Genomic DNA, 57,671 nt, shown 5'->3' on the forward strand with positions numbered 1-57,671 from the left:
ATCTATTATTATGTTAATAGTGATTTGTATTAAAATTGTAATATGGGTCGTTAGCTCAGTTACAAGAAATGAGAGCATCACCGCTATTTACAAGTAACGGCGAAGTTCACTGGTTAAAGTCCAGTACTATTTATTATAATAGTTTTGATTAATTTATATGTGGGTGATTAGCTCAGTTGGGAGAGCATCGCCCTTACAAGGCGAGGGTCACTGGTTCAAGTCCAGTATCACCCACCACATATAAAAATTTATTATATAAATAGTTACATGTGTAAATTTGTAATATGGGTCGTTAGCTCAGTTGGGAGAGCATCGCCCTTACAAGGCGAGGGTCACTGGTTCAAGTCCAGTACGACCCACCATTCTTTGAATGGTGCATATTACAAAAATCTAAATCCTCCAGTACCACCTTCCATTTTAATATTCATTATCCTCCACTCTTTTAGTTCAAGTTCAGTATTAATTACCATTTAGAAATTCGTTACCAAGTAATTCTTCGGTTTCAAAAAATCAGTATTCCAATCACATACCAAAAATTTATCTTTCGAGTTTTATTATCTCCAAAATCATTTTGTTTAAACTTACTTTATTACGCGTGCTATTCATTTACTTTAAATGGGTTTTTAGCTCTTTTAAGATAAAAATATAAACCTTTAGAATTAATTTGCTTAATAAGCTCTCATCTTCGAGGCGAATCTTTAAATTACCTTGTAAGCGTCTAAACTGTTGATTATAGTCTGTGTTAAATTCAATTACGCTTAAGCCAATGTCTAAAAATATTTTCAATGAAGCAAAAATACTGATTGTAGAAGAGCAGCCACTTGCTCAAAGCTACATGAAACAGTCGCTCGAAAAAATTGGCTTTGGACATATGCGTTTTGCAGATCATGCTCTAGCGGCAAAAGAACAATGCTTACATGAAGAATTTGACTTGGTAATTTGCTCTTTTAATCTAAGCAAACGCCAAGATGGCTACCAGCTTTATGAAGAATTACGCGCTAAAGCATTAATAAAACACTCTACTGGGTTTATTTTTACATCTGCGGAAACTAGCGGAGAGTTAGTTCACAGTGTATTAGAACTTCAACCCGATGACTTTTTAGTAAAACCCTTCTCTGTACAAGAGTTAAGAGTGCGCATAGAGCGTATTCTCAAACGTAAAAGCGACTTAAAAGCTATATACACTTTAATTGATGACGATAACCAGTCTAAAGCATTGAAACAAATTAATGCCCAACTCGATAAAAGTAATAAATACAGCCCTATTCTACTTAGATTAAAAGGCAATATTTTACTGGCGCTAAAACAAAACCAAGAAGCGAAAGATTTTTTTAAGTCAGTTTTGAATATGCAAAAGTTTGCATGGGCAAAAGTAGGATTGGTAGAAGCCTTAATTGCTAACAATGAGCATATTTTGGCTCAGCGCATGCTTAAAACAATGCTTGAACGTAATGAGACTCGACTTATAGCCTTAGACTTATTGGGGCGTTTAGAAATAAAACTAAACCAATTTGATTTAGCCCAAGACTTTTTAAGCCAAGCTGCACATATTGCCCCACGTAATATAGACCGTCAAAAATCACTTAACAGCGTATCGCTCATTAATAGAGATTACGAAACCAGCTACTTAACTCAAAAAGATATTGCCACTTACGCTAAGTACTCTATGCATGATAGCCCAGACATTTATTTAAATGCTGCTCGTGCTGGGATTGATTTTGCATTGACCACAGATCAAACTGACCAAATAAACAGGATCTCTCGTCAAACAAATAAATATATTAATGAGTTAAAAACACAATTCCCAACCAGTAATGCGCAAACCCAAATTGATGTGCTCAATGCACGCCTTTATTATTTAAAAGATGAACATAAAAAAGCGAAACAGCTCATTGAGCAACTTGATGACAGCGATACTCAAATACGTTCAGTAGATGGTGCCCTAGACAAGGCAAAAGCACTGCATGAATTAGGTTTTCACCAAAAGGCGCAAGCGCTATTTAGCCAAATAATTGATCATTGCGAACGTCACCCAAGTAGAAGCGATGCTACTTACTTGCGTTATATACAGCAACAGCAAAGTGAAAGACGTGATATTAAAATGGGGCCGAAAGAGCTCAATAATCATGCTGTTAAGCAGTTTGAGCGCGGCCAATTAAATGTTGCCTTAGAGGCATTCAGCCAAGCATTTAGAGTCATGCCACACAATCCAAGTATTGCGCTTAATTTATTGCAATGTTTAGTGGATAAGTCAAAAAAACATGGTGACTCTTTCAATAGTCTGTTGGCCCAAAAGTGCTTTAAACTATTAAAAAAATCCCCCTTAGCAGAAGAGCAATCAGAGCGGTTCGATAAACTACTTCAGATTGCTAAAGAAATGAAACTAGAGATTAGTTAGAGCCTGTTTGGCATTAATGCTACGTTATCGCCTATTTATGGGGAGTAACCACACCACATAGGCGCTGCCTTGCCTAAATCCCAAACAGACCGCTGCAAATTTAACCTTGAAAGGTCAACAGACCCTAGAGCTTTTTCATTGCCAGTGCGTTTACACAGTAGCGTAAACCAGTAGGAAGTGGCCCATCAGGGAAAATATGCCCTAAATGCGCATCACACACATTACAAACAACTTCAACTCGCTCCATGCCATGACTATTATCCATGACATAACCAATCGCTTCCTCAGTTGACGGTTGGGTAAATGAAGGCCAGCCGGTGCCACTATCAAACTTTTCATCTGCATCAAATAGTAAGTTGTCACAACAAACACACACATACTTACCTGGCTCTAACAAGGTACAACTACTCGAACTATTTGGTCGTTCAGTTCCCTTTTTACGGGTCACATAATATTGCTCTTCGTTTAACAGTTCGCGCCATTGCTGATCTGTTTTAACCACTTTTCGAACCGGTGTTGGATTGCCATGGTTGGCAAAATTAACAATATCGTTCCACTTCAACATAACAACCTCATTACGTTATTAATTTAACTAGCAATCATTTACTTGTAGTCTGGTACGCCTGTGGCTAATACCACGATCAACGTTATCTAAAGACTATAGTGTGCTTTTCTGTTGCTGTAAGTATACGGCTTACATAGGCATGCAATTGGGCTTGACTGCCAGGAATGCTCACGCTTAATTGTCTGTCATTATTACTATGCACTATTAGTTCATCGTTTCTTATTTCTATCGACTCAATATTACTGATGACTAACCAATGCGGGCCATTTTTTTTATCAAACAGCCCTGTTAAACTAAAAACAAATAAGTGCTGCGCATCGCGTTGAATAAAATTACGCAGCGGATTGCGCATTTTAAACAACGGCGTTAATCGGTAACAACACGAACAAAACACCACAACCCACATTACTAACCCAGCTTTAAACCAAAGGAATTCGCCTAAAGAAAAAAAATAGCCACACGCTATAATTACGAGCCCTATTAAAGCAATTACTTGTGCTATTTTTTTATTGATACTGTGCATAAGCCCTCTTACTTTTTATCAGTTGCTTTTTCTGTCGGCTCGGGCCAATCACTAAAGAAAACACTTAAGTAACGACTTTTTGCCAAATACCACAACACCCATAATACAATCACCATTTGCACAGCTAAAAACAATGAGAAGCGATAATGGCTATGGGCTGCTTGAATACTTAACCACGACAAATCAATTAATGCACACGCAATCAGCGGCCAACGCATATACCGCCAAATACGCGCCAAGCGTTGTGTTACTTGATGCGAGTCTCTTGGCCTTCGTAAACAAAATAAAATAGTGGGTACAATGGCTACAGCACCGATCGCTATAGCAATAAAAAAATCATCTTTTGACTTAAAAAACAATGACATTAAATCAAGCTCAGGTCGACGACTCAACGCGGCTATTACCCAAATAAAATAGGCGCGCAATAGTACTAAAATACTCAAGTGAAACGCTAATGGCGTACGATAGCTACCATATTTATCCCAGTATTCAGGCCCATATCGACTCACAACTGATTTTTCCTATCGGCAATAGTGCCCAAAATAAAAAATGCCACTAATAAGGTAAGCGCTAACCACTTAGTGCCAAAAAACAGTAAAGCTTTAGTTAGCAGTGGGCTTAACCACACCACTAACAAGCCAAAGCCAAACGCAGTTATCAACACAAAACACGCCACCCTAATAATAAAGTGGCGCCTAGCTACGACGCCTTTGGTTAACTTTAAAATGTCATCCGCATACAGCGACACTAAGCACACCATTAAAAGCAGTGATAAATGCGGCAAATAGCCCTGTAACCATTGGCCTAGGTCAATTAACAAGGTATTAAGTATATTTGTAAAACTAGCCATTATGAGTCTCTAACAAAGTAATTAAATCATCCTCTGTCAGTATTTCTATACCAAGCTCTTGCGCTTTGGTGAGCTTAGAGCCGGCTTTTTCGCCCGCCACTAAGGCATCTGTTTTTGCTGAAACACTGCCAGAAACCTTGGCGCCTAATTGTTGTAGGCGCGCTTTTGCATCATTACGATTAAGCGTATTAAGCGTCCCAGTTAGCACATAAGTTAAACCCGCTAGCGGCTGTTCTTGCTCTGATGGCGCTGTTAACTGTGGCCAGTTTACTCCTTGCGCTATTAATTCGTTTACCACTGTCAGGTTATGCTCTTCAGCAAAAAAGCCGCGAACATGCTTCGCCACTATTTCACCTACATCGCTTACTTCTATTAGTTGTTCAATGCTGGCATCAATCACGTTTTCAAGCGTTAAAAAGTGATTAGCCAAATTCTGAGCTGTGGCCTCACCGACTTCACGAATACCCAGTGAATATAAAAACTTTGCTAAGGTAGTGGTTTTAGAATCATCAAGCGCCGCAACTAAGTTTTTTGCTGATTTTGGTCCCATTCGTTCAAGTGACTCAAAGTGTCCCTGCTTTAAAATAAATAAATCAGCAGGCGTTTTGATCAGCTCTCGGTCAACTAATTGATCAACAATTTTGTCGCCTAAGCCGTCAATATCTAAAGCCTTACGTGAGGCAAAATGTTTAATCGCTTGTTTGCGCTGTGCTTGACATACCAAGCCGCCTGTACAACGTGCAACAGCTTCACCTTCAACCCGCTCAACGTGCGAGTCACAAATTGGGCACATAGTTGGAAACACAATCTCTTTTGCATCGCTTGGGCGTTGTTCAAGCACTACTTGGGTAATTTGTGGGATCACATCCCCAGCGCGACGAATAATCACAGTGTCGCCCACTTTTACGCCTAAACGGGCAATTTCATCAGCATTATGCAGCGTTGCATTCGATACCGTAACACCACCAACAAATACCGGCTCTAGTCGCGCAACAGGGGTAATAGCCCCAGTACGCCCTACTTGAAACTCTACGTCTAGTAAGTGTGTTATTTCTTCTTGTGCCGGAAACTTATAAGCAATAGCCCAGCGCGGCGCACGCGCAACAAAGCCTAGGCGTTCTTGTAGGGCTTTTTTATTTACTTTTATTACCACGCCATCTATTTCATATTTTAGCTCGCTACGGCGCGTTAAAATGTCATTATAATAGGCAAGCGCGGCCTTTGGGCCTTCAACTAGTTTTGTTTCTGGACACAGTGGTAATCCCCAGTCGGTAAGCTTGGCAAGTTGCTGGTAATGATCTTCAGGTAATGTGCCATCGGCGACCAATCCGGTGCTGTAGGCATAAAACATCAGTGGTCGTTTTGCGGTAATTTTTGAGTCTAGCTGGCGTAAACTGCCCGCTGCCGCATTACGTGGGTTTACAAAAACTTTGTCACCGCGCTTTTCTGCTTCGGCATTTAATTTTTCAAAGCCCGCGCTATCCATAAACACTTCACCGCGCACTTCAAGCTCACGCGGGTAATCATCACCGCGTAACTTTAATGGCACATTGCGAATTGTTTTTACATTTTGGGTAATATTTTCGCCAGTAAAACCATCGCCACGAGTCGCTGCTTGCACTAATACCCCATCGCGATAAATAATCGATACCGCTAAGCCATCCAGTTTAGGCTCACAGCAAAATGTAAGCTCGTCGGTGCTCATTAAACGCTCTTTAATACGACGATTAAAACCACTGAATTCGTCTTCACCAAAAGCGTTATCAAGCGACAACATAGGCACTTGGTGTGCTACTTGCTCAAACTTGGCAAGCGCCGCCCCACCTACTTTTTGAGTAGGTGAATCGGCGGTTAAAAACTCAGGGTGCTGGGTTTCTAATTCGCTCAAAGTACGTAATAAGCGATCATATTCGGCATCGGGTATGCTGGGTGTATCAAGCACATAATAACTATAATTGTGTTGCTCAAGCGTGGTACGAAGATGATTAATTTGCTCACTAATGCTGCTTACCATGTAGACCTCAAAAACATAAAAAAAGCCACTTTGACGAGTGAACGCCCAGTGGCTTACAAAATTTAACTTATGCGTATATTACGCAGAAAATGCGCGAACCTGCTCAACATATTGACGAATACGCTCTACCGTCATTTCGTTTCGCTCAGCATCCAAGATTTCAGCTCCAAATTCATCTGCTAGCTTCTTAGCGGCGCTGTGCAGCATATTAAACGCAGCAAGGCCATCGCCATCACATGGCAGTGTCATAAATAAGCTCACGCCTGCGGTACTAAACTGTTCCATATTATCAATATCGAACGTGCCAGGGTTATACATATTTACCAGTCTAAATAACACCGGCCCTTGGCCTGCAGGGTCTAGATGGCGATTAAAAAAGCCTTCTTCTGAATATTTAAAACCTAGCGTGTTAACTGCTGGCAGTAATTTACTGCCTTGCATGGTCAGTCCTTCTGGCATTTGAATATGCACAATCACAAAGTCTGAAACATCTTTAGGGGCGTCTTGTTGTGTATCAACAGCCTCTTCGGTTACGACTTCAAGGTCATCTTCAATAGCTGTATCAGCTGGGCTAACATCTATTTGTGGCTCATCAGCACTGAAGTTTAACTCACTCATTTGTGGCTCTTCTCGTTGCGCTAACGTTGGCTCTTGTGGCTCAGTATGCACAGATGAAGGCTGCTGTTCTTGAACAGGTTCAACTCGCTCGCTTGCAGGGAGTTCAGCATTCTCTTTTTTTCTTACTGACCACAAACCGTGTATTAATAAGCCACCAATGACAAACACACTGATCACAATTAAAACCCATCTTAATTCTTCGGCCATCCCCTCACCTTTTATTATTAATATGCCTAACTGCCATCATTTTACCCAAAACAACTAGCAAATGACTATAAAATTATGCATGTGCAAGTTGCACCGCTTGTTCAATATCTACAGCAACCATGCGCGACACGCCTGGCTCTGCCATGGTTACACCCGTTAATCTACCCGCCATTTCCATTGCAATTTTATTATGGCTTATATAAATAAACTGCACAGATTGTGACATTTCTTCAACCAATCGGCAAAAACGGACCACATTGGCATCATCTAATGGGGCATCTACCTCGTCCAGCATACAGAATGGAGCTGGATTGAGCCTGAATATAGAAAACACCAATGATAATGCGCTCAGCGCTTTTTCTCCACCACTTAACAAATGAATTGTCGAATTTTTTTTACCCGGAGGTCTTGCCATTATACTAACACCACTTTCGAGTAAATCGTCACTGGTTAATTCTAAGTAAGCACTGCCGCCGCCAAATACTTTTGGAAAAAGCTGGCCAAAATCGTGATTTACTTGGTCAAAGGTAGACTTAAAGCGCGTTTTAGTTTCACGATCTATTTTATGAATAGCGCCTTCTAAAGCTGTCAATGCCTGGGTTAAATCATCCAGCTGATTATTTAAATAATCACTTCTTTGCTTAGCTTGTTCAAATTCATCAATGGCTGCAAGGTTAACGGCTCCTAATTGATCTAGCTGATTACTGACTCCAGCAAGTTGATTTTGCGCTGCATTTAATGACAACTCTGCAGGAAGCTCTGCTAAAACCTGTTTTAAATTTTGATTAAGCTCTCTAAGTGGCTCAAGTACCGCTTGCGCTTTTATTAATAGGCTTTGCTCTTCAATACTCAGCTTCTGGTGTTGCTCTTGTAATGCCACCAGCTCAGTTTGTGACGTTTTTAAACTCGCTTGTTTGGTTTGTAATTCTTGTTTTGCTTGAGCTAACTGCTGTTGAATATCCACAAGGGTTTGTTCGCCTTGTTGGTGCTGCACTAATAATTGTTCAATAGTTAGTGCAAGCTCTTGCTCAGGAATAAGTAACGCCTCAATTTGCTCTATTAGCTCTTGCGTTCCTTCTACAGCCATTGTTAATGCTTGTTCGGCATGGTTCAACTTGGTTTGACTGAGCTGCCACTCACTACGCACTTTTTGCTCATTAAGGTTTGCCTGATGTGCTTGCGTTTTATACTGTTCAGCATTATTTAAAGCTTGTTTGTAACGTTCATCACTATTTATTCGTGTGCTATCGGCTTGGTTAAGCTCTACAGCTAAGGCCTCTAACTGCTCTGCAAGCTGTTCATTTTTATCAAGCTCTTCGCCCAACAATTCGCTTAACTGCTGCTGTTGTTCTAGCAGTGGCTGACGTTGTTGTTGTAATTTGGTCACCTGTTGCTGATGTTGATCAGCTTGCGCTTTGAGCATATCACCACGCGTTGTTGCTACAGCAAGTTGTTGTGCTAATTGATGAATAGTGTCTTTGCGCTCGTTTTGCTGCTCGGTTATTAATACAGCTTGCGCTTGATGTTCTTCAAGTGTGGAGTGTGCGTCCGTCAATGCCTGTTGTTGTTGCTCAAGTAAGGTTTCTTGCTGCTTGAGCTTTTTGTGCATTAATAATAAGGAATTTTCTGCATTTTTTTCGCCACTGAGATGCCAATTTCGACCATGTAACGCCCCTTGCTTGTCCATCACTGCAATATAACTGGCATCGTTAAGATGGTGTGTTTGACCCTCGGCATCATAAGCAATATGGTTTAATAACTCGGGGTAGATACCAGCGCTAATAAAGGCAGCAATACTATTGCTTGCCACAGACTGTGAGGGTATTTGCCACGTGCTATTTTTTGCTTTACCTGGTGAAATATGAATGTGCTCAAGTGATGACAGCGCCTGCTCTACTAAAAACTCATAACCAGGCTGAACAGTTAACTGCTTGAATAAAGTTAAAGTTTTATCGCTGTTTTTTTCAAGTCCAAGGGTAGTTTTTAGCCCTGCTATACCGGCTTTTAGTTCATTAACTTGCTGAGATAAATGCTGCCATTGCTGCTGAGCTTCATCAAGCTGTTGCTGCTGTATTGCCTGAGCACTTTGACCTCTACTATGAGCAGTTTGCGCGTTAGCCAGCTGCTCTGTTAACGTTTGTCTGTGCTGCTGTTGCTGAATTAATTGCTGCTCTATCTCACTGCGTTTTAACTCATCTATTTGCTCATCAAGCTGCGTTAGTTGTTGCTTAACATAACTGATTTTCTGTTCTGTATGTTTTACTGCATTTGCATGCGCTAGCTGCTGATTATTTAATTGCTGATAGTCTTCTGTTAGTGATTGCCACTGTGATGTGTCGGTATTTTTAATCTCCAGCAGCCGATTAACCTCATCGGTAAGTTCTAAAACCTGCTCGCTACACATTAAGTTATGCTCTACAGCCTGTTGCAAGTTGTCATCTAACTCTTGGCAGAGACTTTGTTGCTGCGTTTTGACTTCTTCACTTTGGTTTTTTTGTTGCTCTAACTTGGCTAAATTTTGTTTCAGTGACAGCGTTTGTTGCTTAATGCTAATCTGCTGCTGTTCGCTGCGAGTCAATTCAGTATGCGTATGATGCTGCTGTTGCTGTGCATCATCGAGTTTATCTTGTTGAGCTTGCACTTGAGCATCAAGGCTTGCCAGAACATCATCATGGCCTGAATGCGCCGTTTTAAAGAAGCTGATTTGGTCATCCAGCTTTTTTATTTGCGCACTTTTATCGAGCTGTTGTTGATGCAGTTTTTGCCATTTTAATACCGCTATTTGCCCCTTTAAGGTGCGCTCTTGGGATTTAAGTTCGCGATATTTTTTAGCCTCAACCGATTGTACCGCCAGTTTATCAAGCTGGTTTTGTAACTCTTGACGAACATCAAGCAGTCGCTCTAGGTTTTCTCGGGTGCTTTTTATGCGTGTTTGCGTTTCGCGGCGGCGCTCTTTGTATTTAGAGACCCCTGCGGCTTCTTCTAAGAAAACACGTAGCTCTTGCGGTTTGCTCTCAATTAAACGTGAGATCATCCCTTGTTCAATAATAGCGTAGCTTCGCGGCCCAAGGCCCGTGCCTAAAAATATGTCGATAATATCACGTTTTCGGCATTTACTGCCATTTAGAAAGTACAATGACTGACCATCGCGAGTCACCAAACGCTTAATAGCCACTTGGTTACGATCAGCAAAAGTATTGGGTAACTTACCCTGGGTATTATCAAATATTAATTCAACGGAGGCTTGCGAAATGGGCTTGCGGTTAGTAGAGCCATTAAAAATGACATCGGTCATGGCATCGCCACGTAAATTTTTAGCTGAGCTTTCACCAAGCACCCATCGCACCGCATCAATGACGTTTGATTTGCCACAGCCATTAGGGCCGACAACACACGTCATTTGGTCAGGAAATGGAATTTTAGTGGGCTCTACAAACGATTTAAAGCCCGCTAATTTAATAGTGCTTAAGCGCATTTTATTGTTATTACCGATTTATTATTGTTTTTTACTATAAGTAACTTAACGCATAAATAGCTAAAAAGTTAAGCTTGGCGTTTAAAATTATCTAAAATAATACCCGTGGCCATTGCTACATTAAGCGACTCTGCACCGCCAAAAGCCGGAATGGTTATTTTGTTGCTCACTAATTTTGCACACTGCTCGCGTATTCCATGTGATTCACTGCCCATAAGCAATACACCTTGGCCACTAAATTTAGTGCTATGCACACTTTGGCCATCTAAAAATGCACCATAAATAGGCATGTTTAATGTAGATAAGTATTCAGGCAATTCAACTTGGCTTACCGATACGCGAACGAACGACCCCATTGTGGCGCTAATTGTTTTTGGGTTATACGGATCGGCACTGTCAGTGCTAGCAACAATATGTTTTATACCGTACCAATCAGCCACGCGAATGATGGTACCTAAATTACCAGGATCAGATACGCCATCTAAGGCTAATATTAAACTGTTTTCATCTGGTAATGCGATGCTTGGCATATCAACAATTGCAATAGCCGCATTATTACTTACCAAAGTACTGGCCTTTGTTAGCTGCTCTTCATCTGCTGTAATAAAATGCGTATGAGGGTATGTGCTTTGGTTATTATCAATAAAGCTTTGCGTTGCAAATACATCGTTTACTTTTAATGGACTATTTAATAACTCCAGTACGTTTTTTTCGCCTTGTACTAAGTATTGGTTAAATTGCTTGCGATACTTTTTTTGGCCAAGCTGGCGAATAAGTTTAAGTTGGTTTTTTGAAATCATGACAGCCCCATTAAATTATCTGCACAGTATACCAGAGGTGACTTAAAGTGCAGCCCCATAAACAGTAAAAGCAATAAAAATAGCCTACTTACAATCAGCTAGCTAATTATAAAGATTGTTTTTTTTATCTAAAAAAGGTAAATTTACAAAAAACAACATGGATATATTTTTAAAATGGAACCAGTACACCCAACTTCATCTGAGTCAAATCAAACACCCCCTGCTATTTTTAGCGGTAAAGTACAATTTAGCGGCAAAGCCGGCGAATTTTTTGGTATATGGATTGTTAATATACTGCTGAGTATTATTACTCTCGGAATTTATTCGGCATGGGCAAAAGTTCGCACCTATCGTTATTTTTACGGTCATACGCGTATCGACGGCCATAGCTTTGACTATCTAGCGACCCCAATACAAATTTTAAAAGGACGCATTTTAGCGGTCATCGCATTTTTAATTTACACCTTACTTAGCAGCCTCGCACCAGCGATAGGCCTTTTATTTGCTATTGGCTTTTTATTTTTATTGCCGTGGATCATCAACCAAGGTCTGCGTTTTAATATGCGTATGACTCGCCATCGTAATGTACGCTTTGCCTTTTCAGGTAATTACGGGGATGCATTTATTAACTTTGTTTTATTACCTATTGCAAGTGTATTCACATTACATCTATTACTGCCGTATGTATTAAAGCGAATTGATCAATATATGCATGAAAACATCAGCTATGGAAATAAACCACTTACAGTAAATCTTCAAGGAGAACGCTATTACATCGCAGCACTTATTACCCTAGGAGTTGCAATAGGTGGCTTAGTTATTTTTGGCTTCTTTGCTGGTGCAAGTGCCTTAACTATCGATAACTTAAACACACAAAACTTTAGCCTTTCGACAATTGTAGTGCCGCTATTAATTGCTACGTTGTATGTTGCGTTTTTAACACTGGTAGGCGCTGTTTATCATTCGCTTATTCGAAATCATATTTTTAATAACAGCGAATTTACAGAAGTCGCTACCTTTGATTCGAACTTAAAAGCCATTGACTATGCCATCTTACTATTTACTAATGTATTGGCAATTATATTTACCTTAGGACTGGCCTACCCTTGGGCTAAAGTACGCAGAGCAAAGCTGTTAGCATCGGTTACTGAAGTCACTATTTATAGCGGCGCACTTTCGTTGATTGATGTTGCACAAAATGAGCAGTCATCATTTGCTGAAGAAGCGGCCAATGTGTTTGATATTGATATTTCACTCACCTAATGAGTAATTATCCTATTTTTGGCTGTTATTATTACCCTAATAGCAGCCAACATATTAAAAGCTATGCACACCTTTCCCATGAGCAAATAACACTTGTTGACTCTGAGAATACGACGTTACTTGCATCAACAATAGACAATTGCCAACTTGATAGCCCGTTACCTGGCATGGCGTCAGAGTTAAATTTTGCTGATGGTGGGCGATTTATTCCTCAAGATGTAGAATTTAGGTGGCCATTCGCGCTTAAAGAGCATGGACTAAGTGAACGCTTAGAAAAAAATAAGATTCTTATTGTTGCATCCGTGCTGCTAATTCCCCTATTGCTTTGGTTAATTTTATACCGCTTAATACCATCAGTAGCAGTTTATAGCGTTAACTTAGCACCTGCCTCGACAATTGAAACGATGGGAGAGCAAACGCTCAGTGTAATAGAAAAAGTCGCATTGGAACCTTCTCAACTTTCCACTAATAAGCAATCAGAAATACAGCAACAATGGCGTTTAATGCTTAACTCGCTCAATTTAGACAGTGCAAAGTTTAGGCTATCTTTTTATCAGTCTGATTATTTTTCAGCTAATGCGTTTGCTCTTCCAAATGGTCGGGTTGTAGTAACTGACGAACTTGTTGATCTATTAAAAAATGACCCTGATGCCCTGCGTGCTATTTTACTTCATGAAATTGGTCATGTTCAGCACCATCACAGCATTCGCCTTGCAGCACAAGCTGCAGCGAGCACCGTTGTATTTGCAGTTATTTTTGGTGACTTAGAAGGTATATTAGAAGTCGTGCTTGGCTCTGGTTCATCTTTTTTACAACAAGCGTTTTCGCGAGATATGGAACAAGAAGCCGATATATATGCGATTAAAAACCTTTTAAAATTAGGCTATTCTAACCACGACTTTGCTGATGCAATTGAAGCACTGGAAAAGAATTTACAAGCGCAAGAAGGGAGCTATGATGATGCTTGGTTAAAGTATTTATCAACGCACCCAAGTTCCCAAGAGCGAATAGAATATGCGAGGCAATATAAACCACAATGACCCCTGAACTGAATTTATTGTTATTAGTTATCATTATGATAACGCTTGGCTACGGATTTATTTATCCGCGCTTTGCAGGCAGCAGCTTTAAAAAAGTATCGGTGCAAGATTTATTTGCAACAGGCATTACACTATTAATTGCATCTACTCTTTATTACAACTCAGGCGTGCAATTTAGCTGGTTAATATTTGAAGTTAATTGGTTTTGGTTTACTTTTTTAACTTACGTCATAATCGAAATTCCGGTGTTTTTTATTTATGCTAAAAAGCACAATATGCAGTTTTAATAGTCTTTTATTTTCATACAAAAAAAGCGCCAAATTAGCGCTTTTTAAACTGCATTAACACATATTAATATTTATGCTTAAATGCCCACAAATGCAGTAATTCACTGGCAATCGTTGCAGCGGCAATGGCGGTAAGCTCACTTTGGTCGTACGACGGGGATACTTCAACCACATCCATTCCCACCATATTAACCCCTTTCAGTGCGCGTAAGATTTTAAGCACTTTATCAGAGGTTAAACCACCACACACGGGTGTGCCCGTACCTGGTGCAAAGGCGGGGTCTAAACAATCTATATCAAAGGTTAAGTAAACCGGTAAATCACCCACTCGCTCAATAATCTGAGCTGCAATATCATTCGCATGCAGATCATTGGCTTGCATGGCATCAATCACTGCAAACTCATGCCTGCTTTGATCAAAGTCAGTACGAATGCCGAGCTGAATACTGTGATTAACATCAATTAACCCTTCCATTGGCGCATGATAAAACATGGTGCCGTGATCAAAACGCGAGCCGTTGCTATAGGTATCGGTATGCGCATCGAAGTGAACTAATGCCATTTTGCCATGAATTTTTGCATGTGCGCGCAATAGTGGTAAGGTTACGAAATGATCGCCACCCAAGCCTAATAATGTTTTACCTTGGCGAAGTATTTGCTCTGCCGCCATTTCTAATTGCGCGGTAAAATATTCAGGGTCGCCCACCGGATAAGTAAAGTCGCCAGCATCCGCTACGGTTAAGCACTCAAACAACGGAAATGTCCACGGGTATTTGGTATCTTCCCACGCTAAATGCACTGACGCTCTGCGAATAGCATCAGGCCCTAAGCGAGCACCAGGGCGCCCTGAAGTGGCTAAATCAAACGGTAGACCCAATACCACTACATCGGCTTCAATCGCGTTAATGTTTTGTACCATAGGACGGCGTAAAAACGTCATCCCATTTGAGTATAATGAGTGGTCAACATGGCCAAACAAGCTAGACATTGCTTATAACTCTTCTAAATAAGTGTAGCCATCAAGGCCGCTTTGCAACTCGTCTAAAACGCTTTGCTGTTCATCTGCTGTAATTTTTGCGCTGACTAACTGCGCGTATGACTGCTGAAAACCTTCAACATCTAAATGTACATAACGCATCATGTCAGCCACAGTATCACCATGATTAATTTCTGTAATGCTAGCAATACCTTGCTCATCCATATTGACAATAGCACTGTGCGTATCACCAAATAAGTTATGCATATCGCCTAAAATCTCTTGATAGGCACCTACTAAGAAAAACCCCATCAAATATGGTTTATCTGCTGTGAACTCAGGTACTGGCAATGTACTTTCAATACCTTGACCATCAACATAGTGCTCTAAAGCGCCATCAGAATCACAAGTAATATCCAATAACACCGCACGCTTTTGCGGTGCTTGCGTTAAACCACTTAATGGCAATACTGGAAACACTTGATCAATTCCCCACGCGTCAGGCAATGACTGAAACAATGAGAAATTTACAAAAAACTTGTCCGCTAAACGCGCATTCAGTTCATCAATAATCGGACGATGGAAACGATTTTTGTTATCCATTAACTTATTAAGCTCATAACACACACGCAAATTAATTTGCTCGGCCCATGCGCGTTGGGTTAAATCTAATAATCCCATCGCAAACTGACTATGCGCTTCGGCTAAATCACCTTGGCTGTCGTGAAAAATTTCAATTAATGCACGGTCATCAGTAAGCACATGCAGTTGTTGCCATGACGTCCACATGTTTTTAAGTAGCTGCGGAGCTTCGTCAGCTGGTGCTTCTATTTCTTCTGGTGTATACGTTTCGGTGCCAATTACATTGGAAATAAGCACTGCATGATGCGCCGTTAATGCTCTTCCCGACTCTGAAATAATGGTAGGGAAAGGCTGTTCATACTGCTTACAAATATCACCGATGGTGTACACAATATTATTTGCGTATTCAGCTAAACTGTAATTCATTGAGTTGTGTGATTGACTGCGCGTGCCGTCGTAATCAACCGCTAAACCGCCGCCTACATCAAGACACTCTATGTGTGCACCCAACTTACGTAATTCACAATAAAAACGCGCAGCCTCGCTTACACCTAAGCGCACATCACGAATGTTGGCCATTTGCGAACCTAAGTGAAAATGCACCAGTTGGACTAAATCTAGCTGATCTGTTTCTTTTAAACGGTTTACTACATACAGAACTTGAGAAGCAGATAAACCAAACTTAGATTTTTCTCCGCCACTGGCTTGCCATTTACCTTTGCCCTGCGATGCTAAACGCACACGAATACCAATGCGTGGTTTTACATTTAATTCTTTAGCTTGGCTAAGTACCATGTCCAGCTCAGACAGTTTCTCAAGTACGATATACACTTTATGGCCCAGCTTTTCGCCAATCAACGCTAAGCGCACATATTCTTTATCTTTGTAGCCATTACACACAATCACCGCACTGGTTTTTTCAGCCAGCGCTAATACAGTTAATAACTCTGGCTTGCTGCCTGCTTCTAAACCCAGCTGTTTTTTTTCTACTTGTGCTTGGCTGGCAACAATTTCTTCAACAACTTCACGTTGTTGGTTAACTTTAATCGGATAAACTAATAGGTAGTCTTTTGGGTAACCATAGCTTTCTATAGCAGTATTAAATGCACCACATAAGCTATGCACGCGATGGTGTAAAATTTGTGGAAAGCGAACTAACGCTGGCAAACTTAAGCCTTTTTCTTCAAGTTGCTTAGCAATCTCTGTTAGTGCAATGGTTTGCTGTGGGGCATCAGCCTTTGGCGCAACATACACATCACCTTGATCATTAATACCAAAAAAACCTTGGCTCCAATGACGAACGTTGTAGCTCGTACGAGCTTGTTCTAGTGATGTTGTCTCTTTCATTTATCTTTCTCTTTTATTTATGAATGCCAAACCGGCTAGTTGCCGCGCATTAAAAGAAAAATAGTGATTCATGTCCAACAAGTATTTCTACTCGTAACGAGTTAGGATTGAAATTGATAAATAAAAGCTTCAAACAAAGCAATATTAGCTGAGCGCAAGCTCCATAAATAAGCTATTCGGGTTTTCTGTGTATTCACCAAAAGGGGCACATTGCACAAACCCTAAATTCTCATAAAGATGGATTGATTGTATTTGCTTTGGTCCTGTTTCTAGTTTTATGATTGGGATTTCTTCTTCGCCTGCATAGTGCAATAAAATTTGCATAATACGCCGCGATAAGCCTTTTCCGCGATAGCTAGGTTTTACGTAAAGCCGTCTAATTTCGCCATACCAGCTACCATCAAATTGCTTTACTATTGCGCCACAGGCAACTATTCCGTCTTGATTTTTTAACCCTACAGCGTAAACGCCCGGTAAACCAAGCTCATTAACTGTAAGCGCTTGTGAAGTTGCTACAGGATATAATGAGCTAATAAGTCGATCTATGTCAGCAAATACGTTGATCACATCCTGATCACAAGGGTCTAAGTCGACTAACTGCATGGTTTATCTCAAGGTTATGCTTAAATATATTTAAACTATACCGTATCGATAGGAATGAACAACCTACTTAGGCTAAGTTATTTTTAGTGGGTTAGTTTATTGCTAGGATAATAAATAGCTCAATAACAAGGTGAGAATATGATGTACCCAGAAAAAGAGCGCTTATTAGCGCTCTTTATCAATTATTAAAGCCCTTGTTCGTCTGCCATTTTCTTAACTATTTGTGGTGCTGTCCACAACGAAGGTAGTAACACAAACGAAACTGGCACCGCAGTGACCACAATAAACGACTGCAAGGCTGAAATCCCGCCCTCGCCTATAGAAATAAGCAACGCCGCCATCACCCCCATCATAATCCCCCAAAACACTCGAATAGAGGTTTGTGGGTGATCGGTACCCGTCATTACCATAGATACCGAGTACGTCATTGAATCACCTGTTGTTGCCACAAAAATAGTGGTCAGTACTAAAAATAACACCGACACAACAAATCCCATAGGTAACTGCTCAGTGATGGCTAACAATGCCGCTGGCAAATTAAGCCCAGCAAAAGGCTCTGATATAACGCCAGGATTATTTAATTCAAAAAATATGCCTGAGCCGCCAACAATAGTAAACCAAAAACACGTGATCACAGGGGCAACCACAGAAATAAGTAAAATCATTTCACGAATAGTACGTCCACGGGATATACGTGCAACGAACATAGCCATTAATGGGCCATAACCTAAAAACCAGCCCCAAAAGAATACAGTCCACCAGTCTAGCCACGGTTTATCGGCACGAAATGTAGCCATAGGAATAAAGTTATCTAAATACAAACCAAAGGAATGAATGTAACTGTCGATAATAAACGCAGTTGGCCCCATTAGTAATATAAACAACATCAGCAACACTGCCAGTACAACATTAAAACGGCTTAGTAGCTGAATACCTTTGGTAACCCCACTTACCGCTGAAAGTGTGTAAATTCCAATTAAGCTAAATAAAATAACCACCTGCGTGGTGTAGGTATCAGGAATGGCAAACAATTTTTCTAGACCAAAACTCACTTGTAAACCTAAAAAACCAATAGGACCAACAGTGCCAGCAACCACAGCGAGTACACAACATGCATCAAGAATAGTACCAAGCGCACCTTTCATTGCGCGATCGCCAAATACCGGGTAAAGCAAAGTGCGCGGTTTAAGCGGTAATCCTTTTTCGTAATGGAGATGCATATAAACAATGCCGGTCAAACTACCTAAAATAGCCCAGGCTAAAAAGCCCCAATGCATAAAGCTTTGTGCAAGAGCGTTGTAGGCGGCATCCTTTGTGCCAGTTTCACCACCAAATAACGGGGGCGGAGAAATAAAGTGTGCCATTGGCTCTGCTGCGGCCCAAAATACACCGCCACCTGCAAGCAAAGTACACATAATTATACTGATCCATTTGAAGGTAGATATTTCAGGGGTTTTTAAACCGCCGAGCACCACTGAACCGGTGCGGCCTACGGCTAAAAATATGCCAATCACAAAGGTTAATAACAGCAGAACTTGCCAAAAGGCGCCAAATATTTTGGTGGAGAAGGCGAAGGCAGAGTTTATCCAATCCGACATCAGTTTTATGTCGTACAGTGCCAGCGCGGCAAATAAAACTAATATACCGCCACTGATTAAAAAAACGGGTATATCAACCCCTTCCAGAAACTTTACTCGGGGAGAGTGTATTTCACCCGACTTTAAAGCTGCTTTCGTGGTATTCATTTATCGCTCCTAATGGTTTTTTACAGTTACCGACATAGCGACATACCATGACATAACCCTAAACCATAGTTACAACGAACGAAAAAGCAACTCAAAAGCAAGTTTCAAGTACCTGTCGTGTTTACGTTTAGATAATGTCACAACAAGTAGACTTATTGCCAATTCCTGACTAGTTTAACGCGTTAAAAACGCTAAACCAATGCCACAGCAATGATTTGTGCAACTGTTACAAAATAGTAAAAAACTCATTACACTTAGCTAGCAAACAAACAAAAAGTATACATTTCTGTTTGAGCTAAAACGCAGTAAGTTAGCAAACGTTACTGCCCAATTAGAGGTTAAACAAAGCGACTTATTGATTGGGGTAACTAAACTTGTCGCCTCAGTTAGTAACAAGCACGATGTTATTGGTGCTCTTTATGCCATTTTAAGTAATTGCTGTGTGTTAATGGTTTTGCAAATAAGAACCCTTGCACTGCGTTTACACCCATAGACTTTAATATATGTAGTTGCTCAGCACTTTCGACCCCTTCGGCTACAATATTAATATCTAAACTATGACCTAAACCAATAATAGACTGAACTATGCTTTGCCCCGATGCGTTATCCAACACTTTATCAATAAAGCTTTTATCTATTTTTAGTTCGTCTATCGGTAAAACACTCAAGTGCTTTAAACACGAGTAGCCGGTACCAAAGTCATCAATTGAAAATACAAATCCCTGCGACTTTAGCTCTTTCATTTGCTTTACCGTACTCATTAAATCACCCGCTAACATGGACTCAGTGATCTCTAATTTAATTTGTGAGGGTAATACATCATACGTCTCAATCGCTTTAAACAATTCTCCTTTTAAAGTAGAAGAATTAAACTGACACTGGCTAATGTTAATAGACACATTAAACTGGTTTTTCAGTACGTCATCAGCTCGCAGCATTTCCAGTAAAATACAAATATCGCGCAATACAATGTTTTGTAACTTTTGAATTAAGCCAAATTGCTCGGCAATCGGAATAAACGAATTAGGAGAGATTAGTCCTTTGGTTGGGTGATTCCATCGTATGAGTGCTTCTGCACCAATAATACTGCCATCAATTGATAATTGAGGCTGAAAGTAAGCACAAAATTCATCACATGCAATCGCTCTGACTATATCTGTTTCAAGCTCAGTTTGATTTTCCAGTAAGGTTTGCAGTGCAGGATCGTAAAAGCTACTACTATTACCGCCTTTCATTTTAGAGCGATACATGGCGGTATCTGCAAATTTTAAAATATTTTCGCTAATGGCATTGGCGTTATTAATTAAACATATACCAATACTGCAGCTTACTTGAAACGCCAAATCCCCTATCTCAAACTTGTCATAAAAAACGCTTTGTACCACTTTAGCCATTAATTCTGATTCAAGACTCGCTTGCTTATGGCTATCTCCTACATTCTCAATGAGAATAATAAATTCATCACCGCCAACGCGGGCAAGGGTATCTGTTGGGTTTAAAACACACGTTAGTCGCTGTGATAGCTCAACCAGTATTTCATCACCGGCATTGTGCCCTAATGAGTCGTTTATACGTTTAAAATTATCTAAATCTAAAAATAAGAGTGCGCCCGTGTGATCAGACTGCTTAATTTGTTCAACATACATACTGAGTTTATCATTGAGCATTCTGCGGTTCGGGAGGTTTGTAAGCGGGTCAAAAAATGCTAACCGTTGCACCTCTTCTTCTGCCGCTTTACGAGTAGAGATATCTCTGGCCATCCATACTACATGTCGCTGAGAGGGATTATTAGGTTGGTAACTTTCAAGCGGGGCTGTTCGTCCTTCAAATGTAAGTTGTTTACCTTTTATATTTAGCTGATACTCAAACACTTGAACTTCATTAGTTTGAAGCGTTTTGGCAATTACCGCCATAATAGGATTAGCATCCTCGGGAGGCATAATATCTCTGACATTACGATTAATCACATGCTCTTGGCTTAAATATAAACTTTCATTAGTAGTGCCGTAAACGTTGGTATACTCCCCTTCTTCACTCAAAATAAGAGTTAGATCGGGAAGTACTTTTGCGAAGGCTTTAAACTTTTCATTACTTTGCTGTAATTCTGCAAGTAACACTTTTGATTTTAGTGACTCTGTGTGCTTTTCTAAAGCAATACTGGTGAAATCAACAAAAAAGTCTATTAACTCTAAATCTTGTGGTGTCGGTGACTTGGCACTGTCATGATAAATTGCAAAAGTGCCTAATATGTCTGATTGGGTTGAAATAATAGGGGTTGACCAGCACGACCTTAAACCATAACTCAATGCCAACGCTTTATAGTTTTCCCATAAGGGTGATGTTGCAATATCTGAGGCTATTACTCGCTTTTTTTCATACACTGCAGTACCGCATGAGCCAACACTGGGGCCGATATGTACGCCATTAATTGCCTCACAGTAACCCTTTGTAATATTAGGCGCCGCACTATGAAATAGCTGTTCACCTTTGAGTGTTAATATAGAGCACTTCGCAGAGGAGTCTTCAATAAGCTCCTCAATAGATAAACAAATATTTTCAAGTACTTCATCAAGTGGCGCACCCAAGGCTATTTTAGATAATATATTTTGTTGCTGAGAAAGCAGCTTTCTGACTCTCATTATTTCAATCAAATTATATTCCTCAACAGTCACTTACGCTAAATGCGCCGCTATATTCTATATAATAATTTATTATAGTCTTTTGACTATACATAATATTGAAATTAGCATCTATGGTAATTTTGTCTATTGCCGAGCATTTTATTTCATTAAGCACTTTCGAAGAGTTCAAAGCAATTGCCCAAGCTAACAATTTATTATCATTCTATTTGAAATACCATTTATTAAATACTTTGTTACTTAAAAGTACTGTTTAAAATCATCAGGCTATTTATAATAGCCAAAAGATAAATAATCGATGAGGTTAGTGTGCAAATAACGCAAGGTATGGAATATTTTTTTTCCGGGTTTAAGTTAATTAGTCAAAAAGGACTAAAACGCTTTGTACTAATCCCCCTACTTATTAATATTTTATTATTTGGTAGCTCCTTATTCTTTTTATTTGGCTGGCTGAGTGATGGCTTTAATGCTGTAAATACCATGCTCCCAGAATGGTTAAGTTGGCTCGAATGGTTAATGTGGCCAATTGCTGTACTGGTGGTGCTGTTTAGTTACAGTATGTTATTTACCGTTATTACTAACTTTATCGCCGCACCTTTTAATGGCTTGCTAAGTGAAAAAGTTGAGCTGTATTTAACTGGTCAAAAAATTAACGACGATGGATTAGCTGATTTAGTCAAAGATGTGCCGCGAATGCTAGGCCGAGAATGGACTAAGCTTTGCTACTACCTCCCGCGCGCTATTGGCTTTTTTATTCTATTGTGGGTGTTACCGGTAATAGGCCAAGTGCTCTGGGTGCTTTTTACCTGCTGGATGTATGCGGTGCAATATAAAGATTATGCTTTTGATAACCACAAAGTTAGCTTCACTCAAATGAAAAATGACTTAAAAAGCAAACAAGGCTTATCTTACGGGTTTGGCTTTGCAGTGATGCTGCTAACCGCTATCCCATTTATAAATTTAATTGTGATGCCTGTGGCAGTGTGCGGCGCTACACGGTTATGGGTTGAGCATTACCGACCACAATATCGTAGTTAAAAAAAATGGGCCTGTTGGCCCATTTTTTATACTCGCTAATCAATTAACTATATAAGCTTTGTGGTACTTTAATTACGTTTAAGTGCACCGTTATCTCTTCACGATCATGGTACAAATGCTTAGCTTGTAATTCATAGCTGATACCGAACTTCGCCATTTCCTCTCTAATCATTTTTAGACATTCATACACACTATCAAAGCGTTTTTTCATCGGTAGTTTTAGATTAAAAATAAGCTCTTTTGCATAGGCGTTTACTGCCCAGTCAATCATCAAGTTAGTTACTTTCGTTGGCTTTTCTACCATATCGCAAACTAACCAGGTTATGTTTCTTTTTTCTGGGCGGTATTTAAAACCATCCTCTCTAAAATGTTTTACTTGCCCTGTTTCCATTAAACTTTCATTCATTGGGCCATTATCTATCGCGCTAACAAACATACCACGGCGAACCAACTGATAAGTCCAACCACCTGGGCAAGCACCTAAATCAACGCTGCGCATCCCAGCTTGTACTCTTGACTCACGCTGCTGCTCAGGAATAAATACATTAAATGCTTCATCTAACTTAAGGGTTGAACGGCTTGGGCCATCGTTTGGCATACGTAAACGCAGAATCCCCATAAAGAAAGGTGAGTTGTTATAGCTATAAGAGTGACCCACATACGCAGTATTATTAGCTAAAAACAGCACATGCATTACTGGACGATTGGCTTTTGGTTCACGCAATACGGTGTTTTGTTTCTCGAGCGCTTTTTTAAGCGGAGTTGATATCTTTTTACAAAAAGTCAGTAACTCCTTGCCCTCATTGGTATCGGGTGTTTCTACTCGTAGTTCAGAGCATAAAGTAAAGTCTTTTGCGGCATCTACAATAGCGCCCACTCTATCCTCTAATGGCATATTTTCTATCAGGTTACCGGCAAACCATTGGCGTGCAAATACCATATTTTTAAAATCAACTTTTTTGATTATTTCGTCGCTGTGCTGCGCTTCAAAACATTCATAAATAACATAACCGGTATTTGGTTTTGCTTTTACATACCCTGCAAACCCTTGCTCGGCGGCGTGAAACGTTATTTCAGCAGCGGCATCGCTTTCAAAACCACTACGACAGTAAATCACAACACTAGACATATTAACCCTTAAACTCTTTAAAACTTAAATCGTGCAACTTGCACTAAAATAACTATCCAACCAATAATAAAACACAGTCCACCTAGAGGTGTAATTGGGCCCAGCCACTTTAAGCCGGTTAAAGCCAGTAAATATAAGCTGCCACTAAATAACAGTGTACCCGCTATAAAAAAACCACCTGCCATGCTTAAGTTAATGCCACACTTTATTAAGATTGCCACTGCAATCAGTGCCAGCCCATGTACCATTTGATACTCGGCGGCGGTTTTAAAAATACCAATAGCGTAATCTGATAAGCGACTTTTTAAACCATGGGCAGCAAATGCGCCCAGTATCACTGAAAGCATACAAAAAAAACTGCCTGCGAGTAAAAATAGTTTAATCATGTTTTTCCTCTTTTACATTCTCAATGGTGCTTTTGATAAAGTTAGCCGCCTGCATTGCTGCAACATTCAGGTTTTGTTGCTCAGTTATACCACTTTTTTTACGTGGTTTTAGTGAGTGGTCACCATCAGTTAACCATATATACTGCGGCTGTTTTGGCATTGCCATTGTGGCAAGCTCTTCACGGGTGCCAAAGGTGTCTCGTTCACCTTGTAGTACTAAAAAAGGACATGGTATGTCTGCAAAGTGATCTGTGCGCAGTTTTTCTGGCTTGCCCGGAGGATGAAACGGATAACCAAACGCAAGCACACCTAAAACAGGATGAGAGGTCGAACAGGCAAGCATCGATGCCATGCGCCCGCCCATTGATTTACCCCCTATAAATAGCGGTAAATTTGCATCAGCTTGAGTCACTATATGTTCAAAATAAGTAAGTAGTTTAGGCGCTCGCTCTGGTGGGCGACGTTTGTTAGTTTGTTTAGCAATTTGCATATATTCAAAATCAAACAAGCCAACGTCAATACCGTACTCACTGAGTTGTTTAGCCATGATTTGCATAAACTCAGAATCACTGCCAGCCCCTGCGCCATGAGCAAATATAAACTGTGCGATTGCCGGTTGCTGACTACTTCTAACCCATTCGATGCTCATTAATATTCTTGCTCCTGCTCAACTAGGCTTAACATCCAATCTTTAAATGACACAATTTTACCTAATTCATTTTGCGACTCACGGATCACCAAATAATAGGCGTTTTTACTTTCTAAACTGTGATTGAACGGGATCACTAAACGTCCTGCATCAATATCTGGTTTTGCTAAAACACTATTACCTATTGCAACACCTTGGCCATGTACCGCAGCTTGCAGCACCATAGATGAATGACTAAAAATAGGCCCTTGGTTAACTTGTACATTACGTACGCCGGCGGTTTTCATCCAGGTTTTCCAGTTTTTACGGGTGGTGTCATGTAGCAAGGTATGGTTTGCTAAATCACTGGGTTGGTTAAGCGCTCTAGGGCCACTCAACAATAATGGGCTACACAGTGGCACTAAGTATTCAGTGTGCAATTTATAAGCTTGTACGCCACTCCAATGACCGCGACCATAATAAATTGAAATATCAACATCGTCTGTTAACGAGTTTTCGTCCTGATCTTGGGCTTTAATTCGCACATCAATTTCAGGGTGTAACTCGTTAAATAAGCTCAATCGAGGAATAAGCCATTGAATCGCAAAGCTCGGGGTTAAACTCACTGTTAGCGAGCCTTTTGCACCACGGGCTAGTAGCTTTTCGGTTGCGTCAATTAGCTGAGTAAAAATCTCTTTAATATCTAAAAAGTAACCTTGGCCTTCTTCGGTTAATAATAACGAGCGATTTTTACGTAAAAACAGCTTTAAGCCTAAATGCTCTTCAAGCGTTTTTATTTGATGACTCACCGCAGCTTGCGTGACATACAACTCTTCTGCGGCTTTAGTAAAGCTTAAATGACGTGCTGCAGCTTCAAAAGCTTTCAGCGCGTTTAATGGAGGAACTCGTCTTGACATGGCAACCAAGCTTAGAATTAGTTTTTCTTATGCGGTGAATTATATACCTATGCTGGGAAAGAGTATATTCAAGCCACAAAAAAAGCGACCTAAGTCGCTTTTTTATGAGTTAATCACTCTTTTATAAATCGCTAGCACTGGTATCAAGCGGAGCAAAGCTTTTGATTAAATCATCAACCGCTTTCATTTGCGATAAGTACCCTTCTAATTTACTCAGTGCTAATGCACAAGGGCCATCACATTTTGCTTCATTTGGATTTGGGTGTGCTTCAATAAATAAGCCTGCAATACCCAGTGCCATGCCACTACGAGCCAGTTCAGCTGCTTGAGCACGACGACCATCGGCTGAGTCTGCTCGACCGCCAGGACGTTGTAGCGCATGAGTTGCATCAAATATAACGGGCGCCATGGTTTTCATATCATCCATACCTAGCATATCAACAACTAGGTTGTTATAACCAAAGCTTGAACCACGTTCACACAAGGCCACATTATTATTGCCCGCTTCATTAAATTTAGTAATGATATGACGCATTTCATGTGGGGCTAAAAACTGTGGCTTTTTCACATTAATAATCGCGCCTGTTTTTGCCATTGCAACCACTAAGTCTGTTTGACGAGCCAAAAATGCCGGTAGCTGAATAACATCAACAACCTCTGCAACCGGTGCTGCTTGATGAGGTTCATGCACATCGGTGATCAGCGGAATATTAAAGGTATTTTTAATCTCTTCAAATATCTTTAAGCCTTCTTCCATGCCCGGACCACGGTAAGAATTGATTGACGAGCGATTGGCTTTATCAAATGACGCCTTAAATACATAAGGAATATTTAATTTAGTGGTCACTTCAACATAATGCTCGGCAATACGCATCGCTAAATCACGAGATTCCAGCACATTCATGCCACCAAATAAAACGAAAGGTTTATCATTTGCCAGTTCTATTTGATTAATATTTATAACTTGGTTGTTCATTTTAATTCCTTATGGTGCAACTGCTTGCATCATTAATCCACAAATATACGCCATATATGTACCTACACCATAGCCTAGTACTGCTAATAAAACGCCGACCGGTGCCAGTGATGGATGAAACGCAGCGGCGACAACAGGAGCCGAGGCCGCGCCACCTACATTGGCCTGAGAGCCAACAGCCATGTAAAATAACGGCGCTTTAATTAGTTTAGCAACAATCAGCATTAAGCTGGCGTGAGTTAGCATCCAAATTGCACCAAGCACAAAATACATTGGTGAATCAAAAATCGCCATCACATTCATATGCAGGCCAATTGATGCTACTAAGATATATAAAAATGCTGATGCCACTTTAGACGAGCCAAAGGCTTCGATATGACGCACTCTAGTGAACGATAAACTAATGCCTATAGTGGTCGATATAACAATAAGCCAAAAGAACTTACTATTTAAACTGTATTCTTTTGCCCATGCATAGTTATTGGCAAAGAACGGTCCTAAAATATCAGCACAAAAATGTGCTAAACCAGTAATACCAAAGGCAATAGCAATAATCATCATGTAATCATTCAGCGTTGGCATACGGGCATGCTCTGCATGGTATTTTTCAACACGCTGTTTTAAATCTTCAATCGCAGTAGTATCGGCCCCCGCTTTGGCATCAATCGCTTTATGGTTAGCCGCCATTAATAATAATACCGCCATCCATAGATTAGCCACAATCACATCGACAGTAACCATAGCAGAGAAGATATCACCGCCAACTTCAAACATCTCTTTCATAGACGCTTGGTTTGCGCCGCCGCCAATCCAGCTGCCCGCAATAGTTGTCATACCGCGCCAAACAGCATCAGGGCCATGTCCACCCACTGCTTCAGGGTAAACGGCACTCATAATTAAAATAGCTAATGGCCCACCAATCACAATACCTGCGGTGCCGGTTAAAAACATAATTAATGCTTTAGGGCCTAGATTAATAATCGCTCTTAAATCAATGCTAATAGTTAGTAAGATTAAACACGCAGGTAATAAATACCGCGAGGCAACGTAATACACACTCGATTGCGAGCCATCAACAATACCAAAGGTATTTAGCAACGATGGTAAAAAATAGCACAGCAATAATGCAGGCACATATTTGTAAAATGTTACAAGCCCTGGGCGCTGACTTGACGAGGTTTTAAAAATAAAGCCTAAAATAATCGCCAGTAAACCTAGTACAACAGCATCATTAGTGATCAAGGCAGTTTGGGGATCAGCCATAACGTTTCCTATTTTTATTTTTAATGGTGGGTTTTATGATTATCTTCAAGTTCTTCGATTTGATGTTGGATGACTTCAATAGCAGGGTCGTCGGGACATTCATCAACAAAAAATTGTAAATCATCTCGTGCCATTTTAGGGCAACCTAGCTGATTTAGTAAATAGCCTCTGTCGCGTCGCTCATAGGGATCATCCCCTAGCATTTCCATTAACAAATCAACGCAAGTTAACGCATGACCAAATTTGTTCTCACTAATAAAAGACCATTTTTGTTGCGCTAAAAATAATTTATATACTTCGTCTTCAAAAATAAGCTCAAGAGGCTCTTGCTCTTGTGCATTATCTTCGTTGGTATTTTCAGGAATGATATACCAGCTTTGTTGACCACTACTTGGCTCAACAATGTACCCTTCATCATCGCTCATTGCGACGTGAATGCCCACTTCGCCTTGAGTTATGCTTACACTAGCATCTAGTTTTGCATGCTGTAAAAAATGGCATAATAAAATAGCTAAGGTCGTGGGTGTACCACTGCGCATAGATAAGGTGTAGCTAATACTGTTTAGCTTGTACTCAGGTACTTTAAGGCTTGACGCACTAAATAACCACTGACTGTAAAAGCAATCAAGTAGTTGTTCTAAACGATCATGTGCATCGCGTGTTTGCGAACAAATAGTCTCTATTTGTTGCTCAAAAGCAGTCAATATTTCAAGACTTGGTGTTAAGTCTATTTGAGGGTCCCATTTAGCTTCTGCTTTAATACAACGATATATTGCCGGTGGCAAAAAGTCATCGTAGGCATCTTCTATATAAGATTCATCGTGTTCATCAAACCCGAGGGTGGTCATTCATACTACAACATTCTAGAAAACGAACACGTAGTTTACCTAATTTTAAGGTTAGATACCAATAATCAGAAATGAAATAAAGAGGCAAGCTTTACACCTGTAGTGTAAAGCTTAAGCAAGTATTGTTAATTACAACAATAGCGGGGCTTTAGCGGTTGCTAAAAAGCCAATAGCTAAGATAACCGCAGTGTTAAACACTAAAAACATAACTTTAGGTAATGTTGTGGTTTGCTTCGCACTAATAATCCCAACGGCGATATAAATAACCACCAGTACAATTTTTTCTAATAGCCAAAGCTGCTCTAATGGGTTTATTTTAGCCATTGCCATTAAACCGATGGCTGAGACAATCAATAAAGTGTCTATACTGTGGCTACCAATAAAAACCAATTTATTTTTGGCAAGGCTGCCACTGCCCATACGAGAAAAAGAACGTACGTAAAATAAAATAATACTCACTAGCGCAATGGCCATGTGTGAGTGTTTTAATGCTAAATAATCCATATGTATTGTTACTTCTGTTTAGTTATGTGTTTTGTCAGGAAAGCGTAAAAGTACCGCTTCGAGGTCTTCAAGTTTATCATTAAATACATCAACAAGTTTAGGGTCAAAATGCGTTCCTTTATTTGCGTTGATCTCCGCAACCGCTTCTTCAAGTGTCCACGCACCTTTATAACAACGTTTATGGCGCAGTGCATCATACACATCGGCCAATGCCACTATGCGAGCAAAAATATCGATACGCTCGCCTTTTAAGCCGCAAGGGTAACCAGACCCATCCCATTTTTCGTGATGTTGCTGTGCAATTAAGGCCCCTGCGCTGACTATTTTACGCGGTGAATCTTTTAAAATGGCGTAGCCTTTACCTGCATGGGTTTTCATAACGTCCCACTCATCACTGTTTAACTTGCCAGGCTTATTTAAAATTGCATCCGGAATACCTATTTTACCCACATCATGTAAAGGCGATGCAAAGCGAATTAAATTCGCTTGCTCTTCAGATAACCCGTAGGCTAATGCTAATTCATAGCAAATATAAGCAACCCGTTTTACATGATTACCCGTTTCGCACGAGCGCTGTTCAACGGCTTCACTTAAACGATAAACAAGCTCTTGTTGTGTGGCTTCAACTTCAGTATGTAACTGCACATTTTCAAATGCCAACTGCACATTTTGAGAAAAAATTTCAATTAGGTTTCGTTGTGTATCCGTCAACTTTGACGGCACACCTGATACAAACAACATTGAATTATGGTTAAATTTACTGCTGCAATAAGCAAACAAATAATCATCTCTGTACACAATTGCTTTGTTAGCAAGGGCCTCTTGGCACGCTAACAGTTGGTCTTCTGCTAGTACGGTTTCTAGCTCTTCTCCCTCGCGCTTAGCAAAATCGCCGGTACCAGAGCAAACAATCAGTTTTTTATTCATCTCCTCTGACGGATTTTGTGCAACTAAGGTGGTGGCATACATGGCTTCATCAGCAACGTTTAGTAAAGAAGTAAGCTGCTGCATCACGCCTTCAATAAAGTTATCCATTGAATGGGTTGCAAAAATATTGCGAGAAGCAGTGATTATTTTTTCTAGGCCTTCACGTGACTGCTCAATAGAAATAATATCGCGATACGAGCGAAGACTTGCCATCATAACGGTGAATAATTTTTGTGCGGTAAGTTCTGTTTTAGATTTGTAGTCATTTATGTCGTAATTGACAATGACTTGACGCTCAGGGGCTTGACCTGGTTGCCCAGTGCGTAAAATGATACGAATGTAATTATTTTTAACGGTATTGCGTATGTATTTCGCGACTTGCAAACCAGCGTCGTCAGTTTCCATAACAACATCGAGTAGGATGATGGCCGCATCAGGATGATCATCAATCAACTTTTTCGCTTCTGCGCCGGAATAAGCACTTATAAACTCCAAGCGTCTATCCTGAAACTTAAAATCACTCAACGCTAAACGTGTAACAGCATGAACCTCGGGTTCGTCATCAACAATTAGAACTTTCCATGTTCCTTGCTCTTCACTTACTACTTCAGGTGGTTGTTCATTTGAAAATAAAAAATCTTCCATCACAAAGAGTTCCTTAAACCATATGCAAACAAACAACGGAGCTATTAAAAATAATTTAAGGCCATTGTCCGAAAGTTACGCGGTCGTTATTACCAAGATCTTTCACTGTGCTTACATTTATAAACGCCATTTGGTTGAATATATGGCGAACAGCTGCACTTTGCTCAAATCCGTGTTCAATTAAAAGATAGCCATTAGAATGTAAATAGTCACGTGATTGTGTAATTATTTGTTTAATATCAGCTAATCCAGCATCATCTGCAACCAATGCAGACAAAGGTTCAAAGCGCACATCGCCTTGATGTAAGTGAACATCGTCATGTTCTATATAGGGAGGGTTGGTTACAATTAGATCAAATTTTTTGTTTTTTAACGCACTAAACCAGTTACTCTGCTCAACAGTCACATTATTAATAGCTAATCGCTCTTGGTTGCGCTTTGCCAACGCTACCGCATCATCAATACGATCAACAGCAATAATATCCCATGAGGGCATTTCGCTCCCAAGTGCCAGTGCTATAGCTCCCGTGCCCGTGCCTAAATCAAGTACTTTCGCGTTTTTAGGCACTTCGCACTCAAGCGCAAGTTCAACTAAGGTTTCCGTATCAGGTCGAGGGATAAGTGTTGTTGGGTTCACTTCAAACTGCAAACTCCAAAATTCACGACAGCCGGTAATATGCGAAACAGGTTCGCCTTGTAAGCGACGTTCACAGGCACGTTGAAATGCCTGATACTGCTCATCTGTGAGCTGTTTTTCAGGCCAAGTAAATAAATAACTTCGTGGCTTTTGTAAAATATTGAGCAGTAAAACTTGTGCATCTAACTTTGCGCTATCACTACTCGATGCTAATAAATTAGCACCTGTAGCAATAGCGTTTTCAACAGAAGGGGTCACGATTAATCGTCGCCCATTGCTGCAAGTAAATCGGCTTGATGCTCTTGCATTAGTGGCTCAACAACGGCGCCTAAATCACCGGCTACCACTTCATTAAGACGATAAAGCGTTAAGTTAATACGGTGATCTGTAATACGACCTTGTGGATAGTTGTATGTACGAATACGCTCAGAACGATCGCCGCTACCAACTAAGTTACGACGTTCTGATGCTTCAGCAGCATGACGCTTTTCATCTTCAGCTTGCTGAAGGCGCGCAGCCAATACCGACATCGCTTTAGCACGGTTTTTATGCTGAGAGCGCTCATCTTGACACTCAACTACTACACCCGTAGGTAAATGGGTAATACGAATGGCAGAGTCGGTTTTATTTACGTGCTGACCACCCGCGCCCGACGCTCTAAAAGTATCAACTTTAATATCGGCAGTATTGATTTCGATGGCTTCTGCTTCTGGTACTTCAGCCATAACAGCTACAGTACATGCTGAGGTATGTACACGGCCTTGAGACTCAGTTTCAGGGACACGTTGTACACGGTGAACGCCTGATTCAAATTTTAATTGCCCGTAAACACCTTCACCGCTGATGTTAGCAATTACTTCTTTGTAGCCGCCATGCTCACCTTCGTTGGTCGTCACAACCTCTACTTTCCATTTTTTTGTTTCTGCGTAACGGCTGTACATTCTGAATAAGTCGCCAGCAAAAATAGCGGCCTCGTCGCCCCCTGTTCCTGCACGAACCTCTAAAAAAACGTTGTTATTGTCTCTCGGATCCTTAGGCAACATGAGCACTTGAATGTCGTCTTCTAAAGTCGAAATTTGTGCTTTTGCTTCTTTATATTCTTCTTGTGCCATTTCGCGCATTTCAGGATCTGAATCTTTTAGCATTTCTTCAGCGCTGCTCAAGTCTTCTTGTGCTTGCTGGTATGCTAAAAACGTTTTCACCACTTCTTCAAGCTCAGAGTATTCTTTTGAAAGAGTACGAAAGCGGTTTTGATCACTAATGACCGATGGGTCACTTAGTAGCGCTTGCACTTCTTCATAGCGCTCAACTAAGGTTTCTAATTTACGATAAACGGACTCTTTCATTTAACTGTTATTCCTGATCTATACCTAACATTTTTTTCAATTGATTTAACTGAGCCACTTCACCTTTTTTCGCTGCATCTTGGATGGCACGGGTAGGCGCGTGCATTAAGCGATTGGTTAATTTATTGGCTAGCTCTAAAATTACTTTTTCTGCATTTTTACCTGTATTTAGCTGGCTTAGGGCCCTATCTACAAGTTCTGCTTTTGTAGTTTGTACATCATTACGGTAGTGGCGAATTAAATCCACTGAATCAAGTGAACGCAGCCACATAAAAAACTCTTTGGTGCGCTCACTAATAATAATTTGTGCTTGTTCTGCCGCTTGCTCACGTGCAGCCATGTTTTCGCTAACAATGGCTTGTAAGTCATCAACAGAATATAAATAAGCGTCGTCAAGCTCTCCGACTTGGCTTTCAATATCGCGTGGTACAGCAATATCTATAAATAGCATAGGCTTATAACGACGTTGTTTCAGTGCTTGTTCCACCACCCCTTTACCAATAATAGGCAAAGTACTGGCGGTGGAGCTAATAACAATATCGGCTTGGTGTAATCGTTCTGGTAATTGTGCCAAGGCAATAACATCTGCTGACACTTCATCCGCTAAGCCGCGAGCGCGTTCTATTGTTCTATTAGCTACCGTTATTTTTTGTGGCTCATTTTGGTATAAATGTTTTGCTACCAGCTCTATGGTTTCACCGGCACCAATGAGTAACACCTTGGTTTTATCCAGCTTTCCATAAATATGCTTTGCTAAATTAACTGCCGCAAAGGCAACCGATACTGCACTGGCACCAATGTTGGTTTCGGTACGAACTTCTTTTGCCACCGAAAACGTTTTTTGAAACAAACGATCAAACGTAACGCCCACCGCATCATGGGTTTTGGCACTATTATAGGCTTGTTTTATTTGCCCTAAAATTTGTGGTTCGCCTAACACCAGCGAGTCAAGCCCACAGGCTACACGCATCAAATGATTTATTGCAGCGCTGTCTTCATGACAGTAGATATTTTTACTCAGTTCATGTTCATCTAAACCATGGAAACTGGCCAACCATTGCAACAATGTTTGGGAATTTTGCTGTGCAAGGCTACAATACACCTCAGTGCGATTACAGGTAGAGACAATAACCGCTTCATTAAAGTCGGCATGGCCACTTAATTGTTGTAGCGCCTCTGAAATTTGCTCAGGCGAAAAGGCCACTTTTTCTCGTAATTCTACGGATGCGGTTTTGTGATTAATACCAAGTGCTATTATGGTCATATCTGCCAAATATTGCTGAGCCCTACTACATAGGCGGCAATTTTATCAAAAATCTCAGGAATATGGAAAGTAAGGAACAACATTTGACTCGACAATATTTGATTTTAACACTGCTATTTGTATTTTTAACCGGCTGCGCAAGTAAAAATAATTACAAAACAGAGCTTTACGAAGACTGGAAGTTACGCCTTGGCGAGCAAAAAACTTGGCAAGTAGACGGTAAACTTGCGTTTATTAGCCCAGATGAGCGCCAATCTGCCAACTTAAATTGGCAACAAACACAAAATAGTAATTATTTAGTGTTAACCACGTTTATTGGCACACGGATTTTATCGCTTAAACAAACCGCAGTCGGCGCCGAATTAATCTTTGATGACCAACCGTATTTTGATAGTAACGCCAGTGCGCTTTTACAACGTTTAACAGGGTTTACTTTACCGGTTAATAACGCAGGCCCATGGTTAAAAGCTACCATTGACGATCACACCTTAGAAATTGATCAGTTAGGGCGTGCTAAAAGCGTGTTATGGTTTGATGATAATGGTAAAAAGTGGCAAATAAGTTACACAAGTTACGTCCAAAAATACGGTTTTTGGTTACCGAATGCTTTAACCTTAACCCATGAAAAGATTAAAATTAAAATCAAACTCTATGACTGGCAGTTTAACTAACTATGCATACTCACACTGAATTTTCGCTGATTGCCCCAGCCAAGCTTAATTTATTTTTACACATTAATGGCCGCCGTGATGATGGTTACCATGAATTAGAAACTTTATTTACGTTTTTAAATTATGGTGACGAGCTTCATTTTGAACTAAGCACGGATACTCTTATAAGTATTAGCGGCGACACCAATGGCATTGCACTAACCGACAATTTGATTTACAAAGCGGCGTTATTATTACAAACCCACTGTAAAGTGGATATGGGTGCAAAAATAAATTTAACTAAACGCTTACCCATGGGTGGAGGTGTTGGAGGCGGTTCATCCGATGCTGCATCAACACTTTTAGCCCTTAATACGCTTTGGAATACAGCCCTATCTTTAGATGAACTGGCTGATTTAGGCCTGAAACTCGGTGCTGATGTACCTGTATTCATTAAAGGTAAAAGTGCCATAGCACATGGCATTGGAGAGCAATTAGAGTACCTAGAACTGCCGCCGAAGTGGTATTGTGTTGTCTTCCCAAATCAACATGTCAGCACAGCACAAATATTTACTCACCCTGATTTAAAACGTGATACACCAAAACTTTCTGGCGACTGGCAACAGCAAATTTTAACCAACGATTGTGAGCCTTTAGTGAAAAAGCTGTGCCCCGAGGTTGAAAAAACCCTGCAGTGGTTGCTAAAATACGCTCCATCAAAGATGACCGGAACAGGTTCATGTTGTTTTGTTGAATTTGCTAGCCAAGTTCAAGCACAAGATGTACTTGCTAACCTCCCCCATACTTGGCAGGGTTTTATCGCATCCAGCGTTAGTACCTCTCCTGCTCATACGGAGTTAGCCGCCATCATTGATAAATGAAGTAACGTACAAGTAATCATAAGTTAACCTACTTTGTTCACTCAATGTAAGTTAGTCCAAAAATTCAGTGCCTGAGGAACCCTACCGTGCCTGACATGAAGCTCTTCGCTGGTAACGCAACACCTGACCTAGCTCAAAAAGTTGCAAAACGTTTATATATTGAATTAGGCGATGCTGTTGTTGGCCGTTTTAGTGACGGTGAGATCAGTGTTCAAATTAATGAAAATGTTCGTGGCTCGGATGTTTTTATCTTGCAATCAACCTGTGCCCCTACTAACGATAACCTGATGGAACTTATCGTTATGGTTGATGCGTTACGCCGTGCATCTGCCGGTCGTATCACTGCTGTTATCCCTTATTTTGGTTATGCTCGTCAAGATCGTCGCGTACGCTCTGCCCGTGTACCAATTACAGCTAAAGTGGTTGCGGATTTCTTATCAAGTGTAGGTGTTGACCGCGTTCTTACGGTTGATTTACACGCTGAGCAAATCCAAGGCTTCTTTGATGTACCAGTGGATAACGTATTTGGTAGCCCTGTACTATTAGAAGATATGAAAAACCGCGACTTTGATGACGTGGTTGTTGTATCACCTGATATTGGTGGCGTGGTGCGTGCCCGTGCAATTGCAAAACTATTAAACGATACCGACCTAGCTATTATTGATAAACGTCGCCCTCAAGCTAACGTTTCTCAAGTAATGCACATTATTGGTGACGTTGAAGGCCGCGATTGTATTATTGTTGATGACATGATTGATACCGGTGGTACATTGTGTAAAGCAGCTGAAGCTCTTAAAGAGCATGGTGCTAAACGTGTATTTGCTTACGCTACTCACCCTATTCTTTCTGGTACAGCTGCAGAAAACTTACGTAACTCTGTGATTGACGAAGTGATTGTAACTGACTCAATTCCACTGTCTGACGAACTAAAAGCGCTTGATATTGTTAAAGTATTAACGCTTGCAGATATGTTAGCAGAGACTATTCGTCGCATTAGCAACGAAGAATCTATCTCGGCAATGTTTGAACACTAAAGTTAAACATTAATGAGTATAAAAGCGCCTTTTGGCGCTTTTTTTGTAAGCGATGTTTATTTTATAAACCCGCAGTGGTATGATAGCGCGCCTTTTGGCTAGGGACCTTGGTCGCAAAGGCCCTAACACTTTTAATTATTGGAGACATCATGTCTAACACAACTTATACTTATGACGCTGAACTTCGCGTAGAAACTGGTACTGGTGCGAGCCGCCGCCTACGTCGCGAAGACAAAGTGCCGGCAATCCTTTATGGAGCTGATAAAGAAGCGGTATCGCTTACTTTTGCTCATAAAGATATGATCAAAGCACAAGAAGACGAAGGCTTTTACACTCACATCCTTACATTAAATGTAGGTGGCGAGAAAGTTGAAGCAATCTTAAAAGATATCCAACGTCACCCTTTCAAGCCTAAGCTTACTCACCTTGATTTCCAACGTGTAGACGCAACTCATAAACTAGTAACTAAGGTTCCTTTACACTTCATCGGTGAAGAGAAAGTAACTAAGTTAGGTGCAACTGTTGTTCACCAGTTAACTGAAGTTGAGATTTCTTGTCTTCCTAAGTCACTTCCAGAATTCATCGAAGTAGACGTATCTGATCTTGTTGCTGGTGATTCAATCCACCTTACAGATCTTGCGTTCCCTAAAGGTGTTCAATCTGTTGAGCTTGGTAAAGGCGAAGGCCACGATCAGTCTATCGTTACTATCAAAGCTAACAAAGCAGCTCCAACTGAAGACGACGCTTCAGACGCTGCAGAATAATATTTAAGGTCTCGCACCTTGAATTCTATTCAAATGCTTGTGGGCCTGGCTAATCCGGGCCCCGAATACGCAAATACACGCCACAACGCAGGTGCTTGGTTCATTCAAGAACTCGCTGCACGCTACAACTGCACGCTAAAACACGACCCTAAATATCACGGCCTTACTGGCAAAGTGATTATTCAAGGCAAAGAATTCAAATTACTGATCCCCACCACTTACATGAACTTAAGTGGCAAAGCGGTGAGTAGTTTAGCCAATTTTTTTAAAATTCCCGTGGAAGACATACTTGTTGCCCATGATGAATTGGATTTAGACCCGGGCGTTGCTAAATTAAAAAAAGGCGGCGGACATGGCGGTCATAATGGCTTAAAAGACATTATTGCAAAAATGGCAAATCAAAAAGACTTTATGCGCTTACGCATAGGTGTAGGTCATCCAGGACATCGCGAAATGGTCACCGGTTGGGTGCTTGGTAAAGCAGCCAAAGACGATCAAGAAAAAATGGATGCCGCAGTTGATGAAGCAGTTCGTTGTATGGAAATACTTGCTAAAGACGGTGTGTTAAAAGCACAAAACAGACTACATTCGTTTAAACCCTAATTTTTGGGTATACGGTCGCACGTATTAAACGAATCTAAACAAGGTATCTTACTATGGGTTTTAAATGTGGCATCGTTGGCTTGCCTAATGTTGGTAAATCAACACTTTTCAATGCATTGACTAAAGCGGGTATTGAAGCCGCTAACTTTCCTTTTTGTACCATTGAACCTAATACAGGTGTGGTACCGGTGCCAGATCCTCGCCTAGACGAACTTGCTAAAATTGTTAACCCACAACGTATTCTTACAACCAGTATGGAATTTGTGGATATTGCAGGTTTAGTTAAAGGTGCATCGAAAGGTGAAGGCCTAGGCAATCAGTTTTTAGCAAATATCCGTGAAACAGATGCGATTGGCCATGTAGTTCGTTGTTTTGAAGATGAAAACGTTATTCACGTTGCTGGTACTATCGACCCTGCTGACGATATTGACGTGATCAACACCGAGCTAGTACTTGCTGATATGGACAGTGCTGATAAAGCAATGTTCCGTAATGCAAAAAAAGCAAAAGGTGGCGATAAAGACGCTAAAGAGCAAAATGCGGTACTTGAAAAAGTAAAAGTGCATCTTGATGAAGGCTTAACTTTACGTTCTTTAGCGCTAACAAAAGAAGAAAAAGCAGCCATTGCGCCTATTAACTTCTTAACTATCAAGCCAACTATGTATATTGCTAACGTGGCTGAAGACGGATTTGAAAATAACCCATTGCTAGATCGTGTACGTGAAATAGCGGCTGCTGAAGATGCGGTTGTTGTACCTGTGTGTGCAGCTATCGAATCTGAGCTATCAGAGCTTGACGAAGAAGACAAATTAGAGTTTATGGCTGACCTTGGTCTTGAAGAGCCAGGACTTAACCTTGTTATTCGTGGTGGCTATGAGCTACTACACTTGCAAACTTACTTTACTGCGGGTGTAAAAGAAGTACGTGCATGGACTATTCCAGTGGGTGCAACTGCACCACAAGCAGCGGGTAAAATTCATACCGACTTTGAACGTGGCTTTATCCGCGCACAAACAATTGCTTTTGATGACTTTATTGCATTTAAAGGTGAAAGCGGTGCAAAAGAAGCAGGTAAAATGCGTCAAGAAGGTAAAGAATACATTGTTAAAGATGGCGATGTAATGAACTTCTTGTTCAACGTATAATTAATCACTGCGCCACCTTGAGTGGCTAATTGTTTTGAAAGGCTCGTTTTTACGGGCCTTTTTTATTTTCAGCCGAATAAAAACAATAATTAGTCTACTTTTACCATAAGCTCAGAATTGTAAAACAAAGCTATAATTACAATGCCCCGCTGATAAAGAGTGTTAAAAAAGCAACGTTTTAATTAAAAAGTAGCCGGTTAGCCTATTTTTCCTGCAAACAAACCAACTTAAGTGTTTTTTTGCAAAAAAGGTGTTGACGAATTTGGGGCATATCAGCATAATACGCCCCGCACTCAGCGATGAAGTGTTAACAAAAAAGATGGCTAAGTAGCTCAGCTGGTTAGAGCACATCACTCATAATGATGGGGTCACAGGTTCAAATCCCGTCTTAGCCACCATTTATTTTTTGTTGCTCAATGAAGAGTTTAAAATAACTACCATTTCTTTGATTAATTCAAAGTGATAATGCGGGAGTGGCGGAATTGGTAGACGCGCTGGATTTAGGTTCCAGTATCTTAGGATGTGAGAGTTCAAGTCTCTCCTTCCGCACCATATTCTTGATAAGAATTAAAACTATCAATTGTTATTGTTGGGATATCGCCAAGCGGTAAGGCACCAGGTTTTGATCCTGGCATTCCCAGGTTCAAATCCTGGTATCCCAGCCAACAATGGCTAAGTAGCTCAGCTGGTTAGAGCACATCACTCATAATGATGGGGTCACAGGTTCAAATCCCGTCTTAGCCACCATTTCTTTTTTAGAAGTGGCTCTGCAAGAGTTAAATTGCAACTCAATGAAGAGTTTAAAATAACTACCATTTCTTTGATTAATTCAAAGTGATAATACAGGAGTTGCGGAATTGGCGGTTGTCTTGAATTAGACGCTGGATTTAGGTTCCAAAACAGTATTACCTGTATACTCGATGCGGGAGTGGCGGAATTGGTAGACGCGCTGGATTTAGGTTCCAGTATCTTAGGATGTGAGAGTTCAAGTCTCTCCTTCCGCACCATATTCTTTGATAAGAATTAAAATTATCAGCAATTTCTTAGTTGGGATATCGCCAAGCGGTAAGGCACCAGGTTTTGATCCTGGCATTCCCAGGTTCAAATCCTGGTATCCCAGCCAACTTCTTCTACCAAAGAATGTTGAATTAAGAAATACTCTGTTAGGAGTATAAACATAAATTTGTATGCGGGAGTGGCGGAATTGGTAGACGCGCTGGATTTAGGTTCCAGTATCTTAGGATGTGAGAGTTCAAGTCTCTCCTTCCGCACCACATTCTTGATAAGAATTAAAATTATCAGCAATTTCTTAGTTGGGATATCGCCAAGCGGTAAGGCACCAGGTTTTGATCCTGGCATTCCCAGGTTCAAATCCTGGTATCCCAGCCAACATTCTTCTACCAAAGAATGTTGTATAAGAATAAGAACTGCGGGAGTGGCGGAATTGGTAGACGCGCTGGATTTAGGTTCCAGTATCTTAGGATGTGAGAGTTCAAGTCTCTCCTTCCGCACCATGTTCTTAATTAGAACTAAAACTCATCCAAATTTAGAGTTGGGATATCGCCAAGCGGTAAGGCACCAGGTTTTGATCCTGGCATTCCCAGGTTCAAATCCTGGTATCCCAGCCAATTTGCACACATCTTTGATTACACTTCACGATTTATCCTAAACTCCAATTATATAATTTATATCTTTTATTCTTTTTCTACCTTTATAACCTACACCACTTTTTCTTGGCATAAAAAAAGACCCAAGTTTGAGCCTTTTCATCAACTAACTAAGCTCACCACTTATTGCGTATTTTAATACCCAGTTTTTTACCGGCCCTGTATTATTAGCTAACTTTAAAAATGTGCTGCGCGCCCATTTTAATGGGGCTATTTGGTTTGAGAAACCAAAGTAGCAAGCATCCATCATACTCATCATTAATAAATTAGCGTTACGACGACTACGTTCGTACTCTTTAAGCATTAGCGGGCAACCTACATCATCAGCTGTACGCAACACTTCAGCTAAGGCAGCCACATCTTGAAAGCCTAAATTAACGCCCTGTCCTGCCAGAGGATTAATGGTGTGCGCCGCATCACCCACTAAAACGAGTCGCCCTTGTGAATAATTATTAGCATGCTGCCTTGCTAGAGGAAATATAGCATGGCTTTGTACTTCAAAATCACCAGCGAGCTTGGGAAACTTTTCAATAATATGAGCTTTTAATGCGCTAGGTTGTAGGGCTTTAAATGCTTTGAGGGTATTTGCATCGTCATACCAAATTAAATTTGCATAAGGTGCTTGCATAGGTAAAAACGCAACAGGCCCTGTAGGTGTAAACTGCTGCCATGTTTTAACTTGTTGTGGTGCATCGAGCTTTATTAGCACGCCCATACAATGCTGCTGATATTGCCACCCAGTTATACCAATATTGGCTTTGCTACGTAATTGTGATTGCCCACCATCGGCTGCAATGACTAAATCAGCAGTATAGCTTTGTTCGTTATAGTGCAAGGTAATGCTATCAGGGTTTTGCTCTATTGCAGTTAAAGCCGATGAAGGATTAATCATTTCAATATTATGCTGCTCAAATTGCTGCCATAAGCTTGCTTGAATTAACTTATTCTCGATTAAATGACCTAAATGCGTGGTATTGATGGCATGGCAATCAAATAATAAATGATCGTTACCACGCTCAAAAGCTTCTAATTGCTCATAGGGAGCGAGTCTATTTTCGCGCAGCAATGGCATAGCACCAAGCTGATCAAGCAGTTTTTCCGAAAAGCGGTTAATAGCTGATACTCGTATATCAACCTCATCACTGCTAAGCACTAGTGATGCATCTATTGGGTGTTTTTCAATAACACGTACGGCTTTACCTTGTTGCGCTAATTTAATAGCCATAGCGGCACCAACCATGCCGCCGCCTACTACAATTACATTATTTTTAGCCATGTTTTTCATCATTTTACTTCTGACTTAACTCTACTTTGATTGTATCGTAATTAGTTTGCTCTGTGTGAGCGCTTCGCTTAATTCTCTTATTAAACCCATACTATATTGATTTCAGATCACAAACATGAAATCTATACTTGGTTTTGAGCGTGTATCCAGCTAAAATACGCGTCCTTTAAGTCGAGCAAAATTTAATAATTGCGCCACTTATACCTGTTTCTAGCACATGTTTGTGCCACTATCGAATTGAACACGAGGCTATATTTCAATGAGCAAAAAGCTGCATATTAAAACCTGGGGTTGTCAGATGAACGAATACGACTCTCAGAAAATGGCTGATCTTCTAGATGCGACCAACGGCTATCAGCTAACTGAAGAAGCTGCTGATGCTGATGTTATATTACTTAACACCTGTTCAATTCGTGAAAAAGCGCAAGAAAAAGTATTCCACCAATTAGGTCGTTGGAAGTTATTAAAAGATGACAAACCAGACCTAATTATTGGTGTTGGCGGCTGTGTAGCATCGCAAGAAGGCGATTCAATTCGTCAACGCGCGCCGTTTGTCGATGTTATTTTTGGCCCACAAACATTGCATCGCTTACCTGAAATGATCAAACAAGTGCAAGGTAACAAAGGGTCATCAGTGGTTGATATTTCATTCCCAGAGATTGAAAAATTTGACCGTCTTCCTGAGCCAAAAGCAGAAGGTCCTTCTGCGTTTGTATCAATTATGGAAGGGTGTTCTAAATACTGTACTTTTTGTGTTGTACCTTACACCCGTGGTGAAGAAGTAAGTCGCCCTGTTGATGACGTGTTATTAGAGGTTGCACAGTTAGCCGAGCAAGGCGTACGTGAAGTTAACTTACTAGGTCAAAACGTAAATGCGTACCGTGGTGATACACACGATGGTGAAATTTGCTATTTCTCAGATCTAATTCGTTTAGTAGCCGCAATTGACGGGATTGACCGTATTCGTTACACCACTTCACACCCCGTTGAGTTTACGCCTGACATAATTGATGCGTATGCCGATGTGCCTGAGCTGGTTGATCACTTACACCTTCCAGTACAAAGTGGCTCAGATCGTGTTTTAAACTTAATGAAACGCGGCCATACTGCACTTGAGTACAAATCAACTATTCGTAAGCTACGTAAAATTCGCCCTAACTTAAGTATGTCGTCAGATTTCATCATAGGTTTCCCAGGTGAAAGCAAGGCCGATTTTGAAGCGACCATGAACCTTATCAACGATATTGGTTTTGATATGAGCTTTAGCTTTATTTACAGTGCACGCCCAGGTACGCCAGCGGCCGATTTGCCAGATGACGTAACCGAGCAAGAGAAAAAAGAGCGCCTGTACTTATTACAAAACCGTATTACACAAATGGCACAGCAAATTAGCCGCCAAATGTTTGATACCGAACAACGTATTTTAGTTGAAGGTCCTTCTAAGAAGAACCCAATGGAATTACGTGGCCGAACTGAAAACAACCGTGTAGTTAACTTTGTTGGCCCACACACAGTGATCGGTCAGTTTGTTGATGTACGTATTACCGAGGCACTACCAAACTCTTTACGTGGCGATTTAATTCGTACAGAATCAGAAATGAACTTACGCCGCGAAATTGCCCCTTCTGCTATTTTAACCAAAGCAGCGAGTGAGCAAAAAACCGAGACAGCTAACGAAATTGGCGTTGCTACTTTCGTACCTTAGTTGCAAAAATTCATTGCGCCAGTTAACGCTGGCGCACTGTAATAGGAAGTAATTTTGAGTAATCAGTTAAAAACATTAGAGATTTATTTAGAACCTGCCGACAACAAACGCCTTTCTTCATTATGTGGCCCGTTTGACGAAAACATCAAACAAATTGAACGCCGTCTAGGTGTTGAAATTATTCATCGTGATAACTTTTTTAAAGTAACCGGTAAACTACACAGTAGCGCCGGCGCGGTAGAGATCTTAAAAAACCTTTATATTGATACTCAGCCTGTACGTGGGGAAATTGGCGAAATTGAGCCTGACAACGTCCATTTAGCCATCACTGAGTCTAAAGCGCTTGAGCAAGACACCTCAAGTAGCGCCTACGGCAAAGAAATGATGATTAAAACCCGTCGTGGCGTTATTAAACCGCGTAACGATAACCAAGGCTTGTATGTTGCTAATATTTTGCACCACGACATTACCTTTGGTATTGGCCCTGCGGGTACAGGTAAAACCTATCTTGCTGTTGCAGCGGCAGTTGATGCACTAGAGCGTCAAGAAATACGCCGTATACTGCTCACTCGCCCTGCGGTTGAAGCGGGTGAAAAACTCGGTTTTTTACCGGGTGACTTAAGCCAAAAAATAGACCCTTACTTACGCCCACTTTACGATGCCTTATTTGAAATGCTTGGCTTTGAGCGTGTTGAAAAGCTGATTGAAAAAAACATCATTGAAATTGCGCCACTGGCTTACATGCGTGGGCGCACACTTAATGATGCGTTTATTATTTTAGATGAAAGCCAAAATACCACCACAGAGCAAATGAAAATGTTCTTAACCCGTATTGGTTTTAATTCTAAAGCAGTGATCACCGGCGATATAACCCAAGTTGATTTACCTCGAGGTGCGCGCTCTGGTCTTCGCCATGCTATTGAAGTATTGGATGGCGTTGATGAAATTAGCTTTAACTTTTTCAAATCGCACGATGTGGTACGCCACCCTGTAGTAGCCCGCATTGTAGAAGCGTATGAGCGCAACGATGAGCGTGAACGCCTTAAGCGATTAGAGAAACAACAAGCCAAAGAAGCGCTCGCCGCCCATGAGCAACCTGCTACTAAAGAGTAATACCGTGAAAACAGAACTTGATTTACAAATAGCGTGTGAGTTTGACAACTTACCCAGCCTTGAGCAGTTTGCCATGTGGGCCGATAAAGTACTTAGTCAATATCGTGATGAGTCTGAGCTGACCATTGTTATCAGCGATGAAGAACAGTCGCAACAGCTCAATAATGACTACCGTGGTAAAAATAAGCCTACCAACGTATTATCATTTGAATTTGAAGCGCCACCGGGCATTGATATCCCACTTGTGGGTGACTTAATTATTTGTCCAGCCATCGTTTTGGCTGAGGCGCAAGAGCAAGAAAAGTCATTTCATGACCACTTTGCCCATATGGTTATTCATGGATGCTTGCATTTACTTGGATTTGACCATATAAAGAGTGAAGATGCGTTAGAGATGGAAAGTATAGAAAAGCAATTACTTGCTGAACTAAACATAGCAGACCCATACCGGGACGATATTTAAATAAACGGAGCAATTAGACGTAATGAGCGACGATAACTCGCAATCTAGCCAGGGTTCTTCTGGCAGGACTTGGCTGGGCCGTATAACCCACATGTTGCAAGGGGAACCCCAGAATAGAGAAGAGCTGGTTGAGGTGATTGCCGATGCCCAAGAGCGGGATGTAATCGATCCTGAAACCAAAGAAATGATTGAAGGTGTGCTTGGTGTGTCTGAGCTTAAAGTGCGAGATATTATGATCCCGCGCTCACAAATGGTCACTTTGGAAATTGATAGCCCGCTTGAAGAGCATATACCTATGATGGTTGACTCTACCCACTCTCGTTTTCCGGTTGTGTGTGAAGATAAAGACCATGTAGAAGGGATTTTACTCGCAAAAGACTTATTACCTCTCATTTTAAACAAAGATGAGCATTTACCATCGCTACGTGACTATTTACGTCCAGCTATGGTGGTGCCTGAAAGTAAACGGGTTGATACCCTGCTTAACGAATTTCGTCAGCAACGCTACCATATGGCGATTGTGATTGATGAATACGGCGGCGTATCTGGTTTGGTCACCATTGAAGATATTCTTGAGATCATTGTTGGCGAAATCGAAGATGAGCACGATGAAGAAGAAGAACAACAAGATATTCGTCAACTAGCTAAACATGTTTACGTTGTGCAAGCACTAACCCCTGTAGATGACTTTAACGAGCATTTTAAATCAGGCTATAGTTCGCAAGACGCCGATACTATTGGTGGTACCGTATTACATGCCTTTGGCCATATGCCGAGTCGTGGCGAAACCATTGATATAGACGGATTTCAGTTTAAAGTAACTAATTCTGATAACCGTCGTATATTACAACTGCAAGTCACCATTCCTAAGGCTGATGATAACGACAGTGAAGAAACTGCTAACTAGCCTCACCCTACTAGCAAAAGATAAAAAAGCATGGCTCGCACTGGTTGCGGGCCTTGTTTTGACTTTTAGCTACGCGCCTTTTGGTATTTGGCCAATTGTATTTTTTAGCTTGGCCGCATTATTTTATTGTATCCCTGCAAACCTCACCGGAAAAAACCACGCTAAAACGGCTGCTAAATATGGCTTTATATTTGCTCTAGGCTGGTTTGGTGCAGGCATTAGCTGGGTGCATGTATCTATTGCCACCTTTGGTGGTATGCCACTTATCGCTTCCATTTCGTTAATGGTATTACTGTGCAGCTACCTTGCATTATTTCCTGCGTTGGCGCTGTGGGCAACCACTCGTTTTTCAAACAGCTCTATAAGTTTTGCAGCGCTATTACTCCCTTGTTTTGCGATTAGTGAGTATTTGCGTGCCAACCTGTTAACTGGTTTTCCTTGGTTAAGCTTTGGTTATACACAAACCGATAGCCCTCTGAATGCCCTTGCTCCTTTAATTGGTGAATTTGGGCTCACACTATTATGTATTGCCATAGGCTTTGCATTGTACAGCTTAACGCAAAAACAATTTAAAATGCCTGTTGCTATCGCTGCTGTGGTTTTGCTTGCCTTCACAAGCACACATTTTACAAAGGCAACCCATTACTCCAATAAAGACCTTTCTGTGCTGCTTGTACAAGGTAATATAAAACAACACTTGCGCTTTGACCCCAGTGAGTTTTGGACCACTATGAGTAAGTATCAGGATATGACGCGCCGTCACTGGGATGCTGATTTAATTGTGTGGCCTGAAGCCGCAGTCCCTGAAATAGAAGCCCTCGCTGATTCATATTTAGCAGGCTTAGACAGTGCCGCCTCATTTAATAAAACCGCGCTAGTAACGGGTATTGTCGATTATCAACGCGATACAAGAACCATTTTTAATACGCTGATTGTGGTCGGTAACAAAGAGCAAAATGATGAACACGGCCACTACCGTTACTTAGGTAGTAACCGCTATCAAAAGCATCAGTTATTGCCTATTGGTGAATTTGTTCCTTTTGAAGACATACTGCGCCCTATAGCTCCGTTATTTGATTTACCTATGTCGTCGTTCTCTCGCGGTGATAAAGTGCAAAATAACTTACGCGCGAATGGCTTTAATCTACTGCCCGCTATTTGCTATGAAATAGTCTTTGCCGATTTAGTGCGGGGTAACTACCAAAGCGACTCTGATTTACTATTTACCGTAAGCAACGATGCTTGGTTTGGTGATTCTATTGGCCCCCACCAGCATATGCAAATTGCCCGTATGCGCGCCCTAGAACTACAACGTCCACTAGTACGTGTTACCAACAACGGCATAAGCGGTGTATATGACCCCATAAGCCAAACACGCCAAACTATGCCACAGTTTGAAGCAACAACACTTAAAGCCAATATAAAGCTCATACAAGGCGACAGCGTATACAGCCAATACGGAAACATGTTTGTATGGGGATTTGTGTTGTTATTGGGAGTTGCTGGGTTTGCTGGTAGGTTAAAGCGATACTAATATATCTTTAACCTACAATTAATAAAAAACAGCTATTAAGTATTCCTGAAAAATAGAGGATGTATCACAAACCTCTTATTTAAATCAGTGATATCTAGTTCTGGCTTTTCAAAAGATGAATAAATAAATAAAGTACTAGATTTTTTAATACCTATAACACCTACTGCAAACCAAACCTTTATTAGCTCATTTACATCCATTGCGCGCCGATCGTGCTCTTCATCATCTTTTGCTACCGGTATATCAAGTAGATAATTTGACACTTGATCAATAATAGCTTGAGATATATCAGAAACTTTAAATTCATTAGTTGGTATAAAAGATAAGCTATCTAAATAACTTTCAATATGAAAATAAATACTTGCCCATTCTTTAACTAACGCTTTCTTTCGTCCAGAATAAAATTTCTCTTCAGCTTCAAGGATAATATCTTCATTTAATTCAACCTTACCATCGCAAGCACCTAGACATAAATTAACGAAGCTAATCGCATCCCGAGGGCGAAGCATTGTTCTCTCTAAAATATATAAATCTGCATCTAGATCATTTACTTTGAAATTAAATACATCTGCTAAGGTAACGACCTTAGTTCCTTGATACTGATTTCTAACAAGGTGGTTTATACGTGAGTCTAAGATTCCTCTAATCTCTTCCCGGTTCCAAGATATCGCGTAAATCAAAGACTGATCTTTTTCATCTTGCCTCAGGCTATTTTTATATATTCCCATAATAATGTCTGTTCGAATGGAAATTAAGATTTTCACCGATTTTATATCTAATAGTTCTTTGAACGCTTCTAATAAAGCATTTATAAAATCATATCGTATGGCACTCGAACTCAACCATGATTTATCAAGGTCATCTATACTAATGATTATTCTTATTTGTTTTTCATTAGAAAACTCTTCCTGAATTACTTTGATAAGCTCTTTTTGTTTTCTAAGAAGCTCCTTACTAACATAACTTGATGTCACTGACTGTATTTTTTGTAAGTTTTCTTCGAGCTGCTTACCTTCAAATTTAAAAATCCCGCCATTTGCTCCACCGGATAAAGATTCTTGCATTTTATTCGTTATTTCAGTGATCACATTATCATTAAAAAAATTATCTTTATAAGCTTCAACATACTCATTCGCAACCTCTGGGTTATACCTTTTTTTACTAGAGCTGATTAGTCTTTTAATCGACTCAAAAAAGCTATCATACGAGGAACGGTGAAGGAGGTTAATAACCTTTACTAAAAGAACATGTAGCCATAATGATTTATAAAAAACCCTTAGATCAATTTCCTTATCAATTAGATCAGATATGAATATATTATTTTTTATGTGTTCAAAAACTGTATTTTCAGCTTCAATCGTATCGTGAACTTTGACATTCTCGCTATTAATAATCTGTTTTAATAAAGCAGTTTTCCCACTACCAGTTCTTCCAACAATAATTCTTCGAGTAAAATCAGGGTTATTCTCACTACTATCAAAATCAAGAATACCTTTAAATACATCTGACTCATAAAAACAAGACTCTAAAAAAGAATCGGTTTCAGCCTCTAGCTTACCTATTTCAGCATTTTTCCTAAATTTATATGAACTCATTTCCTTCGATACTCACTTGAAAATATTGACTAATATTAGTACAGATTCACATACATTATTTAACAATACAACTTTTTGCTTGTCTAAATAAAGTTAAGAAAAATATAAGTAAATCACCTTTATAAATCATACATCTACCTTCTTAGAACTGTTCTTCTCAATTAAACTTAATCCTTCACTGCCTCTTTAACTGTATGCGTATTCACTATCTGATTTAAATCGCCTTGTATTACCACCGTTGCTGATATTTTATCTTGAATGGCTTGCCTGTTTGGGTCCCAGTACACTTGTAAAAAGCCTAACAAGCCGGTGGCAAAACCTGCGCCGTAACCACCGTAGCGGCCAAAACAATCAAGTAAACCCAGCGGTTCACCACTTAATGCAACCACTCGGGTGTTACAGAGCTTTTTACCAGGGGTTTGACCACGCCATAATAAAGAAAACAGTGTGAAGTACACAGCCGCCCAGCCAAAACCCAAACCTAAATCTTGAATAATACCTTTACCCCACTGCAAAATACTGTGCGTGGTTGTTTGTGCGGGTTTATCTTCTATTAACTGCGCAAGCTTTAATTCATTATTTTCACCAAACACTAATAATTGTAAAAATGCTTTTGCAAGTTGTGGGTTTTGTAAGTCGTCCATTTCGGCTAATTTGGGTACTTGCCCTATCAAATTATCAAGCGCATTTTGTTGGCAAAGTTGCTCACAGCTTTCGTCGGCTGTTTGCACTAAGTAGGCATTTACCTGCTTTTTTTCTGTGGAGGTAAGCTGAATGTCATCCTGTATTTTTAAGCCTTTAACAGTTAAGCCTTGAACAGGGTCATCGCCTTCTAAGTAATCTATGCCAATTGAAAGCACAGCAAGAGCGCTTACAAATAAAATACTTGCTGCTACTATTTTTAATATTCTTCGCCACACACTCGACATTTTAGGAAGGTATTGCTGCGCCGTTCCTTTGTAAAAAGCCATCGCAGCAACGAATGCAATAATAGTCGCACTGAGCTTTGCAGCTATGAATATTAATGCAACATCAATAATCATAGCTAATGCGCGCCGAGTCGGCGAAGCCAAAGGCAAGCCAAGTAAAGCATTATCAACCTCAAAGGCATATGGCGTGATCACTTCTCGAGTTTCGGCTTTAGATAACGCTAATTGTTCTAATTCTTGTGCTTTCATTATTATACTTGTTATTAAAATAGGTAACGCGGTTAAATTACGCGCTTTTTAATTTTTGCTCAAGCGAATAAAATGGATAACGAGAGTTCACATTTAAAATAGCCGCTAGTAATAGATTAATTCTTAAAAGAGTGAACAATTAATCTATCGTATCGTATTAAATATAAAAGCTACGAGGAAGAGCTCATGACCACCAAACAACTCTCATCACTTTTTGTGTTTAACTTACTGTTTGCCACAACCGAGGCAAACGCCAATGCTCGCTGGTATGTGGTTAATGATTCGGTGATGGGTGGCATTTCTAATAGTCAGGTTTTGTATGAAAACGACAATTTAGTGTTTACAGGCAATGTATCGCTTGCAAACAATGGAGGGTTTGCTTCTATTCGAACGCTATTGGATTTACAAAGCCAAGACATCACTAAAATTATGCTACGTGTTAAGGGCGATGGTCAAACCTATCAATTACGTTTAAGAACTAATGAATACATGGATGGTGCGGCTTATACCCGCTCGTTTAGTACCACAAAGAGCGAGTGGCTTAATATTGAGTTTTTACCTGAGGATTTTCAGCTTACTTATCGCGGCCGCTTACTTGAACAACAACCTACAATTAACTTTAAAGATGTAAGGCAGCTTGGGTTTATGATTGCAGGTAAACAGGCGGGAGAATTTAGGCTTGAGGTTGAAAAAATTGAGTTTAAAAACTAACTTTTCTGCGTACATTACAAGGTTAAATAACCTGAACTAATACAGTTAGACTTTGGTTAAATAGTAAAGCCGTCGCCTCGCCTTTTCATTTCGTTGATTACTAGCTCAATAATTTGTTGTTTTATTGCTGCCTGCTGAGACTTTACCTCACTAAGTTGCAGCTCCAATCTATTTATCTCTTCTTGTTGTTGCTCGGTTTTATACTTTTTAGCTCCCATATGCTCAGCATCCATAGTTAAGCGACTATCGTCTTCAGCTGGCCCATATTGGCTATTATCAATGGTTAAACTGCGTTGTACCGTACTCTGCTTAAGCTTATTTACTTGTTCTTGCAATGCAACCACTTGCTGGGTGAATATTTATACCCAAGTTGCCTCAATATACAGAATTCAGCGCTTCACAGGGACTTAATATCAAGGCGTTCCCTTTGCAATAATGGTCGTCCCTTTTAAAAAGGAACAACGAAGGGAGTAAGTTTCTGTGAAACGCCCTACGGGTTGGTTTAAAAGCTATTTATACTGCGTTATTGATTTTAACAAGGGAATAACCATTATTTGCAATCAATGCCTTGCCTAAATCACTTTTAATTCCAACTGAAACTCGCATCTTGAGGTGGCTTGGGTATATGCCTTTTCTAAATTTTGATATTGCTCAGCAAATGTTGCGTTATCTTCGCTGTATTTTTGAACCTTAGCATCTAAAAACTCTGATAAAACATAGTCAGGCTCTTCCTCTGATTTATCATCAATGTGTTGCTGTTCTGATTCTATTAAAGGCTGATTGTTATAATTAGATGCTTGATATTGAATTGAGGCGGTTGAAATCTTCATTATTTTATCCCTAAAATGAATTTGTCACTATTTTAGGTATCGACTGATATTTTAAATTCTTGAGTAGGATTGACTGATAAGAGCAAATAAAAAAGCCCTACTTGATTAAAGCAGGGCTTAAAGTATTTTTTACCTTAAAATTACGACTCAATAGCCAGTAATTCCACCTCAAAAATAAGCAATGACGCAGGAGGTATACTCCCTACCCGCTTTTCACCATAGGCGAGCTGATGCGGTATATAAAACTGAAATTTATCCCCCGGGCTCATCAGTTGTAGGCCTTCTGTCCAACCTTTTATAACTTGGTGCAAGCCAAAGCTAATCGGAGTTTTGCGCTCCACTGAGCTGTCAAATACGGTGCCGTCGATTAAAGTGCCATGATAATGCACTTTAACCATACTCGTTGGGCTAGGTGTATTTTCGCTCTGTCCTTTATGGATTATTTTATATTGCAAGCCAGAAGCCGTTTCATGTACGCCTTCAGTTTTTACATTGGCAATTAAATAATCACTTTCAATCTGTGCGTTTGCGATTGCTTGCTGCTTGGCTTTTTTACTGTTTTTAAAAATTAAAACGCAAAAAATAGCGATAACAATCAGTAAAATTATATTGATCATAACTCCCCTTTTTCATCTTCTGAGTCGTGGTCTTTTTCGTCGCTGTTATCGCCATTAACAATATCGGCAATGTCTTTTAATCGCGCTAATGCGATGCCATTAACCGAATCTTCTGGGTAGTGTTCATCAACCATATCACCCGCTTCAATATCCATTAATAAGTTTAATGCTTGGTCAACGGTTTCCACAGCATAAATATTAAACTTACCTAACTCAACGGCATTGAGTATTTCGTCATCAAGCACCAAATTAACTTGGTTCGATTTAGGAATAATAACCCCTTGCTCACCCGTTAAGCCGCGCATTTTACATAGCTTAAAGAAGCCTTCTATTTTTTCGTTTACACCACCAATGGCCTGCACATCACCATGTTGGTTAATTGAACCAGTTAGTGCAATAGACTGACTGATAGGTAAGCTCGTAATGGCCGAAATTAGCGCACAAAGTTCAGCAAGAGAGGCGCTATCACCATCTATGTAGCCATAACTTTGTTCAATAGCGATATTCGCACTGAGTGTTAAGCTAAAGTGTTGCGCGTATTTATTACCTAAATACCCAGTAAGCAACATTACCCCTTTTGAGTGAATTGCTTTACCCAGCTCAGCTTCGCGTTCCACATCAATTACGCCGTCAGCGCCCGCATAAACGGTAGCAGTAATACGTGCAGGTGTGCCAAATGAGGTGTCACCAATGTGCAGTACAGTCAAACCATTTACTTTACCTACGGCTTGGCCTTCAGTAGCTATTAAAGTATGCCCTTCCTTTATATCGCTGAGCATGTTTTCGCTAATTTGCCCCGTACGGTACTGCTTGCCTTGTATGGCTTCGTCAATATGGCGTGCATCAATCACCGTTAGCTTGTCTTGCTTAGCGTAAAAACTGGCCTCAGCCACAAGCTCTAACACATCAGCAAAACGTGCTGATAACTTATTATGGTGCTCTGCTTGGCGATAACTAAATTTAAGTAATCGCACCATTGCGGCTTCGTTTAACGTGCACTTTAATGTTTGCTCGCAGTAATCACTGACTTTAGTAATAAACTGATACTGCAGCTTATCGCTACTTGGTAAGTAATAATCAAAATCGGCAAGTACTCTAAATAACTCAGCAAATTCCTCGTCGTATTCACCGATGGTGTAATAAAGTTCACGTGAGCCGAGTAAAATAATTTTCACATCAAGCGGTATTAACTGCGGTCGAAGCGTAAAGCTACTACCAACTACACTGTCTTGATAAGGTAAGTCATTTTTAATTTGATGGGTTTTTAGCGACAGCTTTAGCCCATCCCATACTTGGGGTTGAGCCATTACTTTTTCAGCATCCATAATTAAATAGCCGCCATTGGCGCGGTGCAATGCACCTGGCTGAATTGAGCGATAGCTGGTAATTAACGACCCTTGCGATGTGGCGTATTCAATTTTGCCAAAAATATTACCAAAAGTTGGGTTTGGCTCGTAAACAACCGGTGCTGCATCGCCTTCTTTGTATTCAACTAAAATATTAGGTGCAAAAAAGTCGGTAAGCATACCTTTACGGTCAAAGTCTTCTTTGTTTTCTTCGCTTTCACCTTCATCATCAAGCCATTCAAGCACGGCATCAATAATTTCTACACGTATATCTTTTAAATAACGCAGCACACCAATATGGCTGGCGTATTTATGTTCTAAATCTTTTAATAGCGGTTTAGTGGCTTGCTCAGCGGTAGACTTTTTAAGATTGCGAAGCTTTTCTTTAGATTCACGTTTCCAGCGCGGTAACTCAATAAGCGCTTCAATGAGGGCATCTTCTAATTTTTCTATACGCTCAAAAAACATTTCGCGTAAATCATCTTCCAAATCAGAAAATTCATTATCGGTAAGTTGCTTGCCATCAATCAGCGGTGCAAAGCCGACTACGCCTTTTTCTTCAATTAGTGCCACACTTTGCTCAAGCGCGGCTATTTCTACTGCGGTAATGGCGCCGTCGTAAGCATCGTTAAACTCACGGTCTATCGATTTTTTCTTGCGCTGATAAGCTGGGTTATCAAATGCAGCAGGAAAGGTGTCGAGTACTTCATCAATAAATGAGTCAATGTCATCGGCTAATTGTTTGCTTTGCCCTGCATGCATAAATAACGCAATAGGCTCACGGTGATCGTCGTAGTTATTAACATACAGCCATTCATGCGGTGTTGTGCGCTCTTTAGCGTGTTGTTTTAATTTGTCTTTTACTAAGGTAAAACGCCCGTGTGCCGCCTCTCCCATTACGTAAACATTATAACCGGGTAGGTCCATTCCTAAAGAGAAGTCCAATGCACTTTGCGCACGTTGTTGGCCTATAAAGGTAAGTTGCTCAGGGTATGGATTGCTCATGCAAGTGTTTACATGGCTCGAAGAAATACTCGGTGCAAGATTTGATACGGGTAGTGGCAGCAGTTTTTTCGTCATTCTAACTTCTTTTTTTACCAGCTTAATTGCTAGATTTGGGCATATTGAGTGGCCTACAGCCACTCAATACTTATATTTAGGGTTGTAAAGCCTGGCGGCTAAAATAGATGCCATCACACTGCGTGCAAGGAATAATTTGCGTTGCATGGTAAACATCGTAACTATGGTTGCAATTCTTACATACTAATGTGCCCATGGCTATCCATTCACCTGCGTGATAAACACCATTATGCTTAAAATCTTCACTTAATGACTGCCATTCAAGCTGTGTTTTGTCTTCAATATGAGAAAGCTCAAACCACAATGACTCTTTAAGCTCCTGCCATGCAAGCGAATTATAGTAGCTATTATTTTCTTGTAGGTGAGAAATGTCACGCATTAAGTAATTACGATAAAGCTGGTATTTTTCTTCACCTAAATCTTTAAGTGCCTGCTCAGATTCAATAAATCGCTTTACTGCGGCTTTAACTTCATGCTCTTTCACATCTTTTAACCAATCGGTTAATCCACTAAGCCATGTTCTGTAATCTGCCATTTTATACTCCTTGAAAACGTCTACTGATTTACTCTATACCATAGATAAGTATAGGTTAACCTGTACTGAAAACTAATTTACTCGCAAATTTACAAAAAGCGCCGCTTTGACGCTGTGAATAGCGCTTTATTTGGGGTATCCTATCGACAATTTTTTATTAGTATGCAAGAAGTTTGGAAACGTAAATGCAAGAGCAATATAACCCACAAGACATAGAGTCAAAAGTCCAACGCTACTGGGAAGAAAACCAAGTATTTAAAGCCACAGAAGATGAGAGCAAAGAAAAATACTATTGCCTCTCAATGTTTCCTTACCCAAGTGGTCGACTGCATATGGGTCATGTACGTAACTACACCATTGGTGATGTGGTTTCTCGCTTTCAGCGCTTGCAAGGCAAAAACGTAATGCAGCCTATGGGTTGGGATGCGTTTGGTTTACCTGCAGAAAACGCGGCTATTAAAAATAAAACAGCCCCTGCAAAGTGGACTTACGAAAATATTGACTACATGCGTAACCAACTTAAGCAATTAGGTTTTGGTTACGATTGGGATCGCGAGATTGCGACTTGCCACCCAGAATATTACAAATGGGAACAATGGTTTTTCACTAAGCTTTACGAAAAAGGCCTAGTGTACAAAAAAATGTCAACAGTTAACTGGGATCCGGTCGATCAAACTGTACTAGCTAACGAGCAAGTAATTGACGGCCGCGGTTGGCGCTCAGGTGCGGTAGTGGAACAAAAAGAAATTCCACAGTGGTTTATTAAAATTACCGACTACGCACAAGAGCTATTAGACGATTTAGACAAATTAGAAGACTGGCCTGAACAAGTTAAAACCATGCAGCGCAACTGGATTGGTCGTTCTGAAGGCTTAGACATAGAATTTACGCGTACCGATAACAACGAAAAATTTAGCGTATACACAACACGCCCAGATACATTTATGGGCGTAACATACCTAGCTGTTGCCGGTGGCCACCCTATTGCACAAGAAGCGGCTAAAAATAGCGACGCGATTGCAATGTTTGTTGAAGAATGCAAAAACACCAAAGTTGCTGAAGCAGACATGGCAACCATGGAGAAAAAAGGTATTGCAACAGGCTTTTATGCCACTCACCCATTAACGGGCGAGCAACTACCAATTTGGGTTGCTAACTTTGTATTAATGCATTACGGCTCAGGTGCGGTAATGGCAGTACCTGCGCACGACCAACGTGACTTTGAATTTGCAACAGCTTACGGCCTAGATATTAAACAAGTTATTGCGCCAGCTGAAGGCTCTGAGCTTGAAGTAAACCTAGCCCAAGAAGCATTCACCGAAAAAGGGGTATTAGTAAACTCAGGTGAATTTGATGGCCTTGATTTTGAAAACGCCTTTAACGCTGTTGCCGACAAACTAGAAGCACTAGGTGTAGGTGAGCGTAAAGTAAACTTCCGTCTTCGCGATTGGGGCGTAAGTCGCCAACGTTACTGGGGCTCTCCAATCCCAATGCTGAGCGATGAAAACGGTAACGAGCTTGCTGCTACTGAAGATATGCTCCCTGTGCGTTTACCAGAAGATGTGGTAATGAATGGTGTTACATCGCC

50 protein-coding genes, 12 tRNA genes and 1 pseudogene (1 of these 63 running past the window's edge) are annotated in these 57,671 nt (G+C 40.5%); 30 read left to right on the forward strand and 33 right to left on the reverse strand.

The window, feature by feature from the left end; translation table 11 throughout:
• Positions 1-161: 161 nt before the first annotated feature.
• From CWC14_RS00955 to CWC14_RS00970, 3 genes are all read left to right on the forward strand, one after another.
• Positions 162-237: transfer RNA gene (locus CWC14_RS00955), tRNA-Val, on the forward strand.
• Positions 238-286: 49 nt separating this feature from the next.
• A tRNA-Val gene (locus CWC14_RS00960) sits at positions 287-362 on the forward strand.
• A gap of 404 nt (positions 363-766) precedes the next feature.
• On the forward strand, positions 767-2,398 hold the full coding sequence (locus tag CWC14_RS00970) for a response regulator (protein WP_054202497.1): 1,632 nt from the start codon (positions 767-769) through the stop codon (positions 2,396-2,398).
• A 124-nt stretch (positions 2,399-2,522) separates the two neighbouring features.
• Here CWC14_RS00970 and msrB read toward each other — a convergent pair whose 3' ends face one another.
• The 8 genes from msrB to CWC14_RS01010 all read right to left on the reverse strand — a co-directional run bounded on the left by msrB (position 2,523) and on the right by CWC14_RS01010 (position 11,450).
• Positions 2,523-2,963, reverse strand: a complete 441-nt coding sequence (gene msrB, locus CWC14_RS00975) for a peptide-methionine (R)-S-oxide reductase MsrB (protein WP_076922137.1) — start codon at positions 2,961-2,963, stop codon at positions 2,523-2,525.
• 82 nt (positions 2,964-3,045) lie between these two features.
• Positions 3,046-3,486 carry a hypothetical protein gene (locus tag CWC14_RS00980; protein WP_131691259.1) on the reverse strand — a complete coding sequence of 147 codons (441 nt, stop codon included), beginning with the start codon at positions 3,484-3,486 and terminating at the stop codon, positions 3,046-3,048.
• An 8-nt stretch (positions 3,487-3,494) separates the two neighbouring features.
• The gene (locus CWC14_RS00985) at positions 3,495-3,995 is read right to left on the reverse strand and encodes a DUF2919 domain-containing protein (RefSeq protein WP_138560771.1); all 501 of its coding nucleotides are present in this window, start codon (positions 3,993-3,995) and stop codon (positions 3,495-3,497) included.
• A complete protein-coding gene (locus CWC14_RS00990; protein WP_008115215.1) occupies positions 3,992-4,336 on the reverse strand; it encodes a DUF3392 family protein in 345 nt (114 codons plus the stop codon). Before CWC14_RS00990 ends, CWC14_RS00985 begins: the two co-directional genes overlap by 4 nt.
• Positions 4,329-6,350 (reverse strand): NAD-dependent DNA ligase LigA, encoded by a 2,022-nt coding sequence (ligA, locus tag CWC14_RS00995; protein ID WP_138560773.1) that lies wholly within the window; start codon positions 6,348-6,350, stop codon positions 4,329-4,331. The genes CWC14_RS00990 and ligA overlap by 8 nt, the downstream gene beginning before the upstream one ends.
• A gap of 78 nt (positions 6,351-6,428) precedes the next feature.
• Complete coding sequence (gene zipA / locus CWC14_RS01000) at positions 6,429-7,175, reverse strand: cell division protein ZipA (RefSeq protein WP_054202488.1); 747 nt, start codon at positions 7,173-7,175, stop codon at positions 6,429-6,431.
• A gap of 73 nt (positions 7,176-7,248) precedes the next feature.
• Positions 7,249-10,650 (reverse strand): chromosome segregation SMC family protein, encoded by a 3,402-nt coding sequence (locus CWC14_RS01005; protein WP_138560775.1) that lies wholly within the window; start codon positions 10,648-10,650, stop codon positions 7,249-7,251.
• Positions 10,651-10,718: 68 nt separating this feature from the next.
• Positions 10,719-11,450 (reverse strand): RNA methyltransferase, encoded by a 732-nt coding sequence (locus CWC14_RS01010; RefSeq protein WP_138560777.1) that lies wholly within the window; start codon positions 11,448-11,450, stop codon positions 10,719-10,721.
• 174 nt (positions 11,451-11,624) lie between these two features.
• Between CWC14_RS01010 and CWC14_RS01015 the strand changes: the two genes are divergently transcribed.
• From CWC14_RS01015 to CWC14_RS01025, 3 genes are read left to right on the forward strand one after another with little or no spacing between them, the layout of a single operon-like run.
• The gene (locus CWC14_RS01015) at positions 11,625-12,713 is read left to right on the forward strand and encodes a YjgN family protein (RefSeq protein WP_075169561.1); all 1,089 of its coding nucleotides are present in this window, start codon (positions 11,625-11,627) and stop codon (positions 12,711-12,713) included.
• Complete coding sequence (locus CWC14_RS01020) at positions 12,713-13,753, forward strand: M48 family metallopeptidase (protein ID WP_138560779.1); 1,041 nt, start codon at positions 12,713-12,715, stop codon at positions 13,751-13,753. The genes CWC14_RS01015 and CWC14_RS01020 overlap by 1 nt, the downstream gene beginning before the upstream one ends.
• The gene (locus CWC14_RS01025) at positions 13,750-14,040 is read left to right on the forward strand and encodes a hypothetical protein (protein WP_008115202.1); all 291 of its coding nucleotides are present in this window, start codon (positions 13,750-13,752) and stop codon (positions 14,038-14,040) included. Before CWC14_RS01020 ends, CWC14_RS01025 begins: the two co-directional genes overlap by 4 nt.
• 64 nt (positions 14,041-14,104) lie before the next feature.
• On the opposite strand, the gene speB is transcribed toward CWC14_RS01025, so the two are convergent.
• The 5 genes from speB to CWC14_RS01050 form a co-directional block, all read right to left on the reverse strand.
• Complete coding sequence (gene speB, locus CWC14_RS01030; RefSeq protein ID WP_138560781.1) at positions 14,105-15,028, reverse strand: agmatinase; 924 nt, start codon at positions 15,026-15,028, stop codon at positions 14,105-14,107.
• 3 nt (positions 15,029-15,031) lie between these two features.
• A complete protein-coding gene (speA, locus tag CWC14_RS01035) occupies positions 15,032-16,945 on the reverse strand; it encodes a biosynthetic arginine decarboxylase (protein ID WP_138560783.1) in 1,914 nt (637 codons plus the stop codon).
• A gap of 144 nt (positions 16,946-17,089) precedes the next feature.
• Positions 17,090-17,548 carry a GNAT family N-acetyltransferase gene (locus tag CWC14_RS01040; RefSeq protein WP_008467955.1) on the reverse strand — a complete coding sequence of 153 codons (459 nt, stop codon included), beginning with the start codon at positions 17,546-17,548 and terminating at the stop codon, positions 17,090-17,092.
• A gap of 185 nt (positions 17,549-17,733) precedes the next feature.
• The gene (locus tag CWC14_RS01045; protein ID WP_138560785.1) at positions 17,734-19,293 is read right to left on the reverse strand and encodes a BCCT family transporter; all 1,560 of its coding nucleotides are present in this window, start codon (positions 19,291-19,293) and stop codon (positions 17,734-17,736) included.
• Between the two features lie 404 nt (positions 19,294-19,697).
• The gene (locus tag CWC14_RS01050) at positions 19,698-21,944 is read right to left on the reverse strand and encodes a putative bifunctional diguanylate cyclase/phosphodiesterase (protein WP_138560787.1); all 2,247 of its coding nucleotides are present in this window, start codon (positions 21,942-21,944) and stop codon (positions 19,698-19,700) included.
• A gap of 315 nt (positions 21,945-22,259) precedes the next feature.
• Between CWC14_RS01050 and cysZ the strand changes: the two genes are divergently transcribed.
• A complete protein-coding gene (cysZ, locus tag CWC14_RS01055; protein ID WP_282454259.1) occupies positions 22,260-22,970 on the forward strand; it encodes a sulfate transporter CysZ in 711 nt (236 codons plus the stop codon).
• Between the two features lie 43 nt (positions 22,971-23,013).
• Here cysZ and rlmM read toward each other — a convergent pair whose 3' ends face one another.
• The 12 genes from rlmM to hemA all read right to left on the reverse strand — a co-directional run bounded on the left by rlmM (position 23,014) and on the right by hemA (position 34,440).
• Positions 23,014-24,099: a 23S rRNA (cytidine(2498)-2'-O)-methyltransferase RlmM gene (gene rlmM, locus CWC14_RS01060; protein WP_055013323.1), complete on the reverse strand. Its 1,086-nt coding sequence runs from the start codon at positions 24,097-24,099 to the stop codon at positions 23,014-23,016.
• Positions 24,100-24,116: 17 nt separating this feature from the next.
• Entirely contained in the window at positions 24,117-24,485 is a 369-nt protein-coding gene (locus CWC14_RS01065; protein WP_171036811.1) for a DUF423 domain-containing protein, read from the reverse strand.
• A complete protein-coding gene (locus tag CWC14_RS01070; RefSeq protein WP_138560789.1) occupies positions 24,478-25,134 on the reverse strand; it encodes an alpha/beta family hydrolase in 657 nt (218 codons plus the stop codon). The genes CWC14_RS01065 and CWC14_RS01070 overlap by 8 nt, the downstream gene beginning before the upstream one ends.
• Positions 25,134-26,030, reverse strand: coding sequence for a transcriptional regulator GcvA (locus CWC14_RS01075; RefSeq protein ID WP_008115185.1), 897 nt, complete (start codon positions 26,028-26,030; stop codon positions 25,134-25,136). The genes CWC14_RS01070 and CWC14_RS01075 overlap by 1 nt, the downstream gene beginning before the upstream one ends.
• Before the next feature lie 121 nt (positions 26,031-26,151).
• On the reverse strand, positions 26,152-27,006 hold the full coding sequence (gene kdsA / locus CWC14_RS19370; RefSeq protein ID WP_054202475.1) for a 3-deoxy-8-phosphooctulonate synthase: 855 nt from the start codon (positions 27,004-27,006) through the stop codon (positions 26,152-26,154).
• A gap of 9 nt (positions 27,007-27,015) precedes the next feature.
• On the reverse strand, positions 27,016-28,269 hold the full coding sequence (locus tag CWC14_RS19375) for a DUF819 family protein (protein WP_010388358.1): 1,254 nt from the start codon (positions 28,267-28,269) through the stop codon (positions 27,016-27,018).
• A 20-nt stretch (positions 28,270-28,289) separates the two neighbouring features.
• A complete protein-coding gene (locus CWC14_RS01085) occupies positions 28,290-29,117 on the reverse strand; it encodes a tetratricopeptide repeat protein (RefSeq protein WP_010388352.1) in 828 nt (275 codons plus the stop codon).
• A 129-nt stretch (positions 29,118-29,246) separates the two neighbouring features.
• Complete coding sequence (locus CWC14_RS01090) at positions 29,247-29,621, reverse strand: SirB2 family protein (protein ID WP_138560791.1); 375 nt, start codon at positions 29,619-29,621, stop codon at positions 29,247-29,249.
• Positions 29,622-29,639: 18 nt separating this feature from the next.
• Positions 29,640-31,193 (reverse strand): DUF3369 domain-containing protein, encoded by a 1,554-nt coding sequence (locus tag CWC14_RS01095; RefSeq protein ID WP_138560821.1) that lies wholly within the window; start codon positions 31,191-31,193, stop codon positions 29,640-29,642.
• 55 nt (positions 31,194-31,248) lie between these two features.
• Positions 31,249-32,088: a peptide chain release factor N(5)-glutamine methyltransferase gene (prmC, locus tag CWC14_RS01100; protein ID WP_138560793.1), complete on the reverse strand. Its 840-nt coding sequence runs from the start codon at positions 32,086-32,088 to the stop codon at positions 31,249-31,251.
• A 2-nt stretch (positions 32,089-32,090) separates the two neighbouring features.
• Positions 32,091-33,176, reverse strand: coding sequence for a peptide chain release factor 1 (prfA, locus tag CWC14_RS01105; RefSeq protein ID WP_010388346.1), 1,086 nt, complete (start codon positions 33,174-33,176; stop codon positions 32,091-32,093).
• 7 nt (positions 33,177-33,183) lie between these two features.
• Positions 33,184-34,440 (reverse strand): glutamyl-tRNA reductase, encoded by a 1,257-nt coding sequence (hemA, locus tag CWC14_RS01110; protein ID WP_171036812.1) that lies wholly within the window; start codon positions 34,438-34,440, stop codon positions 33,184-33,186.
• 83 nt (positions 34,441-34,523) lie between these two features.
• Between hemA and lolB the strand changes: the two genes are divergently transcribed.
• The 16 genes from lolB to CWC14_RS01190 all read left to right on the forward strand — a co-directional run bounded on the left by lolB (position 34,524) and on the right by CWC14_RS01190 (position 41,145).
• Positions 34,524-35,111, forward strand: coding sequence for a lipoprotein insertase outer membrane protein LolB (lolB, locus tag CWC14_RS01115; RefSeq protein ID WP_028834962.1), 588 nt, complete (start codon positions 34,524-34,526; stop codon positions 35,109-35,111).
• Between the two features lie 2 nt (positions 35,112-35,113).
• Positions 35,114-35,971 carry a 4-(cytidine 5'-diphospho)-2-C-methyl-D-erythritol kinase gene (ispE, locus tag CWC14_RS01120; RefSeq protein ID WP_138560797.1) on the forward strand — a complete coding sequence of 286 codons (858 nt, stop codon included), beginning with the start codon at positions 35,114-35,116 and terminating at the stop codon, positions 35,969-35,971.
• Between the two features lie 86 nt (positions 35,972-36,057).
• Positions 36,058-37,005, forward strand: coding sequence for a ribose-phosphate pyrophosphokinase (locus CWC14_RS01125; protein WP_008115168.1), 948 nt, complete (start codon positions 36,058-36,060; stop codon positions 37,003-37,005).
• 149 nt (positions 37,006-37,154) lie between these two features.
• On the forward strand, positions 37,155-37,769 hold the full coding sequence (locus CWC14_RS01130) for a 50S ribosomal protein L25/general stress protein Ctc (protein ID WP_013465331.1): 615 nt from the start codon (positions 37,155-37,157) through the stop codon (positions 37,767-37,769).
• A gap of 18 nt (positions 37,770-37,787) precedes the next feature.
• On the forward strand, positions 37,788-38,372 hold the full coding sequence (gene pth, locus CWC14_RS01135; RefSeq protein WP_008467968.1) for an aminoacyl-tRNA hydrolase: 585 nt from the start codon (positions 37,788-37,790) through the stop codon (positions 38,370-38,372).
• Between the two features lie 53 nt (positions 38,373-38,425).
• Positions 38,426-39,517 carry a redox-regulated ATPase YchF gene (gene ychF, locus CWC14_RS01140; protein WP_008467970.1) on the forward strand — a complete coding sequence of 364 codons (1,092 nt, stop codon included), beginning with the start codon at positions 38,426-38,428 and terminating at the stop codon, positions 39,515-39,517.
• Between the two features lie 321 nt (positions 39,518-39,838).
• Positions 39,839-39,915 (forward strand) — tRNA-Met (locus CWC14_RS01145).
• Between the two features lie 69 nt (positions 39,916-39,984).
• Positions 39,985-40,069 (forward strand) — tRNA-Leu (locus CWC14_RS01150).
• A 38-nt stretch (positions 40,070-40,107) separates the two neighbouring features.
• Positions 40,108-40,182, forward strand: a tRNA-Gln gene (locus CWC14_RS01155).
• Positions 40,183-40,187: 5 nt separating this feature from the next.
• Positions 40,188-40,264 (forward strand) — tRNA-Met (locus tag CWC14_RS01160).
• A 175-nt stretch (positions 40,265-40,439) separates the two neighbouring features.
• Positions 40,440-40,524: transfer RNA gene (locus tag CWC14_RS01165), tRNA-Leu, on the forward strand.
• 41 nt (positions 40,525-40,565) lie between these two features.
• Positions 40,566-40,640 (forward strand) — tRNA-Gln (locus CWC14_RS01170).
• Positions 40,641-40,706: 66 nt separating this feature from the next.
• Positions 40,707-40,791, forward strand: a tRNA-Leu gene (locus CWC14_RS01175).
• Positions 40,792-40,831: 40 nt separating this feature from the next.
• Positions 40,832-40,906, forward strand: a tRNA-Gln gene (locus tag CWC14_RS01180).
• 40 nt (positions 40,907-40,946) lie between these two features.
• Positions 40,947-41,031, forward strand: a tRNA-Leu gene (locus CWC14_RS01185).
• A 39-nt stretch (positions 41,032-41,070) separates the two neighbouring features.
• Positions 41,071-41,145, forward strand: a tRNA-Gln gene (locus tag CWC14_RS01190).
• Positions 41,146-41,290: 145 nt separating this feature from the next.
• Here the strand turns inward: CWC14_RS01190 and CWC14_RS01195 are convergent.
• Positions 41,291-42,472 carry an FAD-dependent monooxygenase gene (locus tag CWC14_RS01195; RefSeq protein WP_138560799.1) on the reverse strand — a complete coding sequence of 394 codons (1,182 nt, stop codon included), beginning with the start codon at positions 42,470-42,472 and terminating at the stop codon, positions 41,291-41,293.
• Between the two features lie 256 nt (positions 42,473-42,728).
• On the opposite strand from CWC14_RS01195, the gene miaB reads away from it, so the two are divergent.
• The 5 genes from miaB to lnt are packed head-to-tail and all read left to right on the forward strand — an operon-like array spanning position 42,729 to position 48,191.
• A complete protein-coding gene (miaB, locus tag CWC14_RS01200) occupies positions 42,729-44,174 on the forward strand; it encodes a tRNA (N6-isopentenyl adenosine(37)-C2)-methylthiotransferase MiaB (protein WP_008467975.1) in 1,446 nt (481 codons plus the stop codon).
• A gap of 54 nt (positions 44,175-44,228) precedes the next feature.
• Positions 44,229-45,287: a PhoH family protein gene (locus CWC14_RS01205; protein WP_008115160.1), complete on the forward strand. Its 1,059-nt coding sequence runs from the start codon at positions 44,229-44,231 to the stop codon at positions 45,285-45,287.
• A 4-nt stretch (positions 45,288-45,291) separates the two neighbouring features.
• On the forward strand, positions 45,292-45,750 hold the full coding sequence (ybeY, locus tag CWC14_RS01210) for an rRNA maturation RNase YbeY (RefSeq protein WP_010388332.1): 459 nt from the start codon (positions 45,292-45,294) through the stop codon (positions 45,748-45,750).
• Positions 45,751-45,772: 22 nt separating this feature from the next.
• Positions 45,773-46,657: a CNNM family magnesium/cobalt transport protein CorC gene (corC, locus tag CWC14_RS01215; RefSeq protein ID WP_013465334.1), complete on the forward strand. Its 885-nt coding sequence runs from the start codon at positions 45,773-45,775 to the stop codon at positions 46,655-46,657.
• On the forward strand, positions 46,638-48,191 hold the full coding sequence (lnt, locus tag CWC14_RS01220; protein ID WP_171036813.1) for an apolipoprotein N-acyltransferase: 1,554 nt from the start codon (positions 46,638-46,640) through the stop codon (positions 48,189-48,191). The genes corC and lnt overlap by 20 nt, the downstream gene beginning before the upstream one ends.
• A gap of 35 nt (positions 48,192-48,226) precedes the next feature.
• Here lnt and CWC14_RS01225 read toward each other — a convergent pair whose 3' ends face one another.
• Positions 48,227-49,786, reverse strand: a complete 1,560-nt coding sequence (locus CWC14_RS01225) for a P-loop ATPase, Sll1717 family (RefSeq protein ID WP_138560803.1) — start codon at positions 49,784-49,786, stop codon at positions 48,227-48,229.
• Between the two features lie 167 nt (positions 49,787-49,953).
• Positions 49,954-50,964, reverse strand: a complete 1,011-nt coding sequence (locus tag CWC14_RS01230) for an RDD family protein (RefSeq protein WP_138560805.1) — start codon at positions 50,962-50,964, stop codon at positions 49,954-49,956.
• 186 nt (positions 50,965-51,150) lie between these two features.
• Between CWC14_RS01230 and CWC14_RS01235 the strand changes: the two genes are divergently transcribed.
• Entirely contained in the window at positions 51,151-51,675 is a 525-nt protein-coding gene (locus CWC14_RS01235) for a CIA30 family protein (RefSeq protein WP_138560807.1), read from the forward strand.
• 56 nt (positions 51,676-51,731) lie between these two features.
• On the opposite strand, the pseudogene CWC14_RS01240 reads toward CWC14_RS01235, so the two are convergent.
• The 5 genes and pseudogenes from CWC14_RS01240 to CWC14_RS01260 form a co-directional block, all read right to left on the reverse strand.
• A pseudogene (locus CWC14_RS01240) lies at positions 51,732-52,031 on the reverse strand (hypothetical protein); the annotation flags it as partial.
• 216 nt (positions 52,032-52,247) lie between these two features.
• Positions 52,248-52,505 (reverse strand): hypothetical protein, encoded by a 258-nt coding sequence (locus CWC14_RS01245; RefSeq protein WP_249928665.1) that lies wholly within the window; start codon positions 52,503-52,505, stop codon positions 52,248-52,250.
• Positions 52,506-52,645: 140 nt separating this feature from the next.
• Positions 52,646-53,122 (reverse strand): BamJ family beta-barrel-assembly machinery protein, encoded by a 477-nt coding sequence (bamJ, locus tag CWC14_RS01250; protein ID WP_010388321.1) that lies wholly within the window; start codon positions 53,120-53,122, stop codon positions 52,646-52,648.
• Positions 53,119-55,548, reverse strand: a complete 2,430-nt coding sequence (locus tag CWC14_RS01255) for a Lon protease family protein (RefSeq protein WP_055012811.1) — start codon at positions 55,546-55,548, stop codon at positions 53,119-53,121. Before CWC14_RS01255 ends, bamJ begins: the two co-directional genes overlap by 4 nt.
• Before the next feature lie 76 nt (positions 55,549-55,624).
• Positions 55,625-56,083 (reverse strand): zinc ribbon-containing protein, encoded by a 459-nt coding sequence (locus tag CWC14_RS01260; RefSeq protein WP_109874371.1) that lies wholly within the window; start codon positions 56,081-56,083, stop codon positions 55,625-55,627.
• Between the two features lie 185 nt (positions 56,084-56,268).
• Here CWC14_RS01260 and leuS point away from each other — a divergent pair, with 185 nt between their 5' ends.
• A protein-coding gene (gene leuS, locus CWC14_RS01265; protein WP_138560809.1) for a leucine--tRNA ligase crosses the window boundary here: on the forward strand, positions 56,269-57,671 show its 5' portion. 1,186 nt of this gene lie beyond the right edge of the window; the window shows 1,403 of its 2,589 coding nt (coding positions 1-1,403); it begins with the start codon at positions 56,269-56,271; the stop codon falls past the right edge of the window.

Origin of the sequence: Pseudoalteromonas sp. S3260, from assembly GCF_005886925.1 — a bacterium.
GTDB classification, from domain to species: domain Bacteria; phylum Pseudomonadota; class Gammaproteobacteria; order Enterobacterales; family Alteromonadaceae; genus Pseudoalteromonas; species Pseudoalteromonas tetraodonis.

Bases quoted from the DNA above. Each gene is read 5' to 3' on its own strand.
- rlmM (WP_055013323.1), bottom strand. From the start codon at position 24,099: ATGTCTAGTGTTGTGATTTACTGTCGTAGTGGTTTTGAAAGCGATGCC.
- CWC14_RS01130 (WP_013465331.1), top strand. From the start codon at position 37,155: ATGTCTAACACAACTTATACTTATGACGCTGAACTTCGCGTAGAAACT.
- ychF (WP_008467970.1), top strand. From the start codon at position 38,426: ATGGGTTTTAAATGTGGCATCGTTGGCTTGCCTAATGTTGGTAAATCA.
- kdsA (WP_054202475.1), bottom strand. From the start codon at position 27,006: ATGAACAACCAAGTTATAAATATTAATCAAATAGAACTGGCAAATGAT.
- corC (WP_013465334.1), top strand. From the start codon at position 45,773: ATGAGCGACGATAACTCGCAATCTAGCCAGGGTTCTTCTGGCAGGACT.
- CWC14_RS19375 (WP_010388358.1), bottom strand. From the start codon at position 28,269: ATGGCTGATCCCCAAACTGCCTTGATCACTAATGATGCTGTTGTACTA.
- zipA (WP_054202488.1), bottom strand. From the start codon at position 7,175: ATGGCCGAAGAATTAAGATGGGTTTTAATTGTGATCAGTGTGTTTGTC.
- hemA (WP_171036812.1), bottom strand. From the start codon at position 34,440: ATGACCATAATAGCACTTGGTATTAATCACAAAACCGCATCCGTAGAA.
- CWC14_RS01235 (WP_138560807.1), top strand. From the start codon at position 51,151: ATGACCACCAAACAACTCTCATCACTTTTTGTGTTTAACTTACTGTTT.
- CWC14_RS01090 (WP_138560791.1), bottom strand. From the start codon at position 29,621: ATGGATTATTTAGCATTAAAACACTCACACATGGCCATTGCGCTAGTG.
- msrB (WP_076922137.1), bottom strand. From the start codon at position 2,963: ATGTTGAAGTGGAACGATATTGTTAATTTTGCCAACCATGGCAATCCA.
- CWC14_RS01040 (WP_008467955.1), bottom strand. From the start codon at position 17,548: ATGCAGTTAGTCGACTTAGACCCTTGTGATCAGGATGTGATCAACGTA.
- CWC14_RS01095 (WP_138560821.1), bottom strand. From the start codon at position 31,193: ATGGAAGATTTTTTATTTTCAAATGAACAACCACCTGAAGTAGTAAGT.
- CWC14_RS01245 (WP_249928665.1), bottom strand. From the start codon at position 52,505: ATGAAGATTTCAACCGCCTCAATTCAATATCAAGCATCTAATTATAAC.
- CWC14_RS00990 (WP_008115215.1), bottom strand. From the start codon at position 4,336: ATGGCTAGTTTTACAAATATACTTAATACCTTGTTAATTGACCTAGGC.
- cysZ (WP_282454259.1), top strand. From the start codon at position 22,260: ATGGAATATTTTTTTTCCGGGTTTAAGTTAATTAGTCAAAAAGGACTA.
- CWC14_RS01025 (WP_008115202.1), top strand. From the start codon at position 13,750: ATGACCCCTGAACTGAATTTATTGTTATTAGTTATCATTATGATAACG.
- CWC14_RS01015 (WP_075169561.1), top strand. From the start codon at position 11,625: ATGGAACCAGTACACCCAACTTCATCTGAGTCAAATCAAACACCCCCT.
- CWC14_RS01195 (WP_138560799.1), bottom strand. From the start codon at position 42,472: ATGATGAAAAACATGGCTAAAAATAATGTAATTGTAGTAGGCGGCGGC.
- CWC14_RS01255 (WP_055012811.1), bottom strand. From the start codon at position 55,548: ATGACGAAAAAACTGCTGCCACTACCCGTATCAAATCTTGCACCGAGT.
- CWC14_RS01085 (WP_010388352.1), bottom strand. From the start codon at position 29,117: ATGACCACCCTCGGGTTTGATGAACACGATGAATCTTATATAGAAGAT.
- CWC14_RS01065 (WP_171036811.1), bottom strand. From the start codon at position 24,485: ATGATTAAACTATTTTTACTCGCAGGCAGTTTTTTTTGTATGCTTTCA.
- prfA (WP_010388346.1), bottom strand. From the start codon at position 33,176: ATGAAAGAGTCCGTTTATCGTAAATTAGAAACCTTAGTTGAGCGCTAT.
- CWC14_RS01260 (WP_109874371.1), bottom strand. From the start codon at position 56,083: ATGGCAGATTACAGAACATGGCTTAGTGGATTAACCGATTGGTTAAAA.
- CWC14_RS01230 (WP_138560805.1), bottom strand. From the start codon at position 50,964: ATGAAAGCACAAGAATTAGAACAATTAGCGTTATCTAAAGCCGAAACT.
- CWC14_RS00970 (WP_054202497.1), top strand. From the start codon at position 767: ATGTCTAAAAATATTTTCAATGAAGCAAAAATACTGATTGTAGAAGAG.
- speA (WP_138560783.1), bottom strand. From the start codon at position 16,945: ATGAAAGAGACAACATCACTAGAACAAGCTCGTACGAGCTACAACGTT.
- CWC14_RS01020 (WP_138560779.1), top strand. From the start codon at position 12,713: ATGAGTAATTATCCTATTTTTGGCTGTTATTATTACCCTAATAGCAGC.
- CWC14_RS01225 (WP_138560803.1), bottom strand. From the start codon at position 49,786: ATGAGTTCATATAAATTTAGGAAAAATGCTGAAATAGGTAAGCTAGAG.
- CWC14_RS01070 (WP_138560789.1), bottom strand. From the start codon at position 25,134: ATGAGCATCGAATGGGTTAGAAGTAGTCAGCAACCGGCAATCGCACAG.
- ligA (WP_138560773.1), bottom strand. From the start codon at position 6,350: ATGGTAAGCAGCATTAGTGAGCAAATTAATCATCTTCGTACCACGCTT.
- CWC14_RS01005 (WP_138560775.1), bottom strand. From the start codon at position 10,650: ATGCGCTTAAGCACTATTAAATTAGCGGGCTTTAAATCGTTTGTAGAG.
- CWC14_RS01075 (WP_008115185.1), bottom strand. From the start codon at position 26,030: ATGTCAAGACGAGTTCCTCCATTAAACGCGCTGAAAGCTTTTGAAGCT.
- CWC14_RS01045 (WP_138560785.1), bottom strand. From the start codon at position 19,293: ATGAATACCACGAAAGCAGCTTTAAAGTCGGGTGAAATACACTCTCCC.
- bamJ (WP_010388321.1), bottom strand. From the start codon at position 53,122: ATGATCAATATAATTTTACTGATTGTTATCGCTATTTTTTGCGTTTTA.
- ispE (WP_138560797.1), top strand. From the start codon at position 35,114: ATGCATACTCACACTGAATTTTCGCTGATTGCCCCAGCCAAGCTTAAT.
- CWC14_RS01010 (WP_138560777.1), bottom strand. From the start codon at position 11,450: ATGATTTCAAAAAACCAACTTAAACTTATTCGCCAGCTTGGCCAAAAA.
- speB (WP_138560781.1), bottom strand. From the start codon at position 15,028: ATGTCTAGCTTGTTTGGCCATGTTGACCACTCATTATACTCAAATGGG.
- miaB (WP_008467975.1), top strand. From the start codon at position 42,729: ATGAGCAAAAAGCTGCATATTAAAACCTGGGGTTGTCAGATGAACGAA.
- CWC14_RS00980 (WP_131691259.1), bottom strand. From the start codon at position 3,486: ATGCACAGTATCAATAAAAAAATAGCACAAGTAATTGCTTTAATAGGG.